The sequence below is a fragment of the Mammaliicoccus sp. P-M58 genome (assembly GCF_022386165.1).
GTDB classification, from domain to species: domain Bacteria; phylum Bacillota; class Bacilli; order Staphylococcales; family Staphylococcaceae; genus Mammaliicoccus; species Mammaliicoccus sciuri.
Window position 1 is genome coordinate 1 of the sequence record NZ_JAJNJI010000017.1, and the last position, 49235, is coordinate 49235.

General features: G+C 31.2%; 56 protein-coding genes and 2 tRNA genes. 39 read left to right on the forward strand and 19 right to left on the reverse strand.

All coding sequences use genetic code 11. The annotated features are described in order from the left end of the window. Nucleotides 1-268 precede the first annotated feature (268 nt). Nucleotides 269-1264 (reverse strand): tryptophan--tRNA ligase, encoded by a 996-nt coding sequence (trpS, locus tag LQ694_RS14380; RefSeq protein WP_065381042.1) that lies wholly within the window; start codon nt 1262-1264, stop codon nt 269-271. Between the two features lie 334 nt (nt 1265-1598). Here trpS and spxA point away from each other — a divergent pair, with 334 nt between their 5' ends. From spxA to pepF, 4 genes are all read left to right on the forward strand, one after another. After that, on the forward strand, nt 1599-1994 hold the full coding sequence (spxA, locus tag LQ694_RS14385) for a transcriptional regulator SpxA (RefSeq protein ID WP_025905673.1): 396 nt from the start codon (nt 1599-1601) through the stop codon (nt 1992-1994). A 151-nt stretch (nt 1995-2145) separates the two neighbouring features. Beyond that, nucleotides 2146-2835 carry an adaptor protein MecA gene (mecA, locus tag LQ694_RS14390; RefSeq protein ID WP_070368984.1) on the forward strand — a complete coding sequence of 230 codons (690 nt, stop codon included), beginning with the start codon at nt 2146-2148 and terminating at the stop codon, nt 2833-2835. 52 nt (nt 2836-2887) lie between these two features. Beyond that, nucleotides 2888-3877, forward strand: coding sequence for a competence protein CoiA (locus LQ694_RS14395; protein ID WP_196968638.1), 990 nt, complete (start codon nt 2888-2890; stop codon nt 3875-3877). Nucleotides 3878-3918: 41 nt separating this feature from the next. Next, the gene (pepF, locus tag LQ694_RS14400) at nt 3919-5724 is read left to right on the forward strand and encodes an oligoendopeptidase F (RefSeq protein ID WP_207594885.1); all 1806 of its coding nucleotides are present in this window, start codon (nt 3919-3921) and stop codon (nt 5722-5724) included. A gap of 501 nt (nt 5725-6225) precedes the next feature. Here the strand turns inward: pepF and LQ694_RS14405 are convergent. From LQ694_RS14405 to LQ694_RS14415, 3 genes are all read right to left on the reverse strand, one after another. Next, nucleotides 6226-7020, reverse strand: a complete 795-nt coding sequence (locus LQ694_RS14405; protein WP_049319859.1) for a DsbA family protein — start codon at nt 7018-7020, stop codon at nt 6226-6228. 20 nt (nt 7021-7040) lie between these two features. Beyond that, nucleotides 7041-7400 (reverse strand): globin domain-containing protein, encoded by a 360-nt coding sequence (locus LQ694_RS14410; protein WP_049319860.1) that lies wholly within the window; start codon nt 7398-7400, stop codon nt 7041-7043. 95 nt (nt 7401-7495) lie between these two features. Then, nucleotides 7496-8074, reverse strand: a complete 579-nt coding sequence (locus LQ694_RS14415; protein WP_065381046.1) for a CYTH domain-containing protein — start codon at nt 8072-8074, stop codon at nt 7496-7498. Between the two features lie 135 nt (nt 8075-8209). Between LQ694_RS14415 and LQ694_RS14420 the strand changes: the two genes are divergently transcribed. The 7 genes from LQ694_RS14420 (at nt 8210) to fabI (ending at nt 15077) form a co-directional block, all read left to right on the forward strand. Beyond that, nucleotides 8210-8566: a UPF0738 family protein gene (locus tag LQ694_RS14420; RefSeq protein WP_025905666.1), complete on the forward strand. Its 357-nt coding sequence runs from the start codon at nt 8210-8212 to the stop codon at nt 8564-8566. A 5-nt stretch (nt 8567-8571) separates the two neighbouring features. Continuing rightward, a complete protein-coding gene (gene yjbM, locus LQ694_RS14425) occupies nt 8572-9207 on the forward strand; it encodes a GTP diphosphokinase (RefSeq protein ID WP_048542741.1) in 636 nt (211 codons plus the stop codon). Between the two features lie 11 nt (nt 9208-9218). Then, on the forward strand, nt 9219-10022 hold the full coding sequence (locus LQ694_RS14430) for an NAD kinase (protein WP_048542013.1): 804 nt from the start codon (nt 9219-9221) through the stop codon (nt 10020-10022). A gap of 2 nt (nt 10023-10024) precedes the next feature. Next, nucleotides 10025-10885 carry an RluA family pseudouridine synthase gene (locus LQ694_RS14435; RefSeq protein WP_218696760.1) on the forward strand — a complete coding sequence of 287 codons (861 nt, stop codon included), beginning with the start codon at nt 10025-10027 and terminating at the stop codon, nt 10883-10885. Between the two features lie 31 nt (nt 10886-10916). Next, on the forward strand, nt 10917-12299 hold the full coding sequence (gene mgtE, locus LQ694_RS14440; RefSeq protein WP_025905662.1) for a magnesium transporter: 1383 nt from the start codon (nt 10917-10919) through the stop codon (nt 12297-12299). A gap of 10 nt (nt 12300-12309) precedes the next feature. Then, nucleotides 12310-14151, forward strand: coding sequence for a cation:proton antiporter family protein (locus LQ694_RS14445; RefSeq protein WP_164961452.1), 1842 nt, complete (start codon nt 12310-12312; stop codon nt 14149-14151). 152 nt (nt 14152-14303) lie between these two features. Further along, a complete protein-coding gene (gene fabI, locus LQ694_RS14450) occupies nt 14304-15077 on the forward strand; it encodes an enoyl-ACP reductase FabI (protein WP_048542017.1) in 774 nt (257 codons plus the stop codon). Nucleotides 15078-15396: 319 nt separating this feature from the next. Here the strand turns inward: fabI and LQ694_RS14455 are convergent, their stop codons facing one another. Continuing rightward, the gene (locus LQ694_RS14455) at nt 15397-16509 is read right to left on the reverse strand and encodes an AI-2E family transporter (RefSeq protein WP_058611843.1); all 1113 of its coding nucleotides are present in this window, start codon (nt 16507-16509) and stop codon (nt 15397-15399) included. Between the two features lie 367 nt (nt 16510-16876). Here LQ694_RS14455 and LQ694_RS14460 point away from each other — a divergent pair, with 367 nt between their 5' ends. The 3 genes from LQ694_RS14460 (at nt 16877) to LQ694_RS14470 (ending at nt 19813) form a co-directional block, all read left to right on the forward strand. Beyond that, on the forward strand, nt 16877-18442 hold the full coding sequence (locus LQ694_RS14460) for an alanine/glycine:cation symporter family protein (RefSeq protein WP_096791443.1): 1566 nt from the start codon (nt 16877-16879) through the stop codon (nt 18440-18442). Nucleotides 18443-18521: 79 nt separating this feature from the next. Then, nucleotides 18522-19271: an alpha/beta hydrolase-fold protein gene (locus tag LQ694_RS14465; protein WP_058611842.1), complete on the forward strand. Its 750-nt coding sequence runs from the start codon at nt 18522-18524 to the stop codon at nt 19269-19271. A gap of 35 nt (nt 19272-19306) precedes the next feature. Further along, nucleotides 19307-19813, forward strand: coding sequence for a YjcG family protein (locus LQ694_RS14470; RefSeq protein WP_025905656.1), 507 nt, complete (start codon nt 19307-19309; stop codon nt 19811-19813). 68 nt (nt 19814-19881) lie between these two features. Here the strand turns inward: LQ694_RS14470 and ltaA are convergent, their stop codons facing one another. From ltaA to LQ694_RS14490, 4 genes are all read right to left on the reverse strand, one after another. Beyond that, entirely contained in the window at nt 19882-21078 is a 1197-nt protein-coding gene (ltaA, locus tag LQ694_RS14475) for a lipoteichoic acid biosynthesis MFS flippase LtaA (RefSeq protein ID WP_049319866.1), read from the reverse strand. Beyond that, complete coding sequence (locus tag LQ694_RS14480; protein WP_058611840.1) at nt 21056-22231, reverse strand: diglucosyl diacylglycerol synthase; 1176 nt, start codon at nt 22229-22231, stop codon at nt 21056-21058. The genes ltaA and LQ694_RS14480 overlap by 23 nt, the downstream gene beginning before the upstream one ends. A 170-nt stretch (nt 22232-22401) precedes the next feature. After that, the gene (locus LQ694_RS14485) at nt 22402-23535 is read right to left on the reverse strand and encodes an ABC transporter permease (protein ID WP_081289154.1); all 1134 of its coding nucleotides are present in this window, start codon (nt 23533-23535) and stop codon (nt 22402-22404) included. After that, complete coding sequence (locus LQ694_RS14490; protein ID WP_096791235.1) at nt 23528-24250, reverse strand: ABC transporter ATP-binding protein; 723 nt, start codon at nt 24248-24250, stop codon at nt 23528-23530. The genes LQ694_RS14485 and LQ694_RS14490 overlap by 8 nt, the downstream gene beginning before the upstream one ends. Nucleotides 24251-24377: 127 nt before the next feature. Between LQ694_RS14490 and LQ694_RS14495 the strand changes: the two genes are divergently transcribed. The 6 genes from LQ694_RS14495 to LQ694_RS14520 all read left to right on the forward strand — a co-directional run bounded on the left by LQ694_RS14495 (nt 24378) and on the right by LQ694_RS14520 (nt 31975). Beyond that, nucleotides 24378-25862 (forward strand): UDP-N-acetylmuramoyl-L-alanyl-D-glutamate--L-lysine ligase, encoded by a 1485-nt coding sequence (locus LQ694_RS14495; RefSeq protein WP_096791236.1) that lies wholly within the window; start codon nt 24378-24380, stop codon nt 25860-25862. Further along, nucleotides 25852-26091: a YueH family protein gene (locus tag LQ694_RS14500; protein WP_025905650.1), complete on the forward strand. Its 240-nt coding sequence runs from the start codon at nt 25852-25854 to the stop codon at nt 26089-26091. The genes LQ694_RS14495 and LQ694_RS14500 overlap by 11 nt, the downstream gene beginning before the upstream one ends. A 13-nt stretch (nt 26092-26104) precedes the next feature. Then, nucleotides 26105-27667, forward strand: coding sequence for a peptide chain release factor 3 (locus tag LQ694_RS14505; protein ID WP_058611837.1), 1563 nt, complete (start codon nt 26105-26107; stop codon nt 27665-27667). Nucleotides 27668-27886: 219 nt separating this feature from the next. Next, a complete protein-coding gene (locus LQ694_RS14510; RefSeq protein WP_048542036.1) occupies nt 27887-28708 on the forward strand; it encodes a TerC family protein in 822 nt (273 codons plus the stop codon). 212 nt (nt 28709-28920) lie between these two features. Continuing rightward, on the forward strand, nt 28921-30606 hold the full coding sequence (locus LQ694_RS14515) for a S1C family serine protease (protein ID WP_218696756.1): 1686 nt from the start codon (nt 28921-28923) through the stop codon (nt 30604-30606). 16 nt (nt 30607-30622) lie between these two features. Next, nucleotides 30623-31975, forward strand: a complete 1353-nt coding sequence (locus tag LQ694_RS14520; protein ID WP_058611835.1) for a TrkH family potassium uptake protein — start codon at nt 30623-30625, stop codon at nt 31973-31975. A gap of 36 nt (nt 31976-32011) precedes the next feature. Here LQ694_RS14520 and LQ694_RS14525 read toward each other — a convergent pair whose 3' ends face one another. Continuing rightward, nucleotides 32012-33484, reverse strand: coding sequence for an ATP-binding protein (locus tag LQ694_RS14525; protein WP_239772159.1), 1473 nt, complete (start codon nt 33482-33484; stop codon nt 32012-32014). A 151-nt stretch (nt 33485-33635) separates the two neighbouring features. Between LQ694_RS14525 and LQ694_RS14530 the strand changes: the two genes are divergently transcribed. Next, nucleotides 33636-35147, forward strand: coding sequence for a bifunctional metallophosphatase/5'-nucleotidase (locus tag LQ694_RS14530; RefSeq protein WP_196968630.1), 1512 nt, complete (start codon nt 33636-33638; stop codon nt 35145-35147). Nucleotides 35148-35215: 68 nt separating this feature from the next. Here the strand turns inward: LQ694_RS14530 and LQ694_RS14535 are convergent, their stop codons facing one another. Together LQ694_RS14535 and LQ694_RS14540 are read right to left on the reverse strand one after the other, a co-directional pair. Next, the gene (locus LQ694_RS14535) at nt 35216-35821 is read right to left on the reverse strand and encodes a CPBP family glutamic-type intramembrane protease (RefSeq protein ID WP_025905643.1); all 606 of its coding nucleotides are present in this window, start codon (nt 35819-35821) and stop codon (nt 35216-35218) included. Nucleotides 35822-35823: 2 nt separating this feature from the next. Further along, a complete protein-coding gene (locus tag LQ694_RS14540) occupies nt 35824-36009 on the reverse strand; it encodes a YkvS family protein (RefSeq protein WP_025905642.1) in 186 nt (61 codons plus the stop codon). A 169-nt stretch (nt 36010-36178) separates the two neighbouring features. Between LQ694_RS14540 and lplA the strand changes: the two genes are divergently transcribed. Continuing rightward, nucleotides 36179-37174, forward strand: a complete 996-nt coding sequence (gene lplA / locus LQ694_RS14545; protein ID WP_058612191.1) for a lipoate--protein ligase — start codon at nt 36179-36181, stop codon at nt 37172-37174. 73 nt (nt 37175-37247) lie between these two features. Here the strand turns inward: lplA and LQ694_RS14550 are convergent, their stop codons facing one another. Beyond that, the gene (locus tag LQ694_RS14550; RefSeq protein ID WP_016911637.1) at nt 37248-37463 is read right to left on the reverse strand and encodes an IDEAL domain-containing protein; all 216 of its coding nucleotides are present in this window, start codon (nt 37461-37463) and stop codon (nt 37248-37250) included. Nucleotides 37464-37706: 243 nt separating this feature from the next. On the opposite strand from LQ694_RS14550, the gene LQ694_RS14555 reads away from it, so the two are divergent. The 4 genes from LQ694_RS14555 (at nt 37707) to LQ694_RS14570 (ending at nt 39036) form a co-directional block, all read left to right on the forward strand. After that, entirely contained in the window at nt 37707-38072 is a 366-nt protein-coding gene (locus LQ694_RS14555; protein WP_204189708.1) for a VOC family protein, read from the forward strand. A gap of 113 nt (nt 38073-38185) precedes the next feature. Beyond that, on the forward strand, nt 38186-38740 hold the full coding sequence (locus tag LQ694_RS14560; RefSeq protein ID WP_058612189.1) for a competence protein ComK: 555 nt from the start codon (nt 38186-38188) through the stop codon (nt 38738-38740). A 132-nt stretch (nt 38741-38872) separates the two neighbouring features. Beyond that, nucleotides 38873-38947, forward strand: a tRNA-Asn gene (locus tag LQ694_RS14565). Between the two features lies 1 nt (nt 38948). Continuing rightward, nucleotides 38949-39036 (forward strand) — tRNA-Ser (locus tag LQ694_RS14570). 162 nt (nt 39037-39198) lie between these two features. Here the strand turns inward: LQ694_RS14570 and LQ694_RS14575 are convergent. The 4 genes from LQ694_RS14575 to LQ694_RS14590 are packed head-to-tail and all read right to left on the reverse strand — an operon-like array spanning nt 39199 to nt 41568. Next, on the reverse strand, nt 39199-40257 hold the full coding sequence (locus LQ694_RS14575) for a tyrosine-type recombinase/integrase (protein WP_185160477.1): 1059 nt from the start codon (nt 40255-40257) through the stop codon (nt 39199-39201). A 48-nt stretch (nt 40258-40305) separates the two neighbouring features. After that, nucleotides 40306-40782, reverse strand: coding sequence for a hypothetical protein (locus LQ694_RS14580; protein ID WP_185160476.1), 477 nt, complete (start codon nt 40780-40782; stop codon nt 40306-40308). A gap of 14 nt (nt 40783-40796) precedes the next feature. Continuing rightward, nucleotides 40797-41255, reverse strand: a complete 459-nt coding sequence (locus LQ694_RS14585; protein WP_239772161.1) for an ImmA/IrrE family metallo-endopeptidase — start codon at nt 41253-41255, stop codon at nt 40797-40799. Between the two features lie 4 nt (nt 41256-41259). Beyond that, nucleotides 41260-41568: a helix-turn-helix domain-containing protein gene (locus LQ694_RS14590; RefSeq protein WP_185160474.1), complete on the reverse strand. Its 309-nt coding sequence runs from the start codon at nt 41566-41568 to the stop codon at nt 41260-41262. A 173-nt stretch (nt 41569-41741) separates the two neighbouring features. On the opposite strand from LQ694_RS14590, the gene LQ694_RS14595 reads away from it, so the two are divergent. The 3 genes from LQ694_RS14595 to LQ694_RS14605 all read left to right on the forward strand — a co-directional run bounded on the left by LQ694_RS14595 (nt 41742) and on the right by LQ694_RS14605 (nt 42533). Further along, entirely contained in the window at nt 41742-41960 is a 219-nt protein-coding gene (locus tag LQ694_RS14595; protein WP_204184935.1) for a BetR domain protein, read from the forward strand. 100 nt (nt 41961-42060) lie between these two features. Continuing rightward, nucleotides 42061-42372: a DUF771 domain-containing protein gene (locus LQ694_RS14600; protein WP_185160472.1), complete on the forward strand. Its 312-nt coding sequence runs from the start codon at nt 42061-42063 to the stop codon at nt 42370-42372. Next, nucleotides 42369-42533 (forward strand): hypothetical protein, encoded by a 165-nt coding sequence (locus LQ694_RS14605; RefSeq protein WP_185160471.1) that lies wholly within the window; start codon nt 42369-42371, stop codon nt 42531-42533. The genes LQ694_RS14600 and LQ694_RS14605 overlap by 4 nt, the downstream gene beginning before the upstream one ends. Nucleotides 42534-42625: 92 nt before the next feature. Here LQ694_RS14605 and LQ694_RS14610 read toward each other — a convergent pair whose 3' ends face one another. After that, nucleotides 42626-43477, reverse strand: coding sequence for a DUF4393 domain-containing protein (locus tag LQ694_RS14610; protein WP_185160470.1), 852 nt, complete (start codon nt 43475-43477; stop codon nt 42626-42628). A gap of 169 nt (nt 43478-43646) precedes the next feature. Between LQ694_RS14610 and LQ694_RS14615 the strand changes: the two genes are divergently transcribed. Genes LQ694_RS14615 through LQ694_RS14660 form a run of 10 tightly spaced genes read left to right on the forward strand, consistent with a single transcriptional unit; the run spans nt 43647 to nt 48261 of the window. Then, a complete protein-coding gene (locus tag LQ694_RS14615; protein ID WP_058591548.1) occupies nt 43647-43907 on the forward strand; it encodes a hypothetical protein in 261 nt (86 codons plus the stop codon). A gap of 2 nt (nt 43908-43909) precedes the next feature. Continuing rightward, a complete protein-coding gene (locus tag LQ694_RS14620) occupies nt 43910-44179 on the forward strand; it encodes a hypothetical protein (protein ID WP_185160469.1) in 270 nt (89 codons plus the stop codon). Then, nucleotides 44172-44657, forward strand: a complete 486-nt coding sequence (locus LQ694_RS14625) for a siphovirus Gp157 family protein (protein WP_185160468.1) — start codon at nt 44172-44174, stop codon at nt 44655-44657. The genes LQ694_RS14620 and LQ694_RS14625 overlap by 8 nt, the downstream gene beginning before the upstream one ends. Continuing rightward, nucleotides 44658-45317 carry an ERF family protein gene (locus LQ694_RS14630; protein ID WP_185160467.1) on the forward strand — a complete coding sequence of 220 codons (660 nt, stop codon included), beginning with the start codon at nt 44658-44660 and terminating at the stop codon, nt 45315-45317. It abuts the gene before it with no gap. Continuing rightward, complete coding sequence (ssb, locus tag LQ694_RS14635) at nt 45314-45805, forward strand: single-stranded DNA-binding protein (protein WP_185160466.1); 492 nt, start codon at nt 45314-45316, stop codon at nt 45803-45805. The genes LQ694_RS14630 and ssb overlap by 4 nt, the downstream gene beginning before the upstream one ends. 19 nt (nt 45806-45824) lie before the next feature. Then, nucleotides 45825-46496: a putative HNHc nuclease gene (locus LQ694_RS14640; RefSeq protein WP_185160465.1), complete on the forward strand. Its 672-nt coding sequence runs from the start codon at nt 45825-45827 to the stop codon at nt 46494-46496. Further along, nucleotides 46489-47511: a phage replisome organizer N-terminal domain-containing protein gene (locus LQ694_RS14645; RefSeq protein ID WP_185160464.1), complete on the forward strand. Its 1023-nt coding sequence runs from the start codon at nt 46489-46491 to the stop codon at nt 47509-47511. The genes LQ694_RS14640 and LQ694_RS14645 overlap by 8 nt, the downstream gene beginning before the upstream one ends. Before the next feature lie 11 nt (nt 47512-47522). Beyond that, a complete protein-coding gene (locus tag LQ694_RS14650; protein WP_058591542.1) occupies nt 47523-47711 on the forward strand; it encodes a hypothetical protein in 189 nt (62 codons plus the stop codon). Continuing rightward, the gene (locus LQ694_RS14655) at nt 47708-48034 is read left to right on the forward strand and encodes an SA1788 family PVL leukocidin-associated protein (RefSeq protein ID WP_185160463.1); all 327 of its coding nucleotides are present in this window, start codon (nt 47708-47710) and stop codon (nt 48032-48034) included. The genes LQ694_RS14650 and LQ694_RS14655 overlap by 4 nt, the downstream gene beginning before the upstream one ends. Before the next feature lie 2 nt (nt 48035-48036). Continuing rightward, a complete protein-coding gene (locus tag LQ694_RS14660) occupies nt 48037-48261 on the forward strand; it encodes a hypothetical protein (RefSeq protein WP_058591540.1) in 225 nt (74 codons plus the stop codon). Nucleotides 48262-48285: 24 nt separating this feature from the next. Here the strand turns inward: LQ694_RS14660 and LQ694_RS14665 are convergent, their stop codons facing one another. Further along, entirely contained in the window at nt 48286-48990 is a 705-nt protein-coding gene (locus tag LQ694_RS14665) for a CPBP family intramembrane glutamic endopeptidase (protein WP_185160462.1), read from the reverse strand. Nucleotides 48991-49235 lie beyond the last annotated feature (245 nt).

The following is a 49235-nucleotide window of genomic DNA, read 5'->3' on the forward strand; positions in this document are numbered from 1 at the left end:
CTAGAGTACAAAATAGGGGCATAACGCACGAAGAATAAGAGATATCGTGCGCTAGAGTACAAAATAGGGGCATAACGCACGAAGAATAAGAAATATCGTGCGCTAGAGTACAAAATAGGGGCATTACGCACGAAGACTGAGAGATATCGTGCGCTAGAGTACAAAATAGGGGTGGAACGCACGAAGACTGAGAGATATCGTGCGCTATAATAATCAAATATAATCTAGCATAAAAAAAAGAGATGGTCACGACCATCTCTTTTTTTAATTATTTTCTTTTTCTACCTAATCCTATAGCGTTTTCCATCTTTTTCAATGTTTTATTGGCTACGAAACTTGCTTTATCTCTACCTTTATCAAGTATTTCATCTAATACTTCTTTGTTTTCATAATAATAATTGAATTTTTCTTGGAAATCTACAAGGAATTTCTTAACTTCTTCAGCTAAGTCTCCTTTGAAATCGCCATATCCTTTATCAGCATATTGTGCTTCTAATTCTTCAATTGATTGACCTGATAGGCTAGAGTATATCACGAGTAAATTACTGATACCTGGTTTGTTTTCTTTATCATATTTAACGATGCCATCAGAATCTGTAACAGCACTTTTAATTTTCTTAGCTGCAACGTTTGGCTCATCTAATAATGAGATGAAGTTTTTTTGATTGTCGTCACTTTTACTCATTTTCTTAGTTGGGTCCTGTAAGCTCATAATTCTAGCACCAAACTTAGGCATGTGAATTTCTGGCTTAATTAAAACATCATTATATTTCGTATTAAACCGATCAACAACATTACGTGTTAATTCAATATGTTGTTTTTGGTCATCACCGACAGGCACGATATTCGTATTATATAGTACAATATCTGCTGCCATTAATGGTGGATAAGTTAATAGACCTGCTGGAATACCTTGAGATTGTTTTTGTGCTTTATCTTTATATTGCGTCATTCTTTCAAGTTCACCAATTGAACTGATTGTTGTTAAAATCCAACCTGCTTGAATGTGTGCTGGTACTTCTGATTGGATGAATAGCGTTACTTTTTCTGGGTCTAGTCCAGATGCTAAGTAAATCGCAGCTAATTTACGAGTGTTTTCTCTTAATTTAAGTCTATCTTGAGGTACTGTAATTGCATGCTGATCTACGATGCAAAAAAAGCAGTCATAGTCGTGTTGAATCTCATTAAATTGTTTTAATGCGCCAATGTAGTTGCCTAAAGTAGGGATACCACTTGGTTGGATACCTGAAAATAAAGTTTCCATTAAACTTGCCTCTTTTCTACAAAATTTCTTTATATCATTATAACAGTATTTTATTCATTTGTAAGTTGTGTTATTCTAGTAATTAGATAAATATGTCGTCATAAACATATTCATCTATAATTTATGTGCTTTTTAATGAATTATTAGCAGTTTCTCATTTAATTTTAATCTTTGAGTTATATAATATATTTATAGCAATTAGATAAAGATTAAACCAAGTGAGCAATATATGTTTAACCTAGTAATATATAGGGTATATATAATTAAGTGTATTTTATCTTATAAGTTCACTGACGTTTAACATAAATAATATTCAATTAGGAGAGTGAGATGTATGGTAACATTATTTACTTCACCAAGTTGCACATCTTGCCGTAAAGCGAAAGCATGGTTACAAGAACATGACATTCCGTATACGGAGCGTAATATTTTTTCAGAACACTTAACATTAGATGAAATTAAATCAATCTTAAAGATGACAGAAGATGGAACAGACGAAATTATTTCAACTCGTTCTAAAACATATCAAAAATTAAATGTAGATATCGATGCATTACCTCTACAAGAATTATATACAATTATACAAGACAACCCAGGTTTATTACGTCGACCTATTATTTTAGATGATAAACGTTTACAAGTTGGTTATAACGAAGATGAAATTCGTCGTTTCTTACCAAGAAAAGTGCGTACATTCCAATTAATGGAAGCACAACGTATGGTTGACTAATTCAGTCTAATATTAACATTATAGCTCCTGTTTACAGGGGCTATTTTTGTACAATAAATTAATTGTGAATAGTTCGAACAAATTACTGTTAAAATGTACTTGTTTATAATACAATGAATGTACTATTCCTAGAGTAAGGGAGTGTGACATTATGAGAATAGAACGAATTGATGAAACAACGGTAAAATTATTTATAACTTATCAAGATATCGAAGCAAGAGGTTTCAAACGTGAAGATTTATGGACAAATCGTAAACGTGGCGAAGAATTTTTCTGGTCTATGATGGATGAAATCAATGATGAGGAAGAATTTGTCGTTGAAGGACCTTTGTGGATCCAAGTGCATGCATTTGAAAAGGGTGTTGAAGTAACCGTTTCTAAATCTAAAGGTGACGAACTGTTAAATATGACTGACGAGGAATCTAATGATCAATTAGAGTATCAAGTCAATGATTTCTTATCTCAAGCACTCGATTCTGATCAGAATATCGGAGATCTCTTGAATGATGAAAAAGAAGCTGAAAAACATTTTGTCCCTAAAGACATAGGCTTACTTGTAAGATTCGAAGAGTTAGAAGATATTATTGAATATGCACATTATAATGAACATAAAGATATTGTATTTACAGACTTATTATACATGTTAGATAACAAATATTATTATTATGTACAATTTGATCAAATAGATAGTGAAGACATTATTAATGACTTCTACGGACAATTACTTGAATATGCAAATCCAACTCAAGTGTCTAAATTATATCTAGATGATTATGCGAAAGTTGTCATGAGTTATAATGTTACGGGTCAAGTGAGAAGATATTTTGAACCTAAAAATTAAATAAGTAATTTTAGCACCTCTTTACGTTTTATATAGTAAAGAGGTGTTTTTTATGTTAATGGGACTAAATCAACATAATCAGTTAATATATGCACAACACGCTATGGTAAATGAAATTTATAGGTGCCCGGATTGTTTATCTGAACTAGTTATCAAGAAAGGGAAACATACTGTAGCGCACTTTGCTCATAAAGTAGATAGTTATTGTTTAAGAAATAGTTATAAGAAAGAATCTCTTGATCACATATCATCTAAACATCATATTTATGCATGCTTAAATGGGAAAGTTAACATAGATATGGAATATTATATATCTGAAATTGAACAAATTCCCGACATTATGATTAATAAAAATATTGTTGTCGAATTTCAATATTCACCTATTAGCTTTGATTTATTAATGGATAGGAGTGAAGGATTTCGATTAATGAATATAAAAGTGATTTGGATTGGTAAAAATATTAAATATCTGAATGGTATATTAACCCTCAGTTATTTTGAAGCAGCACTCATTAATCATAAAGAAAGAACACTTATAACTTATAATCCTGAAGAGCGTTTATTAATAAGATATGAATGTTTACAAGCAATTGATAAACATAGATTTATCGGTTATAGACGGGAAATTCAATGGGAGCATTTATTAGAAGATTACCCGTTAAAGCAAATACCAAATTTAGTATTAACGGATATGGCTTATCAAGAATATTTAACTAAATGTAGGAAACAGAAGAATGTATTAGAACCGACGCTATCGTTATTATATAATGCTCGCTTAATACATAGGAAGAGACGCCCGATTATTGGTATTATTGTACCTGAACAAATATATTTTTTAACACATTGTATTACATGGCAATCATACTTATTTTTAGAAATGAAAAATAAGACATTTACTTTTGAAAAATTTTATCAGTTCATAGAATTTAGATCATTTTATGATTGTCATTATTCTAAGAAAGAAATCCTATTGAGCGCCTTTTACTCATATATTTCAATTGTAAAACGAAAGGCTATTTCACGTGCAAAATGGACTAATTAATGAGAAAATTATAAATATGAAATATTAAGGAGGCTATTAAGATGGCGAAGTTAATTACAAGGGAAGAACAACAGGAACAATATACATGGGACTTAACAACTATCTTTTCTTCTGACGAAGCATATGAAGAAGCTTTTAAAGAGTTAGAAGGCTATTTAGGTAAAGAAGAACAATTCAAAGGTCACTTGAAAGATAGTGCAGAAACATTGTATAAAGCGTTATTACTTGATAGTGAAATAGATGAGAAACTAGGTAAAGTTTACGTTTATGCTCATTTGAAACATGATCAAGACACAGCAAATGATAAATACGCTGGATATGAGGCGAAGGCAGCAACACTTGCTAATAAATTTGCGAGTGCATGGAGCTTCATTTTGCCTGAATTAATGTCTATTGATGAAGCAACATTAAATGAATTTGTTGAATCAAACGACGATTTAAAAAGATATGAATTTGATATTGAGAAACTTAATAAGAAAAGACCTCACATTTTAAGCGATAAAGAAGAAAAGATTTTAGCTGAAGCAGGGGAAGCATTACAAACACCTAGTAATGTATTTGGTATGTTTAATAATGCTGACTTAACATTTAAACCAGCTGTCGATAAAGATGGTAATGAACATGAACTGACACAAGGTACATATACTAAATTGTTAGAATCTGAAGATCGCGTTTTAAGAAAATCTGCTTATGATAATGTTTATGAAGCATATGGAAGTCATAACAATACATTAACTGCAACGTTAAGTGGGAAAGTTAAGACTGCTATATTTAGTTCAAAAGTTCGCAAGTATAACTCAGCTCGTGAACAAGCGCTATCAAATAACTTTATTCCAGAAGAAGTATACGATAACTTAATTGCGACTGTACATAAGCATTTACCATTGTTACATCGTTATACTGCTTTAAGAAAAGAGTTACTTGGTTTAGATGAAATGCATATGTATGATATGTATACACCACTAGTTAAAAACTCTTCATTTGAGATGCCATATGAAGAAGCTAAAGACTGGATGGTTAAAGCGTTACAACCTATGGGTCAAACGTACATAGATGTAGTTGAAGAAGGTTTAAATAATAGATGGGTAGATGTTTATGAGAATAAAGGTAAACGCTCTGGTGGCTATTCTTCAGGCGCTCACTTAACAAATCCATTTATTTTACTTAACTGGACAGATTCTATTTCTGATTTATTTACGTTAATTCATGAATTTGGACATTCTGCACACAGTTATTTCAGTAGAAAACATCAACAATCAAATGAAAGTGATTATTCAATCTTTGTGGCAGAAGTTGCTTCAACAACTAACGAAGCGTTGTTAAGTGAATATATGGATAAGAACTTAGATGATCCTGAAAAGCGTAAATATTTACTAAACCAAGAGTTAGAAAGATTTAGAGCAACATTATTTAGACAAACAATGTTCGCTGAGTTTGAATATCTTATTCATAAAATTGTAGAAGATGGTGAACCATTAACTGCAGATCGTTTAAACTCTGAGTATGCAGAACTTAATAAAAAATATTTCGGCGATGCTGTTGTGACAGATGAGAATATTGCCAAAGAATGGTCACGTATTCCTCATTTCTATTATAATTTCTATGTTTATCAATATGCTACAGGTTATAGTGCAGCACAAGCATTAAGTAAACAAATATTAGAAGAAGGCGAACCAGCAGTTGAGAGATATATTAATGAATTCTTAAAAGCAGGTAGCTCAGATTATCCGATAGAAGTATTGAAAAAAGCTGGTGTCGATATGACATCTAAACAACCAATAGAAGAGGCAATGGAAGTCTTTGAACAGAAACTAAATGCCTTTGAAAAGCTTGTAAAAGAGAAATAAATGTATGTAGACGTTTCCAATATGACAACTGTGTGACAAATTAAAAAAACCGATGTTTTTTGTTGAATTTAGTGTACAGAGCATGTTATATTACATACATGAAATTAATCACATAACAAACATACCCCTTTGTTTGAAGTGAAAAATTTCTCCCATCCCCTTTGTTTAAGCACCGTGTAATCAGACACGGTGTTTTTTATTTATTTATTTGTTCATTCATAGTTAACATCCCAAAAGTTATCTATTAAATGGTGAGTATAAGTTATAAGGAAGTATATTTAACCATAAAGTATGAAACTTAATTTTCATGCTAAAAATTGAGTAGGGCATAAAAGTCCAAAAAAACAGCAGTTATTCATCTTTAATGATGGATGACTGCTGTTTTTTTATTTTACGACTTTATTCTAAAACATAAAAATAACATCTCATTTTTAACTGGATGAACCAGTGAAATGAGATGTTATTTAATTTAAGTAAGGATACAGATCCTAATACTTATCATTATTTACTTTTCTTAAATTTCCAAAAATCTCCGTGTACAGAATCTTGTTGTTCTATATAATTTTGGAGTTGTAATTTTTTTAATTCGCGTTTGACAATTTTCTCTGGCCATTCATATATTGTCGCAATTTCTTGTGCAGAAATAATTGATTGCGATTGTATATAGTCGAGTAATTTTGGAGGAAGTTGCTTCTCAACTTCTGTTCCAATAAGTTCTTGAATGATATACGTATAAATATGATATGGGTATAAACCTTCTACTTTAAGTCCTTCAGAATGTACATCTTCATTAAAGAACACAAGTGATGGTGTCATATTGATATCCATCTCACGCGCAATATGCAAATCTGTTTGTAAACTATCAGTCAATGACTGCTCTTTCAAGTCTTTAATAAATACAGATAAATCAATTCCAGATTTGTACGCACACTTTCTAATCAGCTCAGTTGTAATGATTTTTTCATGAGGTATAATTTCATTCTGAATTAAGTTTAGAAATCTGCTCGCTCTATTATGTCCTTGTAATTCTGCTGCTTTAAATGCTAAAGCTACATTATCAAATTCACATGTGCTTTGAGCCTGACATTTAGTCAAAACTTTTAGAGAGGGATTCAAAATCTGACGAATTTTAACATATTTTTGATATTCAATTTTTAACTTTGCTAATGTAGCTGATAGATTAAAACAATCTTCGCAAAATGGATCAAAAAATGAATAAATTTCAATTTTGCTTACAGGTGTTAAATCTATATTATTTTGTTCATTAGCATGGATTAGTCTTAATTCTTCGGCCATATTATCCACCTTCAACTATATTAAGCGTTAACCATGTGGTTTGCAGTTAGCTTGAGTCTTTCATATAAATATTCTTGTATATCTTTATTTAATCGAGATTGGGTAAGGGCTTCAAGCATATTCTCAAGCCAAGCATCTCTTTCTTTATTCGTAATTCTGAAAGGTAAATGACGTTGTCGTAACATCGGATGACCGTGTTCTTCTGTATATAATGCTGGACCACCCAAAAACTGCGTTAAAAACTGTTTCTGTTTACGACTCGTTTCTGCAAAGTCACCAGGGAAAAGATGATTAATACGATTATCGCGTTCTACGAGATAATAAAAGTGATCAATCATGTCGTACAAATCTTGGGGGTCGATTACTTCATATGGGGTCATAATTTCACCTTTTCTTGCTTATTTCATTATCGATAATATTAATATAACATGTTCTTAAATTTTTAAAAGTATTTCGACTTGTAACGAAAGTAAATTCATGTTCTTTTGCGATCTGCATTGAAAAAGCGTACCACTTTATTATTTGGAATATTTCTTTCTATATTCAAGTCATTCAAAATTTTATTAAAAGCTATTTCGCCTTTATCATAGTCCTTAACTTCGAATTCTAATTCATAATCTTCAATACCTAAATAAATACTATGATCCAATACTAAAAGTCCTGTGCCAATATCTTTTTCTAACCTATAAGTCGTTAAATCACCAAGTTGTCTCAGGTCATTTAGTGGAATATTAAACTTATTTAATATTTCAGTAATGTTTTCTGGAAGATATTGTTTGTTTAAACGTTCACCTTCTTTAGGAATATCCTCAACTATTTCGTTATATTCTAGAAGACCAACTTCTTGTGGGACTTTTAAAGTCATTTCATAATTATGATTCTTTTCACGTATTCGTAGTGCCATTTTTTGTGACATAATATCATGATTATTTGTATCTATATAGTAATTTGTTTGTTTAAAAGGCTCACTTTGTTTAAAATAATATTGTTTGATTAATTCATAATCTTCAAGCGTGAGCATATTCTTGAATTCAATTTCGAGTTCTTGTCCCATTTTGATATACACTTCCTTTTACACTATTATTATAGAAGATTTACGGATAAACAAGTAAATATACAAAATTGACTTGATGATATGAATGTTTAAATTAAAATGTGTTAAAATAGATTGGAATAAGGAGGAACAACAATGCGTATTTATGTAAATGAAATTAAAATAAATGACAATCAAATCAAATGTTATACAGACCAACCAACTGAGGGATTAGAACCAGCAGAGCATATGATTGTAGATAGCGATAATCATGCATTTGTATATATGCTTGATAGCGGTGAACAATACCATTATTTATTATTTGTAGAGGAAACATGGTCAATGATTCATGAACACTTCGACAAAGAGGTCATCGTCAACGATCATTTAGTATTAACTTCATTTAAAGAAGAAATGGAATTTTTATTAGATAACATCGCAGATAATCACAACTATGGTAAAGCATTTGTAGCTTCGGTAGAGGAAGCATTTGAATTAAACAAAGCGGAGTGATGGTTATGAATCAATGGGAAGAATTTTTGGCACCATATAAACAAGCAATTGACGAATTAAAGATTAAATTGAAGGGGTTACGTAAACAATATGAATCTTCAGATAAACCTTCGCCAATTGAGTTTGTTACAGGTCGTGTTAAACCTATCTCAAGTATTATAGATAAAGCAAATCAACGTGATATTCCTTTTGATCGATTAAGAGAGGAAATGTATGATATTGCAGGTTTAAGAATGATGTGTCAGTTTGTTGATGATATAGATATCGTTGTAGAACTATTAAGACAACGACAAGATTTTGAAGTTGTAGAAGAACGAAATTATATCGAATATACAAAAGAAAGTGGTTATCGTTCGTATCATGTAATTATCAGTTATCCAATTGAAACGTTACATGGTCAAACAAATATTTTGGCAGAAATTCAAATTAGAACATTAGCGATGAATTTCTGGGCGACGATTGAACACACTTTAAGATATAAGTACGATGGTGATTATCCTCCTGAAATAAGAAATAGACTTGAGAGAGCAGCAGAGGCAGCATTTTTATTAGATGAAGAAATGTCTGAAATACGTGAAGAAATTCAAGAAGCACAGAAATATTATTCCAGACAGAAAAGTAATAAACATAAACACGATTAGGGGTGAATGCTTTGAAGTATAATATATTATCAAAAGGTGATTCAAAATCGAATGCTTTAATGTATAAAATGAAAAACCATATGAATGACTTTAATATGGTTGAAGACAAAGAATCACCCGATATCGTAATTTCTGTTGGTGGAGATGGTACTTTATTACAAGCATTTCACCAATATAGTCATATGTTAGGTGATGTCAGTTTCGTAGGTGTACATACTGGGCATTTAGGTTTCTATGCTGATTGGTTGCCACATGAAGTTGAAAAACTCATTATTGAAATTAACAATTCAACTTATCAAGTTATAGAATATCCATTATTAGAAGTTATAATTCGCTACAAAAAAGGTGGATATGAAACGAGATATTTAGCTTTAAATGAAGCGACAATTAAAACAGATAATGGCGCAACACTTGTCGTAGATTTAGTATTAAGAGGCGAACAGTTTGAAAGATTTAGAGGTGATGGTTTATGTGTATCAACACCATCAGGTTCAACGGCTTATAATAAAGCTTTAGGTGGGGCACTTATACATCCATCACTAGAAGCTATGCAAATTGCTGAAATAGCTTCTATTAATAACCGCGTCTTTAGAACAGTTGGTTCTCCGCTTGTATTGCCTAAACATCACGTTTGTCATATACATCCAGTAAATCACGATACATTACAAGTTACAATTGATCATGTAAATGTTAAACATAAAAATATTGAATCCATTCAATATAGAGTAGCAAATGAAAAAGTCCGCTTTGCGAGATTTAGACCATTTCCATTCTGGAAAAGAGTACATGATTCATTTATTTCGAATGAGGATTAACCATGAAAGTATTACAATATCGAGCAACTTCTTCAATGAATTTGAAGACATTCTTATATGATAAAGGCATTTCTAAAAAGAGTTTAAGCGCCATTAAGCAGAATGGCGCTTTATTAGTGAATAAAGAACACGCTACCGTTAGAAAAGACATTCATGAAGGTGATGAAATTGAAGTTCATTTACCAAATGAATCTCCTAGTCATAATTTAGAACCATTTACGTTTGATTTAAATATTTTATTTGAAGATGAATGGTTTATCATCGTTTCTAAACCTGCCATGATGAATACTGCGCCTTCTAGAGAACATCCTCATCATAGTTTAGTTGAAGCGGTATTAAGCCATATGGTAATGAATGGTGAACGCACGATTCCACATATAGTCACACGTTTAGATCGCGGTACAAGTGGTATAGTTATATTTGCGAAGCATCAATTATTACATCATATGGTTTCAAATACGACAATAAGTAAATACTATGTTGCACTTGTACATGGTGTTGTTGCACCGAAGAAAGGTGTTATTAAAGCACCAATTGCACGTGCTAAACATTCTATTATAGAAAGAGAAGTTTCTGAAGAAGGTAAGTTTGCACATACAGAATATGAATATTTAGATGGTAATTCTGAAAATAGCATGCTTAAATTACAACTTTTTACAGGTAGAACACATCAAATTAGAGTACATCTTGCACATATTGGTTATCCAATTATAGGTGATAGTTTATATGGATATGAAGATGTTCAATATGATCATCAATTACTGCAGTGCAAACATATAGAATTTATACATCCAATCACTTTGAAACAATTGCATATTGTTGATGAAATGCACTATAACCTAAGCGGTGTAGGTATGATATAATAAATTGTATTTTTATGAGGAGGTGGCAAAGTTGGTTAATGAAAATAATGAAAATTACATCGAAGACGAAGCTTTTGATAAAGAAAAGTTAGACGAACTATTAGCAAATGATGAAATAGACCAATTTAGAGAAGAATTTTTAAATATGCATACATATGACCAAGGTGAATACTTTGAAATATGTGATAATGAGCTCAAACAAAAAATATATCAATTCCTTTCTCCGTTAGAAGTAGCTGACTTCTTTGAAACGACTGAGTTAGATGATGAAGAATACGAAGAAATCTTTCAAAATATGAATGCTAATTATGCAAGTCAAATGTTAAGTGACATGTCATACGATAACGCAGTTGATATTTTGAATGTATTATCTAAAAGTAAAATAGCCACTTTACTCACACTCATGAATCGTGAAGATGCTAGAGAAATTAAAGCATTACTTCATTATGAAGAAGACACTGCCGGTGGTATTATGACCACTGAGTTTATTTCAGTATATTCAACAATGTCTGTTAAAGAAGCGATGTTCTACGTTAAAGAACAAGCACCTGAAGCGGAAACAATATATGTTATTTTCGTTGTAGATGAAAATAAAAAGCTAGCAGGCGTTATCTCATTAAGAGATTTAATTGTCGCTGAAAATGATGCATATATTGAAGAAATTATGAGTGAACGTGTTATCAGTTCTAATGTAGCTGATGACCAAGAAGACGTCGCGCAAACAATGCGTGATTATGACTTGATTGCGTTACCTGTAATTGACTATCAAGATCATTTACTAGGTATTATTACAATCGATGATATCTTGGACGTTATGGATGAAGAAGCAAGTGAAGACTACTCTAAATTAGCCGGTGTATCTGACATCGACTCTACTAATGATTCAGTCTTCCAAACAGCTATGAAAAGATTACCTTGGTTATTAATCTTAACGGTTTTAGGTATGATTACAGCATCCATATTAGGACAATTTGAAGATACACTTTCACAAGTTGCACTTCTTGCAGCATTTATACCTATCATTAGTGGTATGAGTGGTAACTCAGGTACACAATCTCTTGCCGTATCTGTACGTAATATTTCAACAGGTGAAATAAATGAACAAAGCAAATTTAAGCTCGCACTTCGTGAATCCGGTTCAGGATTACTAACTGGTTTCTTCTGTGCTATAAGTTTATTTATTATAATTGTCTTATTATATCGCGAACCTGTATTGGCGCTCATCGTTTCAGTTAGTTTAACAATTGCGATGACTGTTGGTACATTAATGGGTGCAATTATACCGATGTTTATGAATAAAATGAATATTGACCCTGCAGTTGCAAGTGGACCATTCATTACGACAATAAACGACATTGTCAGTATGTTGATCTACTTTGGTTTAGCAACAGCATTTATGTCTTATCTAATATAAGGAGAATCATATGGAGCATTCTAGTTTTACATCTCTCGTTATTGTTGTTATTGCTGCATTTTTAACACCTATACTTGTAAATAGGTTGAAAATTTCTTTCTTACCTGTTGTCGTTGCTGAAATCATAATGGGGATAATCATAGGTGACTCTTTATTTGGATTAGTAAAAGAAGATGCATGGTTATCTATCTTATCGACGTTAGGTTTTATATTTTTAATGTTCTTAAGTGGTTTAGAAATTGATTTTAACGCGTTTAAGACGAAACAGACTTCTGATGAACAAGAAGGAAATAATATTCCAAGTAATTTGTATTTAACGGCTGTCGTATTTTCTTTAATTATGGTTTTATCTATTTTATTAGCCTTTATATTCAAATGGACTGGTTTAATAGACGACGTATTATTGATGGTTATCATTATCTCGACAATTAGTTTGGGCGTAGTTGTACCAACAATAAAAGAAATGAATATTATGCATACAAGCATCGGACAGTTTATATTGTTAGTTGCAGTTGTAGCAGATTTAGCAACAATGTTACTATTAACAGTTTACGGTACAATAAATGCTAAAGGTGATTCACCGTTATGGCTTATAGGTATTCTAATCGTCTTTAGTTTTATCTTTTATATTATGGGTGGTTTATTTAAAAAATCACCATTCTTAAAAAAATTAACTTCAGGTACAACTCAAATAGGTATTCGTGCAGTGTTTGCACTCATTATTCTACTCGTTGGTTTAGCTGAAGGAGTAGGCGCTGAAAATATATTAGGTGCCTTCCTAGCAGGTGTTATCGTATCGTTATTAGGACCTGACCAAGATATGGTAGAGAAATTAGACTCATTTGGATATGGTTTCTTTATTCCAATATTCTTCATTATGGTAGGTGTGAATTTAAACATTCCATCACTTGTGCAAGAGCCAGGTTTATTAATTATCATACCTTTACTGTTTATTGCCTTTTTAATTTCTAAGCTGATTCCAGTAGCATTTATAGGTAAATGGTATGACCGTAAAACGACAATTTCTTCGGCATTCCTATTAACTTCAACATTGTCACTTGTAATCGCAGCAGCAAAAATCGCTGAACAACTTGGAACAATCAGTTCAGAAATATCTGGCATACTTATTCTAAGTGCGGTTATCACATGTGTATTTGTACCGATTGTATTTAAGAAGATGTTCCCAATGCCTGAAGAAACAAAGAAAATTGTTAAAGTGAGCTTTATTGGTAAAAACCAATTATCGATCCCAGTTGCTCAAAGTATACATTCTCACATTTATCAAACTTCAATGTTCTTTAGAAAAGATCTTTCAGATAATAGAAAGTTAGATGAAAGTATTAAAACATTTGAGTTAGATGATTATATTGAAGAGGAACTATTAGAATTAGGCTTATTTGATTCAGATATCATTGTATGTTCAGCAAATGATGATCAAATCAACAAACAAGTTGCTTTAATGGCGCATAATCATGGCGTTAAAAGAATTATTTGTAAACAAGAAAATGGTAGTGAAGATGATGCATTTGAAGGTAAAAATATTGAATTCTTTAGTAGTTTCTTAAGTAATAAAATCTTACTTAAAGGATTAATTGAATCTCCAAATATGCTGAACTTATTAAGTAATGTAGAAACTTCTCTATATGAGATAGAGATGAAGAACCATAGCTATCATAATGTATTGTTAAGATCATTCCCATTTGCTGGTGACGTAATCTTTGTTCGTATTATTAGAGGCAAAGATTCAATCGTACCTCATGGTGATACTGAATTACAATATGGAGATAAGTTAATTGTGACAGGATCAAAAGAATATGTTTCACAATTAAAACAAGATATGGAATTTATTTAATAAACTTTGTAAAAATGAGGTTGTACTATAGACCTCATTTTTACTTTTTATTCAATATAAAATAAAAGTATAATGCTTGTCAGGTGGTCTGACCAGTGTTATTATAACGAGTGAATGTTTAGTATAATATACATATTAAAGGAGTATAGTGAATGTTTAATTTAGAAGGTAAAACATATGTAATCATGGGTATTGCGAACAAAAGAAGTATTGGCTTTGGTGTAGCTAAAGTGTTAGACGAACTAGGTGCTAACTTAGTATTCACATACAGAAAAGAACGTAGTAAAGATCAACTTGTTAAATTATTTGAAGAATTAAAAAATCAAAAAGGACAACATATTTTTGAATGTGATGTTCAAAAAGACGATCACGTTGTAAATGCTTTTGAACAAATTGGAGAAAAATTTGGTCATATCGATGGTGTTTACCATTCAATCGCTTTTGCTAATATGGAAGATTTAAGAGGAAGATTTACTGATACATCTCGTGAAGGTTTCTTATTAGCACAAGATATTAGTTCTTATTCATTAACAATCGTTGCAAGAGAAGCTAAAAAATTAATGCCAGAAGGTGGCAGCATCGTTGCAACTACTTATTTAGGCGGAGAATATGCAGTACCTAACTACAATGTGATGGGTGTAGCTAAAGCAAGTTTAGAAGCAAACGTTAAATATTTAGCACGTGACTTAGGAGAAGATAACATTCGAGTAAATGCTATCTCTGCAGGTCCAATCCGTACATTAAGTGCAAAAGGTGTAGGTGGATTCAATGCGATCCTTAAAGAAATTGAAGAACGTTCACCATTAAAACGTAATGTAGATATTATAGAAGTAGGTAAAACAGCAGCTTATCTATTAAGTGACTACTCAAGCGGTGTAACAGGTGAGAATATTCATGTAGACTCAGGTTACCATGTAGTAAGATAATTAAGAGGACCAACAAAATCTAAGATTTTGTTGGTTTTTTTGTTTATATAGTAACAAAACTTGATCGAAGTGTAAATAAGGGCGGCCATAGTAACAAAAGTCTGGGGAAGTGTAATTAAGGATGCCCATAGTAACAAAAGTCGGCGGAAGTGTAACTAAGGCCACCCATAGTAACAAAAGTCGGGCGAATTGTAACTAAGGAGCCCCATAGTAACAAAACTTGGCCGAATTGTAACAAAGATCGGCCATAATTACATACACCACATATCTTCCACACCAAACAAAAAAAACTGAAACCGCATTGGTTTCAGTTTTTTGTTTATTTTAAGTTGTTATCATGTATTGGATCGTCTTCAACTGTACGGTTCGCACTTGAACTAATAGATTGTCTATGTGTGTATACATTTCGAACGATTGTCTTAAGTACTGCGTATGTTGGTACGGCTATTAAGATAGCTACGAAACCGCCTAAATTACCTGCAGCTAATATAACAGTAATGATTGTAAGTGGGTGAATGTTTAATGATTTACCCATAATGTTTGGTGTAATCACGTTACCTTCAAGTTGCTGACAAATTAATGTGATAATACTTACCCAAACGAGCATCATAGGATCTTGTATGAGTGCGATTGTTGCTGCTGGTATAAATGCTAACCATGGTCCTAGGAATGGAATCATGTTTGTGATGAGTGCCAATAAAGCTAAAAGTAATGCATAATCCAAACCTACAAATGTATAACCTAAGTACAATAGTATACCTAATATAACACTAACTGTAACTTGACCTTGTATATATGATTGCAATGTTTGATTAATGTCTTTACTTAAATTAACGACAAACCATTTTGTACGACCTTTGAAAGGTCTAGCTATAAATGGAATAAATCTTTCGTGATCTTTTAACATATATATTAAGAAGAAAGGCACTAAGATTAATAAGAACATTGTTGAAACAAATGATGATATATAACTAAATAGGTTTGTTAGCATATCTGTTACGATACCACTTATACTCTCGATTGAATCATTAATTTTTTGTGATATATTTTCTGGTAATCGATCTCTTTGTTGTAATGCATAATCTACAACATGCTGAATTTCACGTTGTATATAGGGAATATTCTTGATTAAATTATTAATTTGATTTGTTAGAACTGGTGCAATGATAGAGATAAATAATACAACAATCAGTATTAATGCAACGATGATGATTGAAATACTTCCCCATCTGGGTACTTTTCTTTTCTCTAACATTTTTTGAAAAGGTAAACAAATATAAAATAAGAATCCACCTAATAATAATGGTAGTAATATGGATTTTACGATAATGATGATTGGATAAAATATTTCATTTATTTCCATAAATATTTTTATAATTAGAAACGTAAGGAGAATAGCTATCCCTGTACGAAACCATGCTTTATTTAACAATAGAAGTCCTCCTTATCAAACTTTCTCATACTTTTATATTATAAGCGAAATTACAGAATTAACAATGATAAATAAAATAGTTTCTAGAATTCGTGTAATGTTTAAAAGTTTATATTTTTATATATTATTTTAAGTTGTACGGATTAGAATAATTATAACGTATTTGTGAATATATGAATTTGTATGCATTTATACTTACTATTTCTAAAAAGCTTTTTTAACAATATAGTAAGCGCTTACAATTTATGTTAAGAGCATTTCAAAAAAATATTGATTGTGTATTTATACATGGTATAATCATAACAAGGTAATTTCGAAATTTTCTGAACATGAGGTTATCTTAAGGCTTACAACAAAGGGGAGATTAATTATGGAATCTATTGTTAGCTTTGCGAATGAGATTGTATGGAGTAAAGCGTTAGTATATGGTCTTTTACTGACTGGTGTCTTATTTTCATTTATGATGAGGTTTTTCCAAGTCAGGCACTTTAAAGAAATGATTCGGTTAATGTTTCAAGGGGAAAAATCACCAACGGGTATTTCTTCTTTCCAAGCTATCGCAGTATCATTAGCAGGTCGTGTTGGTACAGGTAACATTGTTGGTGTTTCAACAGCAATCTTTATCGGTGGTCCCGGTGCAGTATTCTGGATGTGGGCTACAGCATTTCTAGGTGCGAGTTCGGCATTTATCGAATCAACACTTGGTCAAATTTATAAAAGAGAAATTAATGGTCAATATCGTGGTGGACCAGCATACTACATAGAATCAGGTATAAAAGGTAAAGCTGGTAAAATATATGCAATTATATTTGCACTTGTTACAGTACTATCTGTAGGTTTATTGCTTCCAGGTGTTCAATCAAATGCCATCGCTTCTTCAATGAAAAATGCATTTGGATTAAATCCTTGGATTATTGCGATTGTGCTCGCTGTTTTATTAGCACTTATCATTTTTGGTGGTATTAAAGCAATTGCAAATGTTGCGACAGCCGTTGTACCTTTTATGGCTATTGTTTACATAGGTTTGGCGATTGTTATTATTATATTAAATATTCAAGAAGTTCCAGGTTTAATTGCATTAATTTTCAAATCTGCATTTGGTGTTGAAGCTGCTTTTGGTGGAATATTCGGTGCGATGATTGAAATTGGTGTTAAACGTGGACTTTATTCAAACGAAGCAGGTCAAGGTACTGGACCACATGCTGCTGCTGCTGCAGAAGTATCACATCCAGCGAAACAAGGACTTGTACAAGCATTCTCAGTTTATGTAGATACTTTATTAGTATGTACAGCTACAGCATTAATGATTTTAATGTCAGGTACATTTAATACAACAGACGGTGGAACAAATAAAGATGGTTCACCACATTTAATTCATGACAATGGTATTTATGTACAAGGTCCAGATGGTAGTAAAGACGTATCAGGTACAGCGATGTATGCCCAAGCAGGGATTGATAAAGCATTCTCTGGAGATAATTACACGTTTGATCCAGCGTACTCAGGTTTCGGTTCTTACTTCATTGCCTTAGCATTGTTCTTCTTCGCGTTTACAACAATACTGGCATACTATTACATTGCAGAGACCAACGTAAGTTATATCATACCGTCCGATAAACAGAAGATATGGATTATATTAGTACGGTTAGTGCTCATAGGTGCCACAATATATGGATGTGTTAAAACAGCTGATGTTGCATGGGCGATGGGTGACTTAGGTGTAGGTATGATGGCATGGTTAAATATCATTGCGATTTGGATACTCCATAAACCAGCCTTAAGAGCATTACGTGACTTTGAGATTCAGAAAAAACAAAAAGGTTCTGGTAATTATGCAATTTATAGACCAGCTCCAGATGAAGTGCCAACAGCAAAATTCTGGCATGAAGATTATCCTAAACGTTTAAAAGAGTTTAACTTAGATGATAAATAATTAAACAATATCAAACGCTTTCAAATATACGCTCTCTACTGTACAATAATATTATATGTACAGTTGGGAGCGTTCTTTTATGGATAAAAAAATAGGTCTTGTTGACCAAATTAAACTCGAAAGTAAATTTTTAAAAAGGGAAGTGACAATCTCAATTTACTTACCTAAAGACTATACAGATCTATATAAACATCATGTGATTATTACATTTGACGGTAGGGACTTTTTCCAATTTGGTCAAATTCATCGCGCATACGAGAAATTAAGAACAAATGATGAGATAGAAAGGGCAATCATTGTCGGTGTTCACTATGAAGATGTAGATAAGAGAAGAACAGAATTTCATCCCGATGGAGAATTCCGAAAAGAAACGTCACAATTTGTGGTGAAAGAGCTATGTCCTTATATTGATAAAACATTCTCAACTTTGAAAGTAGGTAATGCAAGAATGTTACTAGGCGATAGTCTAGCAGCAAGTATCGCTTTAATGACATGTTTAGAATATCCGCACCATTTTAGTCAAGCAGGGCTGTTCAGTCCAATGATCAATGATACAGTTATAGAAGTATTTAACAATTGTTCATCTAAACATCTATTAACAATCAAACATTATATAGGTAAAGAAGAAGATTCTTTCAAACTTATAAGTGGAGATATAGCAGACTTTTTAACACCGAATCGAGCGTTCAGTGAACGAGTTAAACAGGAAGATTTAACATATGAATATACTGAATTAGATGGTGGACATACATGGAAAACATGGAAGCCTGAATTACCAAATATGTTAAGTTACTTTTTAAGTCATCAAAATCAAAAAAATTTGATATAATAATAATGTAGAAAAACAAAGGAGGAAGTATCATTATGAAATTAGGCATCGTACTTATTCCGTCTAAACCATTCCAAGAAAAAGTGAATGCTTATCGTAAAAGATATGACAAACACTATGCATTAATTGCACCACATATTACAATTAAAGAGAAATTTGAAATTGAAGATAGTAAACTAAATGAAGTGAAATCACAATTAGAGGCAACAGCTAAAGAATTTGAACCATTAAATATCCAAGTGTCTAAAGCATCTAGCTTTGCACCTACTAAAAATGTTATTTATTTTAAAGTGACTAAAACAGATGAATTAGAATCTTTATTTAGTAAATTTAATAATGAAGCATTCTATGGTGAGAGTACACATCCATTCGTACCACACTTTACAATTGCACAAGGCCTTTCAAGCCAAGAATTTGAAGATATTTATGGTCAAGTAAGAATGGCTGGTATAGATCATTCAGAAACAATTGATACAATTAAACTTATGAAGCAAAATGAAGACGAAACTTGGTCTGAAGAAGCTTCATATACTTTAGGATAAATTGCAATTTATCTCATATAAATAAAGAAGCAGAAGGTATGGATTTAATACCTTCTGCTTCTTTTTTATTATGCTGATTTTCTTTTTCTATAATTAATGATAAAGAATGTACCATAGAATAATGCTAAGAATAAGAACATAATACTTGAAGCATAAATTGTATAATATACATCTCTAAATACTTCAGATATTAACCCACCTAATACGGGGCCAATCATTGTTCCAAATCCTTGAACACTATTGAAGACACCCCATGTTTCTTCTTGTACTTTATTATGAATTTGACCAGCCATAAATGTATTCCATGCTGGTAAGAGTAACCCATAAATCGTACCAATGAGTAAAGCAATCAATAGAACAATAAATAATTGTGTTAATACAGTTAAACCAAATATAAATGAGCTATATGCTAAAAATCCTACAAAAATCACAAGGTGTGTAAATGCTTTAGAATGTTTGTCCATCAATTTAGAAAAGAATAACATCGAAATGGTACATCCAATACCGCCAACAATGAGTAAAAGTGTATATTCTAGTGTCGTAACACCCATATGTTTTGTTGCATATGTTGGCAATATAGGGACAAGCATGCCGATTGCAGATCCTTGTAAAAAGATACCTGGAAATAGCAATAAATGTCTTCTTGTTACTTGTACGATTTCACGTAGTTGTTTTTTAACAGATTTACTTTCGTAATTTGTGAGCTGTACTTTAACAAAATAGAATAATATCCATGCAACAAGTACACATAAAGCCATCATAAATGTAAATCTAGTAGGATGTAGTTTAAATAGTAAATTCATGAAAATCATACCTGATAATAATCCGACTAACCAACTGAAATAAACATATCCCATTTGTTTACCTCTAGATGCTTCGTCAACACTGGATAACATAATGACCCAAATTGGACTAACTGCGATACCTAATAATATGGCACTTAAAATAAATACGATAGGTGATGGTATGAAAATAATGAGTGCTAAACTCGTAAATGCTAATATAAATCCACACGTTAATATAACTGTTGGACCAAATCGTTTTAGAAGAAAACCTATGACGAAATTCGTTAATGCATCACTAATAAAGTGTAAAGAAATAGCTAAAGAAGTAATACCAACAGTCACTTTAGCAGTGGTTGTTGGTAGAATTGGTAAATAACTTAAAATGTACATACCTCTCGCAAATTCCATCATAAATAATATGATGAGCATTAACCTAAAATCTTTTTTGTGAAACGTTTTATCTGATGAAGTATTTGGCATACATAGGAACCTTTCCATAAACTTCATTATAAGAAAGTGAATCACTTAATAATGAAAGTAAGTCTTTGCAAATATTTTCTGTTGATTTTTCAATATAATTTTCTTCTAGTAGTTGTGTCATTTCTTTAAGTCTAGATGGTTGATTCATGAGTGAAATAACGAGTTTAGTCGCTTCTTCTGGTGTGTGTGCTATTTTACCGTATCCTTTTTGTCTAAAATACTCAGCATTTTCTAACTCTTGTCCAGGTGCTGGATTTAAGAATATAAGTGGTAAATGTCTAGAGAACGCCTCTGAAATAGTGATACCACCTGGTTTAGTAATCATAAGTTGGCTAGATGCCATCCATTCATTCATATGTTTCGTATAACCTAGTATAAGTACATTATCATTATCTTTGAAATGATTTCTAAGTTCATTTTTTAAGCTTTTACTATTACCACATATCATGACAACTTGAGTGTCTTTAGCATACATATCTATTTTACTAATCATAGTTGAGAAGCCTGTTGAGACACCGAATGCGCCAGCAGACATTAAAATGACCTTTTTGTCGGGATCTAATTTGTGTTTTGTTAACCAGTGATATCGATCGATTGGTTGCTCAAATTGTTTAGAAATAGGTATGCCTGTTACTTTAATTGCATCGCTTTTTACACCGATAGATTCAATTTCATTTTTCAAATCTTTCGTTGCTACATAGTATCTATTTGAGTGTGGTGTTACCCAGTTCTTGTGTAAACGGTAGTCCGTCATAACTGTAGCGATAGGTATATTCAAATTGAATTGTTCCGTTAAAACTGATACGACTGGTGTCGGAAAAGTTAACAAAATCAAATCAGGCTTTTCTTTTATAAGTAAATTCAATAATTTATTTAATCCATAGTATTTATAGAAACATTTATCAATTTGTTCAGGTCTACTATAGTAGAAGAACTTATACATATTTCTGAAATACTTAAAGCTGTTTATATACCATTGTTTCGCAATTGAAGTCATAATAGGGTGTGCTTCCAAAAATAAATCATGCTCAATAACAGTTAAATGATTTAAATTCATTTCACCAAATTGTTTCACAATACTATTCGTAACTTGTAGATGACCATTACCGAAAGAACCTGTAATAATCAATAATTTTTTGTTTTGAGAAACCATTAGCCACACTCCGTATTTGTATTTAATTTCTATGATAGTTTAACGCATTTTAGCTATTTTGTGAAAAGATATTGCATATAATTACAAAATTTATATAAAAACTTTATACTATATCAATGTTTTAGTTGGAGATATTTAACAAATTATACGTCATTATGCATGTGATTTGGTTAAACTTTTCTGTATCGATTCATACCAATCATATTTAATACTAACAGTAAGAAGAATATACCTAATAGTATTATCCAATTCATATAAATATCTGATAAGTGATAGCCTCTTAACATAACATTTTGAATGGTATCACCTGCATAATATAACGGCATGATATGTGCTATATATACGAGTACTTTATGCATGCTTTCCACTGGTATGATTCCTGCAAAAAAGACTTGAGGAATCACAACTAAAGGAATAAATTGAATCATTTGAAATTCTGATGATGCGAATGTCGATAACAATAAACCAAGTGTAAGTGCTATAAACGCCACGAGTACATTCGTAACAAATACTAATAATATGTTGCCTTCAGTAACCATTTGTAATACATAAATAGCATATAAAACAATCAAAGTTGTTTGTATGATGGCAAATGTACCATAACCTATTATATAACCTAAAATAATTTCATGTTTTTTAATAGGTGAAGATAATGTTCTTTCTAAAGTTCCAGATGTTCTTTCTTTGAGTAATGAAATACCTGAAATTAAGAATGTAAAGAAGAATACGAAAAATGCGATTAAAATAGGACTTATAGTATCAAAATAATTTGTATCTTTATCACCATGTAAATAATACTCTTTGGCATCTAACTTTGTTATATGATTTGGGTATTTAGCCGAAACTTGAGACTTTTCGGCTTTTGGTAGTTGTTGAGTTATAGACTGAATGATTTTCCCTTGTTGATTAACGACAGATGACAATTGTTTTGTGCTTTGCATGATGATCAATTTATTGATGGTTAACTTTAATTGACTCGTTTTGCTTGGATCAGTATTTTCGTAAGTAATATTTAGTTTGTTATCGTCTAATGATAGAAAACCGTCTAAATGATCAGCTTTAAATTTATGTTTTAAATCTAGTTGATTTGAATAAGTCTGAATTTTAATATCTTGGTTTTTGAGGGTTGAAATGATTTGATCGTTTACTTGATATATACCCACTTTTAGATCAGTTGACTCATCTGAATAGTTAAATAAAAAATAAATCAACGTCATTATTAATAACGGTGCAATGAGTAAGAGCATAAGGGTACGTTTATCTCTTATGACTTGTTTGAAAATTCGCGTGGCAATATTAATCATGTGCACCATCTCCTAACGCTAGGAAGACATCTTCAATCGTATTTACGTTATATGATGATTTAATTTCATTTGGCGTACCATAAGAAATAATTTGGCCTTCTCTCATTAGTAATAAACGATCACATTTATCAGCCTCATCTAATACATGTGTTGTAATAAGAATTGTCTTACCTTCATCTCTAAATTGAAACAAATCATTCCATATTGATTTTCTTAATCTAGGGTCGATGCCAACTGTTGGCTCATCTAAAATCAATATGTCTGGATTTTGAATCATACTAATTGCAAGAGATAATCTGCGTTTCATTCCTCCAGAAAATGCTTTAACTTTTTTATGTTTTTCGTGTGTTAAGTTGACAATTTCCAGCGTGCGTTCGATTTGTTCGGTGATATCTAATTTAAGTGCTTTATGAATATATAATTTCGCAAAGAATTTCAAATTTTCAACAGCTGTTAAATCATCAAATAAAGCATCACTTTGAGACATGTAACCAATAGACCTTAAAATTTCTCTGTTAGGAATACGGTTGCCATTGATCGTAATTGTACCAGAATCCATAGTTGTCATGCCTAAAATACATTTGATTAAAGTCGTCTTGCCTGCACCTGATGGGCCAATTAAACCTGTTATTAAACCAGGTTCAAATTGAGTTGTTACATCTTTTAAAATAACTGCTTTTCCATAAGATTTGGATATGGATTGAATATTAATCATAAAAGCACCCCTTTATTTAAAAGTAAACACTCACTCATTTTATAATTGTTTATAGTTATAGTCTAAGCTATAAAATCAACATAAGAAAGTGTATAATAGACCTATTGAAAATAAAGGAGCAATAACGATGAATGTTAAAACGTTATTAAATAAAATAAAAATTAAACAAACTTACGGTCAAATTGACCAAGAAGTTCATGATATTACGACAGATTCAAGAAATGCTCAAGAAAGCTCTATATTTGTGGCATCAAAAGGATATACAGTAGATAGTCATAAATTTATACCGAATGTGGTTGAGCAAGGATGTAGTGTCATTGTGAGTGATCGTTATGTAGAATTAAATGATGACGTATTATTAATTGTGGTTAAGGATACATTGAAAGTAGCAAGTATCTTTAGTCATGTATTATTTGATTTTCCTAGTCAAAAATTAACGACAATTGGCGTAACTGGTACAAATGGTAAGACGACAATTGCGACAATGATTCATCATTTAACGAGAGGTTTAGGTAAAAATAGTGCATATTTAGGAACAAACGGTTTTCAAATTAATGAAACAATTACTAAAGGTGTTAATACAACTCCAGAAACCGTTACTTTAACAAAACATATCGTTGAAGCGGTTGATAAAGAATGTGAGAGTATGACATTTGAAGTCTCAAGTCACGGGTTAGTTATCGGTAGACTTCGAGGGTTAGAATTTGATATCGCTATTTTTTCAAATTTAACACAAGATCATTTAGATTTTCATGGTACGATGGAAGCTTACGGACATGCTAAATCATTATTATTTAGCCAATTAGGTCAAGACTACAGAAAAGACAAATATGTAATATTGAATGCAGATGATCCATTTATAAAAGAATTAATACCAGTATCACCGTTCGAAATATTTACATATGGCATTGATAACGAAGCGGATTTTATGGCTAAAGATATAGAAGAATCTATAAGCGGTGTGCGTTTTACACTTGTAACACCATTTGGTTCTTACAAGGTACAGTCACCTTATTTAGGTAAATTTAATGTCCTTAATTTATTAGCAAGCATTATAGGTTTGTGGGCGCAAGGTTATGAATTGAACAATATTACTAAAGCAGTTGGAAATATGCCTGCAGTTGAAGGGCGTTTAGAAGTATTAGATAGAAACTTACCAATAGATTTAATTATTGATTATGCACATACACCAGATGGAATGGATAAATTAATAGATGCAGTGAAACCATTTGTAAAACAAAAATTAATATTCTTAGTTGGCATGGCAGGAGAAAGAGACTTAACAAAAACACCAGAAATGGGTAAAATAAGTTGTCGAGCAGATTATGTGATATTTACACCAGATAATCCTGCAAATGATGATCCTAAAATGTTAACAGCAGAATTAGCTAAAGGAGCGACACATAATAATTATGTAGAATTTGAAGATAGAGCAGAAGGCATTAAACATGCAATAGAAATTTCTGAGCCAGGTGATACAGTTGTTCTCGCATCTAAAGGGAGAGAACCATATCAAATCATGCCTGGACATATCAAAGTGCCTCATAGAGATGATTTAATCGGTTTAGAGGCGGCATATGAAAAGTATGGAGGAAAGCCAAGTGAAGATTAGAGAAAGTCATTCGCAAAACTTAAATTGTAAAGTTTATATATATGAAAATAAAAAAGAAGAATATTTTGTGATTTCGATTCCGGATTTATTTTGGTCTATTGAAGTAGATTACGATTTATACGGAGAATCTTTAATTGAGCATTTGTACTTGCATTTGTTTAATGTACTTGATGAAGATGAAGCAAATGAATTAGCAAATAGAATTAGCCAATGGACATCCGAATTATAAGGAGAAATGAATTGTGACGATTAAACAAGAAGTAGAAAGTAGAAAGACATTTGCGATAATATCCCACCCAGATGCTGGTAAAACAACATTAACTGAAAAATTATTACTTTTTGGTGGTGCGATTAGACAAGCAGGTACCGTTAAAGGTAAAAAGACAGGTAAATTTGCGACAAGTGACTGGATGAAAGTAGAACAAGAACGTGGTATTTCTGTTACAAGTTCAGTTATGCAATTTGATTATGATCATTACAACATTAATATATTAGATACACCAGGACATGAAGACTTTTCTGAAGATACTTATAGAACATTAATGGCTGTAGATAGTGCTGTAATGGTTATTGACTGTGCGAAAGGTATCGAACCACAAACATTGAAATTGTTTAAAGTATGTAAAATGAGAGGTATACCTATTTTTACATTTATCAACAAATTAGACAGAATGGGTAAAGAGCCTTTTGAACTTTTAGAAGAAATTGAGAAAACATTAGAAATAGAAACTTATCCTATGAATTGGCCAATTGGAATGGGACAAAATTTCTTTGGAATTATAGATAGATCAGATAAGACAATTGAGCCATTCAGAGATGAAGAGAATATCTTACATTTAAATGACGACTATGAATTAGAAGAAGATCATCCAATCAAAAATGATTCACAATTTGCACAGGCAATTGATGAGTTAATGCTTGTAGATGAAGTCGGTGAACAATTTGACGAAGAATTATTGTTAGCTGGAGAGTTAACACCAGTATTCTTCGGTTCAGCTTTAGCGAATTTCGGTGTTCAAAATTTCCTTAATGCATATGTTGATTATGCGCCAATGCCAAGTGGACGCAAGACTGAAGAAGGAGATGTTGTTGATCCATTCGATCAAGACTTCTCAGGATTTATCTTTAAGATACAAGCTAACATGGATCCAAGACATAGAGATAGAATAGCGTTTATGAGAGTCGTGAGTGGTGCATTCGAAAGAGGTATGGATGTTACACTACAACGTAATAAGAAAAAACAAAAAATTACGCGTTCAACTTCATTTATGGCAGATGATACACAAACTGTAAACCATGCTGTTAGTGGTGATATTATTGGGTTATATGACACTGGAAATTATCAAATTGGTGACACCCTTGTAGGTGGAAACCAAAAATTCCATTTTGAATCATTACCACAATTTACACCTGAAATATTTATGAAAGTTAGCGCTAAAAATGTAATGAAACAAAAGCACTTCCATAAAGGGATTGAACAATTAGTTCAAGAAGGTGCAATTCAACTTTATAAAACCTTGCACACGAATCAAATCATATTAGGTGCAGTTGGACAATTACAATTTGAAGTGTTCGAGCATCGTATGAAAAATGAATATAATGTTGATGTTGTTATGGAACAAGTCGGTAAGAAAATTGCAAGATGGATTGAAAATGAAAAAGATATTACAGACAATATGAATTCAAGTAGATCTATTTTAGTTAAAGACCGTTATGACCAATATGTATTCTTGTTTGAAAATGAATTTGCAACTAGATGGTTTGAAGATAAATTCCCGGAAATTAAATTATTTAGTTTGTTATAAAGAACAAAACATTGTATAATAATTAAGTAAAACTAAATAGACCTACGACTTTGTCGAAGGGGAGTAACTTTAGAACTTAAAAATTCTAGCATATTATCGTCATTACGAAACATAAGTTTCCGGTAATATGGACATCATATAAATGTTAAGTGAGACCTTTGCCTTTTATTAGGCATGGTCTCTTTTGTTTTTTACAAAAAAAGAATGGAGTGTGAATAGATGGATCCGAGTTTGTTAATTAGTTATGGTTGGGTATTAGTTGTATTAATATTTCTTGAAGGATTATTAGCTGCAGATAATGCTGTTGTTATGGCCGTAATGGTCAAACATTTACCAGAAGATTTAAGGAAAAAAGCATTGTTCTATGGCTTATTAGGAGCGTTTGTATTTAGATTTTTATCATTATTCTTAATTAGTTTCTTAGCTAACTTCTGGCCAATTCAAGCGGCAGGGGCATTATATTTAATTTATATGTCCATTAAGAATTTGATAGATTTTAAAAAGCATAAAGGTGAAGAGCTCAAGACGCCAGACGACGTAGAAGCTAAAGATGATTTCTCTGAATCAGAATTTCCTTCAGATGGACACGGTCATCATAAATTGAAAAAGAATTTTTGGATGACTGTATTAAAAGTAGAATTTGCAGATATCGCATTTGCGATTGATTCAATGTTAGCTGCATTTGCTATCGCAGTAACATTACCAGCATTGGGTATCCACTTTGGTGGTATGGATGCAGGTCAGTTCGGTGTTATGTTTGTTGGTGGTATTATTGGTGTTGTTATTATGAGATTTGCAGCAACATACTTTGTTGAATTATTAAATAAATATCCAAATTTAGAAGCGGCAGCATTTGCTATTGTAGGTTGGGTAGGTATTAAACTGTTTGTGATTGTATTGGCGCATGATGAAATTGGTGTATTACCTCATGATTTCCCACATGGCATATTATGGCAATCAATATTCTGGTCAGTATTATTATTACTCGTTATTATTGGCTGGATCACTTCAGTACGTAATAATAAAAAGACAACAAATTAATATTTATTAGACAAAACACCAACAAAGTTTATAGTTGACTTTGTTGGTGTTTTTTATGTTTTTTTTAAATGAATAATTCATATTGAATGAATTTGCAAATATATGTAAAAATAGGTGTGTAATATTGAGAATTACAATGGTTTTATGTTAATAAATTTAGTATTATATGGCATAATAGATACATTAAGTGTTTAGATTGAGGAGGGCAATAAATGTCACGAAAAAAGCATGTCATTCCTAGAAATGAATATAAGAGACAGCGACGTGAATTTTTTCATAATGAAGAACGTGAAAAAAGAATCGAACAAGAGAAAAAAGAAAATGAAATAAAAAAAGCAAATGAACGAGAACTTCAAAAGAAAAATGAATTACGTGTTAAGGAAAATATGCAAAAAGCACGTATTGAAAAATTAACGAAAGAAGAAATCAAAAAACAAGAAGAAGAATCTAAATCGCATCCAACAATTGATTTAGATGATGACCGACTTGCTGAATCACATCAAGAACATAGTGAACAAGATGAAGTATTACATAAAGATGAAGTTCAAACAGATGATGAACACCACGGAATAGACTCTGAAGAAGAATCTGAGGAGATTAGATATGAAAAAGTAAGTGAACAAAAACAGGCAGAGACGGGTAAAACTTTTTCTAAAGATAATGACTTTGAAATAAATAAACAGCTCGGTGCTAAACATGATGAAAAAGTAGAACAAAAATCTCAAAATAAAAATAGTTTTCTCAATACATTTTTAACTAAAATAGAAAAACACTGGCCAATCATTGCGATCATTTTAGCAATCATATTAATATTTATTTTAGTGTGGAGTATATTCCAAAATGTAAATCCTCCTAACGAAAGTAGAAAAACAATTGAAGAAAAGCAATCTCAAAAAGGATTCCAAAAACCTATTACGAATGTTATGGAAGCTGTAGAGAAATCTAAAAACTCAGTCGTGGGTGTATCTCATGAAGATTCAGATGTATCTAGTAAGAAAGAATCTTCAGCTAAGGAAAAAGAAGAAAATAGCGGCGTCGGTTCAGGCGTCGTTTATAAAGTTGAAAATAAAAAAGCATACATAGTAACAAACGCACATGTTGTATCAACTGATAAGAAACCAATTATTACAACAGCAAATGGTAAAAAGTATGACGGTAAAGTATTAGGTTCAGATCAATGGTCTGATATTGCAGTCTTAACGATTCCAATCGAAAAAACTGAAGATTTTAAACCAATTAAATTTGAGGACTCAGACAATTTGATTTTAGGTGAAACAGCTATTGTAATAGGTAGTCCGTTAGGTTCTGAATTCCAAAATAGTATTTCTACAGGCGTTGTTTCAGGTCTAGACAGAAAAGTTCCTGTTGATTTTAATGGTGATGACGAGTATGATTGGGAAATTAAAGCTATCCAAACAGATGCTGCAGTCAATCCTGGTAACTCGGGTGGACCTATATTAGACTCACAAGGTAATTTAATAGGTATCGTATCGTTGAAAATCGATATGCCTAATGTAGAAGGTATGGCTTTTGCAATTCCTTCAAATGACGCTACTGACTACATTAATAAATTAGAGAAAAACGGTAAAATTGAACGTCCAGAATTGGGTATCATGGCTCAAAACTATTCTAAAATGAGTGATAGTGAAAAGTCACAAATATCTTTACCCGATAAGTATAAATCAGGAATGGCCATTACTGGTGTTACAAAAGACGGTAATGCGGACAAAGCTGGCGTTAAGTTTAATGATGTAATCGTTGGTATTAATGATACAAAAATTGAAAATAATCTTGAATTTAGAAAAGAATTATATAATAATCATAAAAAAGGCGATAGTGTTAACTTGAAGCTTATCCGAGATGGAAAAGAAATTACGAAAAAATTAACATTGAAATAATTAGAGGTGACAATTTGTGTCCATTATAAAATACTTTTTTCAAAAAATGACTCCACAGCAGGGTATTGTATTATATTATTTGGGCGCAATTATTGTCGCCTTTTTATTATTAAATTTACCTTATGTTGTTAAACCTGGTGTTAAAATCGCACCAGTCGATACATTATTTGTTGCTGTATCTGGTGTCAGTGTAACGGGGTTAACGCCTGTTACAATTGAAGATACATTTACCACATTTGGACAAGCTATCATCCTTATTATTCTTAATATCGGTGGCATAGGTGTAATGGCAATTGGTACATTACTTTGGGTCATTTTAGGTAAACATATCGGCTTACGTGAACGTCAATTAATTATGTTAGATAGTAATTCAAATGCTATGAATGGTGTCGTTAAGTTAATATTAGATATTGTGAGAACAATTTTAATGATTGAAGTCATTGGTGCGATATTGTTATCATTTTATTTCTATAAAGATATTGGATCGGTGAAAGAAGCGATACATCATGGTATATTTGCATCTGTTTCTGCAACTACAAATGGTGGTCTTGATATTACGGGCGAATCATTAGCGCCTTATGCTAATGATTATTTCGTTCAAACAATCATTATGTTACTCATTATGTTAGGTGCAATCGGGTTCCCTGTATTGATTGAAGTCAAAACATACATGAAAAATTCAATTCCAAACTTTAGGTTCTCGCTTTTCACAAAAATAGCGAGTGCCACTTATTTGTTTTTATTTTTACTAGGCACAATCGTGATTTATTTATTTGAGTTTTCAAATGCATTTAAAGATGTTTCATGGCATAAAGCTTTATTCTATGCAATGTTCCAATCTTCATCTACAAGAAGTGCTGGACTTTCAACTATAGATTTAAGTCATTTTACTGAAGCGACCAACTTCTTCTTAGGTGGGCTAATGTTTATAGGGTCTTCGCCAAGTTCAGTAGGTGGCGGTATAAGAACGACAACATTTACGATACTTGTCTTATACTTAGTGAACTTTAGTAATGGTCGAACAACGATTAAAGCTTTCAATAGAGAAATACATCCAATTGATATACAAAGATCATTTGCCGTTATTTCACTTGCATTAGCGATTACGTTTGTAGGTGTGTTATCTGTCGTTCGATTTGAAGATGGCAAACATGATTTGTTATCTATATTCTTTGAAACGATGTCAGCGTTCGGGACATGTGGATTATCAATGGGGATTACAGATGGCTTACAATTAGGATCTAAAATCGTCATCATGATGTTGATGTTTATAGGTCGGGTAGGACTATTATGTTTTGTTGTCATGTTAGGTGGAAAATCAACACCTGATAAATTCCATTATCCTAAAGAACGTATACAAATAGGTTAAATATAAAAAGCAAGCGACTAGGTCGCTTGCTTTCTATTATGGCTTAATAGTAGGTATGGTAATTATAAACGTAGTACCTTTAGTCATATTCGTAAATACGCTAATTTCACCTTCCCAATCTTCGATGAGTTTCTTACTTAAGTATAAACCGAGGCCACTACCAGATTCTTTCGTTGTAAAGAAAGGCTCGAATATTTTTTGTTGTATCTCTTTAGACATACCGGCCCCGTTATCTTTAAATATAATCGTTGCTTGGTTTGCATGTGTGTGTTGTAATTGAATTTCAATTTCTGGTTGATTAACATCTAATAAGGCATCTTTTGCATTTTGAATAAGATTGATGAGAATTTGTTTTAATTGATCTTCTGAAATAAATGCAAATATAGGAGAACCTGGTAATGTTAAAGTAATATTAATGTTATGTTGTTCAAGCTCATACTTCAAAAACTGTGCAACTTCTTTGATAGATTGATTAATGTTTACATTTGAATAGGTAAGGTTAGTTGGCTTTCCTAAAAATAAAAATTGTGTAACGATATTATTAATTCTATCTAGTTCTTCTGAAATAATATTAAAATGATAGTCTTGTTTATCTCTATCATATTTCATTCTAGTTAGTTCAATAAATCCATTAATGCTTGTAAGTGGATTTTTAATTTCATGTGCTGTATTGGCAGCGAGTGTACCAATTAGTCTAAGCTTTTCATTATTTGCTTGTTCAATTATTTTTTCATGTTCTAATCGTTCGGATCTATTTTTAAATATAAGTGTAACAATAGATAATAATATAAATACAACTAAAAATATAAAAATGCTCGGTAAAATAATGCGTGTCATAAAATTATATTGTCCGCTAATTGTTAATGAGATAGGTAATTGATCATATAAATAATTTATGGATTTAGAATGCTTATATTTTTTTCCAACTTGATAAATTTCAGTACCATCGATACCATTGACTTGAATATGATATCTTTTAGAAATTAAATTAATTTCATTTTTAAATGATGACATATTTATTTCTGAAGCAACAGTGTAGTCTTTGTTTTGTACTTTTAAATGATTGGTTAATAATAATGTATTGGCATTTTTTAATGAAATTTTTTCACTACTTAAACTTGAATTAGCTGTAAAAGGAAAATGAAATTTATATTTGTTAAAATCTTTAAGAGAGGTATAATCAGTTCCTTTAGAATCATAAACGATTTGTTTTTGATCATTCAAAATATAAATATGGTCAATCCAAGTATACCTTGTGTGATTATCCTCTAAAAACTGATTAATAAATTTTTCGTTTCGGCTGTTTGATAAAATGGTTGTTAAAGATTCAGAAATGCTATTTGATTCATTTATAAAGGTATTAATTTTTAAGTTTACAATTTCTTTTGTCGTTTCTAATCTTTGATTAACTCTATTTGTATAATTTTTACTTATAATAATACCAATCATTAATGAAATGACTAAAGCGATAGCAAAATTAATGATGATTAATTTATTAAATGATTTCATTATTGCCTCCAAGTTTATTGATTACTAATAGAGTATATTATGATTAACAATTATTGCCAATACATATTAAATAAATTTTCCATCCAAATGTTCTTATACTGCCCTAACAGTATTTAAAAATGGTAAAATAAATAAAAAGGTGGGGATAGCATTGAATACGAATGAAACCATAACAATTGATTTACTAGCTACTTCTGACTTACATGGACAAATAGGAAAAAGTGGTATTAGTGGTAACATTCTAAAGATGGCCACTTACGTTAAACATAAACGCAAAACAAATCACCATGTCTTATTGTTAGATAATGGTGGCATGTTGTCGGGTTCAATGTTTGCTTTTTATTATGCACAAATTGCCCCATATAAGAGAAATCCAATGATTAAAGTGATGAATGAAATGCAATTTGATGCAAGTGGTGTTAGCCCTGACGAATTCAACTTTGGGTTAGACTTCTTAAATAAATCTATTGCATTAAGTAGATTTCCTTGGTTAGCAGCAAATATTGAACATAGTAAAACACGTGAACCATATTTTACAACACCTTATACGATTAAATATGTAGAGGGTATAAAAATAGGTATCATAGGATTTACATCTAGTGGCCTTATGGAAAACAAAAATGTTGAGTTTGAAGATGAAGTGCTTGTTGGTGAGTCCATGACGACTGCTAAAAAATGGGTGAGATATTTACATGAAAAAGAAAGTCCTGATTTCTTAATTATGTTATACCATGGTGGTTTGCACACTTATACAGATAAAAATAATTATAGATCGTATTATAGTAATAATGCAGAAAGTATGACTAAAAGTACGGAAGGTGTAAATGTTATTATTACTGGACATCAAGAACATATCGTTGATCTAAAAGTTGAAGAAACACAGTTTATACAACCAGGTAAAGATGCTACAAATATTGTAGACATGTCAATTCAATTCAAGAAAAGGGCCAATTCAGTAGAAATTATCGATACGTCTATTAAGCACGTAGAAATCTCAAGTTATCCTGAAGATAGAGATTTATTAGAGTTAACGTATTTCGACCAAAAAGCTGTCCAACATTGGTCTGAACAAAGCGTCGTTGACGTACCAGTTGTGCTAGATTATAAACATTTAACGGACTTATTTATTAAACCGCATAAGTTCATGGAATGTATTCAACAGAGTATGACGAGAGCATTTAAAGAATCTGATTTTGTTTGTGCACAAATTGGGAATCCGACAGGTAACGGTTTACGTGGCGAGCTACAAGTTAAAGATGTCTATCAATCATATGTACATACTGATAAACCGGTCAAAATTAATTTATCCGGTGCTGAAATAAAGCGCATTATAGAAAGAACAGCTACAGCACTGTATAAAGAAGGGGACACGGTTAAATATAATGACCATATTTTAGAACCGACACTTATGACTGTATGGAAAGGGTTCGAATACACGATTGATTTAAGTAAACCTGTAGGCAGTAGAGTTAACTTAGATAATATTGATTTAGAAGCTTCGTATTCAGTTATTATGACAGATTATTTATTTAGACACGTAAATAAAATTATTTCTGAATCCACGTATGAGAGAGCGAAGAAGACAGTCATTGAATATATGATTGAAGAACTAACAGAATCAAAGGGTAAATATGATTTAGAACATTATTTTAAAATTATCTAATATAAAATAACCCCAAAAAAGTTAGCATAATTGCTAAACTTGTTTGGGGTTATTTTTTAGTAAATGTATTAACTAAAAATTATAACGAGTATGATGATTGCTGCAATTTGAGCAACATAAGATGTTACGATTCTTTTCGTATAGAAATACAATGTAGATAATATGAGTTGTGCTAAAAATATAAACATAAATATAGCTAAATTATCTAAATATAAAAATAGTGAACTAGATGCAAGGGCACTCACAACGATTGCAATAATAGGTTGTGAGAATTTCAGTTGCAACTGATTTTGTAATATTGTTCTAATATATAACTCATGACAAGGTATTGCAATTACAATTGTTACTAGCATTTGCCACTTATAAAATACGCCAGCATGCATTAATTCTTTTAATAAGGATGCATATGACAAGCCATTATAAATTTGTGATAATAATAGCTGAAGTAGAACTAATATAATGGCACCAATGAGACCATATCCAATTGATTGAAGTAATCGTTTAGATTTGATGTCACGTTGATAAAAGACATAGCTAATGCCCGCAATCAGCATAATACCAGTATATAAGTACCAGAATACTTCTTTTTCACCTTGCATAATGAATAAAATAATGTGAAAAATAATGAAACTAGATATGAACCATATTAATTGAGGATTAATTTGTCTCTTCACTATTATCCCTCTTCAGAAATTATTGTATAACGCTTATGATTCACTACAGTTTTTTCAGGTAACTCTAAACTTTCAAAGTTATCCATAATTGTGATATCTACGATAACTGAATTTTCATTAATTTTTTCAACTCTACCTCTTAATCCATCTTGAAACTCTATGATATTTCCAACTTCTGCGATTGTCATCTTATTCCTCCTAAATAATACTATGAAACATTATACTAAATAATGCTCAGTTTATAAAGTATTAACAAATATACTCTATTTTAACATAAACATATCATACATATGATTAATCAAACATATGGTACTATATACTTGAGGCTATTTGGGGAGAAAAGAAGGAGGAAATATAATGAAATTTGTAAGTAATAAGGGTATTAATGATCCTATGATTAATTTAGCTATGGAGGAATATGTCTTAACTTCTCTTCCTAAAGATGATAGTTATTTCCTATTCTACATTAATCAACCATCTATTATTGTAGGAAAAAATCAAAATACAATCGAAGAAGTTAACCAAGAGTATGTTGAGAAAAATAATATCAAAGTTGTAAGAAGAATTTCTGGTGGTGGAGCTGTATATCATGATTTAGGTAATTTAAACTTTAGCTTTGTTACAAAAGATGACGAAGACAGTTTCCATAACTTTGCAAAATTTACGCAACCAATTGTTGATGCTTTAAATGAAATGGGTGTTAAAGCAGAATTATCTGGTAGAAATGATATACAAGTCGGGGAAAGAAAAATATCAGGTAATGCAATGGTTAAACAAAAAGATCGTATGTTCTCACATGGAACATTAATGTTAAATAGTGAAATCGAAGAGGTTGTAAATGCACTTCGCGTTAACGAAGCGAAAATAAAGTCTAAAGGTATCAAATCTATAAGATCACGTGTCGCAAACATACAAGAATTTTTAGAAGAGCCAATGGATATTGAAACATTTAAACAACGTATACTTACATCTATCTTTAAACAACAGGGTAGTGAAGATGTTGAAGAATATCACTTAACTGATGAAGATTGGGATAACATAAATGAACTAAGTAAAAATAAATACCAAAAATGGGAATGGAATTACGGTAAGAATCCTAAATACAACTTTGAAAGAAGTCATAAATTTGATAGAGGACTTGTCCAAATTAAATTAGACGTTAAAAAAGGTAAAATAGAACACGCAGCAATATTCGGTGATTTCTTTGGTGTCGGAGACGTAAAAGATATTGAAGAAGCATTAATAGGTGTTCAACATCAAAAATCATCAATTCAAGAAGCATTAAAAGGTATTGATTTTTATCACTATTTTGGAGATATTGCTAAAGAAGAAATTATTAATATAATGCTATAAACAAATAAAAGAGACTATTTTTGAATGTTTTCAAAAGTAGTCTCTTATTATGTGTTAAATTTTAAATGACAACTCACGATTGTAAATCCTCCAACTGAATTAATTCTTCACTGTATTGTTCAAATAAAGTATTATTACGATTCGCAAGTGCTTCATCAATTAAAACCATTAATTCTCTTTTACGATTTTCACGTAAAGCAGAGTCAATCACAAGCTCAACTGATAAATCATTTAAGTTATTAACAAAAGTTTCTAAACTCTGGTGCTTAACTTGAGAATATTGTTTCATTTTAAACAACCCCTTGACTTTATTTGTTAAAATTATAGCGTATTTATTTTCTAAATGCAATGAATATTCAGAAATTTTAAAAAGTAAATTTATAATTCGAAATCAGTGATAAACTTACTCTATAAATTCATTATATGTTACTATAATCTAATTTCAAATTATTTTGCTCACAATTCAGAATACGGTTGTGAAAGATTTGAGTAATCGAATCATATTTAATAAAAATACTAAAGGAGAATCATAATGTATCAATTAAAAATGTGGGACCATGTACAATTATCAGCACCTAAAGGGTCAGAAGATAAAGCACGATATTTTTACTGTAATCAATTAGGATTCAATGAAGTAGAAAAACCTGAATCACTGAGAGGTAACGGAGGCGTTTGGTTTAATGTTAATCAAATTGATTTACACATTGGTATTGAAGAAGAGTTCGAACCATTAAAAAAAGCACATCCAGCTATTAATGTTGAAAATCTAGAAGATTTAAAAGAACATTTAACGAATGAAAAAATAGAGTACAAATCAGATAAACGTTTTCCTGGCGCAAATAGAATCCATTTATTAGATCCTTTTGGAAATCGATTGGAATTTATAGAAAAACAATAGAATTTATTTTGAAAAGTATTGACTTATATTTAAATAGGTATTATATTTTATGTAATTACAATAAATGTAAATATATTCGTTGTAATTACATAAAAATTTGAAAGGAGCATGCTATGAGTAAGTATGTTATTAAACAAAACACTATGTATATTAGAGGAGTCAAAGTAGATGATCACACTATTCATACTGAGGTGTCTGAAGCGGGTAAAGAACCGTTCATCGTTAAACAGAAACCTCAAGAAATTATGAATCAGTCATGTCGCTTTTATGGCGAACACTTCAATGAAAGAAAGCTTTTTACAAAAAGGCTAACCAGAATCACGAGCAAACCCCCGATTTTAGTATCCGCAGTAACTTCTACTTATTTTTTCTGCACAGGTTCCGAAAGGTCAATAGACAACACTTGGATAAATATACTCTACGTTAAAGATTTTAAAGAATATAATGGCAATAAGACCAAGATATTTTTAGAGCAAGATCAAAGCCTCGTTTTTCCAATCTCATACCACGTAATTAATCACCAATACTTAAACTGTTTATGTTTGTACTATAGAAATCACCGAAATAATATCTTTATTAAACAGCTAAATACACCAAATATAGATTTAACTCAAGATGGATATAGTGTACTTGATGTTATAAAGATGTATTTGAAAAATCAACATTAGCATACTAAATTAAATATTAGCGGAACAAGTGCAACTAAAGTGTAAATGTTCCGTTAATTTTTTTAGGTTTTCTCTTGAAAATATTAAGATGCTTGATATAATAGTATTTGTGCTTGATAAAAATTTAATTATTCCACAGTAGCTCAGTGGTAGAGCTATCGGCTGTTAACCGATCGGTCGTAGGTTCGAGTCCTACCTGTGGAGCCATGGAGATGTACTCAAGTTGGCTGAAGAGGCGCCCCTGCTAAGGGTGTAGGTCGTTCTGCGGCGCGAGGGTTCGAATCCCTCCATCTCCGTATTTTACGATATTAGTTAATGATATCTTACTTAAAAACCTTGATAAATCAGGGTTTTTTATTTTATATAAAACTTCTAATTATGGTTTATTTAAAATTTTTGGTCACAACGTGGTCACATTAGCACCGTTTTTTTAATCTTGTGACCAAATTTGTGACCAACTATAAATTGTCCATGACATTTCTGAGTTTAAGCGTTTCTTCTTTTTCTATTTCTTCTAACAAATGACTGTATATTGATAGGGTAGTAGTCACATTAGCATGACCTAATCTTTTACTTATATAATGAATAGACACACCTTTGTGCAATAGGTAAGAACAATGCGTATGCCTTATACTATGCAACGTATATGCGCCAATTTGATGTTCCAAGCAAAATTTATTTAATACTTTGGTCACGGCATTATTTGTTATTAAACCTTTTCCACTATTGAATATGTGACCATCTATTTGTATTGGTCGTTCTTTTAGACTTTTTAATAAATATTTCATCTCTTTATCGGTAATAGGTATAGTCCTATCAGATGTTTCTGTTTTAGTTCCAGGTAAATGTATCATATTGTCTTTCTTTATTAGATCGCTATATTTTAATTTCTGTACTTCTCCAAATCTCGCACCCGTAATTATCAAAATATATATGAACAAATATGACAGTTCTTTTCTTCCTGTTACATAATCTTTCAAATTAGTATAATTATCTATCGTCATAAATTTAGTACTTTCATGTTGTGATGATTTAGTACCATATGGCTTTGCTTTATATGTTGGGTCTTTAAATATTAGCCCTTCACTAACTGCATCTTGTAAGGCTGCTCTTAAACATAAATGTAATTTTTGTACACTATTTGTAGTTCGCCCACCTTTTCGTGGAGTTAAATATAAACCTTCACCATATTCTTTAAGTAGTTCTCTATATTTCAACTGAGTTAATTTATTAATAGATAAGTCACCAAACTTTTCTTCAAATACGTCTATAGAAGATTTATAACGTAACATAGATTTCTCTGATATCTGTCCTTCTTTATTAACACTTAACCAACTATTGTAATAATCTACAAACGGAACATCATTTGTTAAATTAAAACCTTTTGTTAATTGATTATACAATTCATTACCTTTTTCAGTTGCTTCTCTTTTAGTCAAAAATCCACCTTTTCGATAACGATTTCCATCATATCTAAAATCATATTGCCACGTTTTACCTCGTTTACTAATATTCATTATTTATCACTCCTTATAAGAAAACCTCACTATTTGTGAGGTAGGTAATTAATCCATCATATCTCTAATCTCTTCTTCGGTTAAGTTATCGTTAGGAACTTGTCCACCATGAGGGTCGTAGTTTTCATTAGGGTCCAATTCAGGCATACCTGTTTCATCTACCATACCAGTGTAACCGTATCTATCATATTCTGGATCATAGTGATATTGTTTACTTTCTTCGTTTTGTTGCGGTTGTTGTACTGGTTGTTCAACTGATTGTTGTTCTTGTGTTGTTTGTTCTGTTGAATTAACTTCTTGCGCAGTCTGTGGTTCATTAGATGTTACTTCTTCAGTTTTAGGTTCAGACTTTTTAACAGACTCTTTTTCTTTCTTAGTTTTGTCGTCTTTTTTAGTTTCTTTTTTATCCTTCTTAACGTCTTTAGTTTCCTTAGCGCTACCTTTAGATGAACTTTCTTCTTCCTTATCCCCACATGCTGATAAAACTAATAAACTTGCGAATAACATAACAATAAACTTTTTCATTCCACATCTCTCCTTTATTCGAATTGTATATGTTTAAACACCTGTAATGGACTAAACTTAATCACATAGCAATTGTGGTAGGTGGATAATCCAAATTTCATTTTATAATGTTTTAAAACATCATTAATGTAATTTTCACTTACCTCAAAATAATTTGCCATTTCAAAAATATTATGAACCCCATCATTATAAGCTGAAATAATACCATCTAAAGAAATTAGCAATTCATATCCATATCTTCTTGCTTTTAATTCATATTTTCTATTCATTAATATTTTTTGATCAGTAATATTCCCATATGTTAATTCGTGGTGACCTATCTCTTCAGCTAAAGTTTCGTGCTTTTTTATAGAATTCATTTTATTTTTTATATAAATTGTACCGTTATAATATAAACCACTTTGAAAAGAAGGTAAGTAATTCGTTTCATATATCTCGATGTCTTGATTTATTAATAGTTGTTCATACCCCATATAATCACCCTTTGCGTCTGTTTTTAACAAATTCAATAAATTGTTCTACTTCTTTCATCTCTTCTTCGGTAAGGTCAGATTTATCAAAATGTGCTGCAACTGTAGGTTGCTCTTCTATTTCTTCAAAACCCATAATATATGAAGGTGATACTTTCAATGCTTTAGCTAACTTTACTATTTTATCTCTTTTCATGTTTTCGATGTCGCCAGTTTCCCATTTCCTAACTGTAGATTTTCCAACTCCGACAATATTACCTACTTCTTCTAAAGTTAATCCTAATTCAAGTCTTCTTGCTTTTATGTCTGGTTTCATAATATTTGTCCTCCTAATTGGTATGTTTCAATTATAATATTAAAGTTTCTTAAAGGCAACAATTAAATAGGAAGTAACCAAAAAAGTTTCTTAAAAAGACACTTTTGTGTTGACATAGTATTATATCAAGGTTAAGATAAATGTATCCTTTAAGACACAAAGGTGGTGGCAAAATGCATCCGAATAAACTGAAATCTCAAATGGCTTTAAAAGAAATATCAGTTAATGAATTACTAGATCTAATTAACAAAAAAGGCATTAAGATGTCTAGGAATTCATTCTACAGACGAATGAACAAAGTTCATGAATTTGATAGAGCAGAAATATTAGCTATTGTAGATACTTTAAAGTTATCTGAGAAAGAAATGTTAGATATTTTTTTTAAACAATAAGTGTCCTAAAGGAAACTTAAAGGTATTGGATACTTAAATGAATTCAGCACTATAACTGAATGTGGTGCATTAGTGCTGATGGAACTAAGGAGGGATATTGATGAACACTCTACTAAACATTGATTTACTTAATGAACTCATTGACCAACGTGTAGATGAGAAACTAAAAGAATTACGCAATGAACAGTTACCTAGAGAAATGACGATGAAAGAGTTAGTCGCTGAAACTGGTTGGAGTGAATACTACATCAAGAAAAACATCATTAATCGCAATTACTTCAGAAGAAAAATTGAGCCATTTACTACATTCAGTAAAAACGGTAGAGGTAAGTTCAGTTTCGACAGAAGAAAAATGATTGAGTTTATCGAAGAGTACAAAGAAGAAATTATAGAAAGGGCGAAAAACGGATGAAATACATCACATTAACAATGTTCTTGGTACTAGAGTTCTTCATCATTTCAGCATTTAGTGTTACACCATTTGAACATTCATTTCTATTCTGGCTACTCACAGTGATGTTGTTCGAAGTATGGGACCAAGTAAAGGAAATGGAGGAGAAATGTAATGAATAAACTAAAACTAATTAAAATAACACTCCTAATCATCATCTTGGCGGAGGAGATTAAGAGTGTTAGTACGTATAAAAAAATCATTGGTAGACCTTTTACTTTAAACAACAGTTAATAAATGCTTTACCAAATGAAGTGATTTCAATAAATCCTTTTTCGTATTCAATAGAAGATGGAGAACAATTTTTATATATTTCATCAACAGATACATTATTATCAAGCGCTAACTTAGCAACTCCAAATACTTTAATTTGCTGAAATATTTTTGAATAATGTTCTCTATAATTATTTTCAAATTTTTTCGTAAACATATCAATCATGTTGGGATCATCAAATGATTTATAGGCGTCAGTATGAGTAAGTGAATTTAATCCAATATTAATTTCAATTAATCCTATTCGCTTTAAATTGATTATTGATATTTCCGTATTTTTATAACTGAGAGGTGAATCTTTGATTACTACATCTGATAAAGAAACCTTGGTCGTACCTTTATTAGACATAGCTACATACTTTACAGCTGATAATATGGGCGCTTTGCTTAAATGTTCAAAAAGTATAGCATCGTCTGAAGACATTTGCTTTATTATTTCTACAAATGAATGATGAATATCATTGTTTTTACGATTATCCATAGAGGAAGCAATCAAATTACTGAACAAATCTCTAATAACTTTTTCATCAATATAAAATTTTGATGCATCTAAAGCTGGACCTAATAAAGAAATCTTAGGTTCTTGAATATTCTCTGTTGGTATTTCTTGAATATTAGAATTCAAGCTTTCTTTGAAGTCATTTAAATTGATTTCCCTTTTGTATTGAATTTTATTTATCCAAGTATGATAACCTCCAAAGACTAAATCCCAGGTTAAATTTAAAGTTTTAATTGGACCTTCAGCTGCACCATCAATTATTTTATCTAGCCCTTTACCTATTATTGGATCCATATATACACAACCTTTCATAGTAAATTAATTCAATTGTACCAAATAAAAGGAGTGAGAACATGATTTATCAAAATAAATAAAAACTCCTACTGTTAGCTGACAGTAAGAGTCAAACACATAACAAATTTATATACCAGAATTATATAACTAAATAAGGAGGACGTCAAAGTTGACTAGTAATCAAAAGAAAATATATAGCGTATTTGCAAGGTTATTTGAAGAGTTTAAAGTGAGTGACCAGCGTTGCTGGTTAGAAATAGATCGTAACAAAAACGGAATAGCTATTAATTTTACACATTGGCACGACTCGTACGAAAGCAATAACAAATGGATTGCTATTTATGAGAACCATCCAGAATCGTTTGAAAGACTTAAAAACCATATGGTCGAAGTTATGAGAGGAAAGGCTTTGATTAAGAAAGGGTTGTAAATATGTACACACCACATTTAGAACGTAATCAATATAGGCTTCAATTATTAGAAAACTGTTACTTAAAGCCAAGAAAACTTAAATACAAAGTAGAACAAGATGACAAACATATTTGTGAATTAGTTATTCATTTTAAATATGCAGGCAGTTACCATAAAACATTAGATTTAATACATCCACATGAAATGGAATATGTTTGCAAAGAAGTATACAGACGTTTACAAGAGGACCAACGATTAGCAGCAATAAAGGAGGAGTATATTCATGGCTAATATATTTGAACTATCAAGTCAATATAGAGAAGTATTGAAAATCATTCAGGACAGTGAGGATGACAAAGCATTAAAAGACACATTAGATTCTATTAACGATGCCTTAGAAGATAAAGCAGATGGTTATTATGCAGTTGTCAAAACATTAGAGTCGGAGAATGAAGCGATTGATCGTGAAGTAAAAAGATTACAAGAGCGTAAGAAAAAGAATAATAACGGGATTGAACGTTTAAAAACTACTTTATTAGAAGCAATGACCTATACAGGTAAAACGAAATTTAAAACTAAACTACACAATTATTCAATACGAAATAATGCACCCTCTTTAGACATTAAAGATGAAACTAAAATACCGAAAGATTTTTATAAAGAACAATCACCGAAACTCGATAAACGTGGTTTATTAGCTCATGTTAAAGCTAATGGTGAGTTTGATGGCGTAGAGCTTAAACAAACACAATCATTGGGGGTTAAGTAAATGAGTGAAAAAGAAACAAATTTATACCAACGTATCTTAGATGTTAAATCCAATATAGAAGGCTTTACAAAGGATGCTGAGGGATACAAATACAACTATGTTGAAGGTTCTCAAATCTTACACAAAATAAGAAAAGCGATGGAAGAAAATCATTTATTGCTTTATCCGAGTGTTCATCATGCAGATTATAAAGACATTCAAGTTTTAGTGAAAGGCAATATGAAACCCAATATCTTAGTAGAAATGAATATGACGTATACATTCATTAACACTGACAACCCTAAAGAAAGATTAGAAATACCATTCTATGCGATAGGTCACCAAGATGATGCCAGTAAGGCATATGGTACAGCTTTGACATATGCCGAACGTTATTTTTTACTCAAGTTCTTCAATATACCAACTGATGAAGATGATGCAGATACAAAACAAAAGAAAGAGAAATATACAAAAGCTGATGATAGTGATATCAAACTATTGCAAAAACATATAGAAGGGTTTGCGCAATTAGTAAAAGCTGATACTGAATCAGTCAAAGCACAATTGAAAATTATTAACTATGAAAAATTAAGTATTGCTGAAACTATGCAAGCTATTCAAACATTGAACGCTTGGAAGCAAGATATTATTAAACAAAATCAAGGAGGACAATCATCATGATCAATCGAGTTGTACTAGTCGGAAGATTAACAAAAGAACCTGAATATAGAGTGACTCCATCTGGTGTACAAGTTGCGACATTCACATTAGCAATCAATAGAACATTTACTAATCAAAATGGAGAAAGACAAGCAGATTTTATTAATTGTGTTGTATTTAGAACACCCGCAGAAAATGTTAATAAGTATTTAAATAAAGGTAATTTAGCAGGCATTGAAGGCAGACTTCAGTCAAGAAGTTATGAAAACAATGAAGGTAAACGTGTTTATGTCACAGAAGTTGTATGTGACAGTGTGCAATTCCTAGAACCGAAAAGTAATAACCAACAGCAGAGTAACTATCAACCACCTCAATATAATCAACAACAAGGTTACCAACAACAGAATTATCAACAATCAAACAATTACCAGCAACCACAACAACAGCATAATCCATTTACCAATGCGAATGGACCAATCGATATAAAGGATGATGATTTACCTTTCTAAATGAACAGGATGTGAAGCAATGACTCAAATTATAACGTATCAGCAAAACTATGACGGTAGCCATACTATCGTCATAGATGATGCTGAATTAGACGATAAAACAACGTTACTGCTCGATAACAATGTGCCTGTGAACGTGAAGTTAGATGTACTAGATATCGATACGATAACGGATAAACAACGTCGTAAGATATTTGCCTTATGTAATGACATAGAAGCACACACAGGGCAACCAAGAGAGTATATGAGACAAATGTTTAAAGATTACATTGTGTTCATGAATGGTTATGAATCGTTTAGTTTATCAAATTGTAGCAGGAAAATAGCAAAAGAATTAATAGAGGTTATTATCAATTGGGTTTTCATACATGACATACCTTTAAATTATCGTACTAGCGACTTGTTAAAGGACGATAAGAGTTTTATATATGTAAGTACCATAAATCGGACATGCGCCATTTGTGGCAAACCTAATAGTGATTTAGCACATTTTAACGCAGTAGGTAGAGGACGAAATAGAAACAAAATTGATCATACAGATAATAAAGTGTTAGCACTTTGTAGAACTCATCATACTGAACAACACACGATAGGTATGGATAGCTTTAATAAAAAATATCACCTAACGGATAGCTGGGTTCAAGTAGATGAAAGATTAAACAATATGTTAAGAGGTGGAAATAATGGCTGAAATAACATGGGTTAAATTAAAAACAGACATGTTTGAAAATGAAAAAATTAAACTTATTGAAGCGTTACCAGATAAAGATTCCATATTAATTATATGGATAAAGTTAATTGCATATGCAGGAAAAGTTAATGCTGGCGGATACATCATGTTAACTGAACAAATACCGATGAATACAGAAGAACTTGCAACAATATTTGGTAGACCATTGAATACCGTCAGATTAGCAATAAATACTTTTGAAAGATATGGAATGATTGAGAAATCTGAACAGGGTGCAATTAAAATTAAAAATTGGGAAAATCATCAAAACATTGAAGGTATGGATAGAGTTAAACAACTAAATGCAGAGAGAAATAGAAAATATAGACAAAGAAAAAAACAAGAGAAATTATCAATGAATAGTAATGACGTTAGCGTGACGTCACGTGACGGTACAGATAGAGATATAGAAGCAGATAGAGATATAGATAAAGAATTAGATAAAGACGTAGAAGTAGAAAAGAAAAGCAACGTCAACGATACGTATAAGACACGTACAACGATAGGTGGACAAGAAGAGAATAAGAATAGAAAAGAAGAAGAAGTAAACGCCTTCGACTTCTATCAATCAAATGGATTCGGTGTATTGAATAGTCATATCAATGATGAAATGGGTGCATATATAGATGACTTCAATAATAACGGTGACGATATAGTAATAGCTGCAATGAAGATTGCTATAGACAGAAATAATATCAGTTGGGGTTATACCAAAGGGATCTTACGAAATTGGATAAATGCAAACTTAAATTCTTTTGAAGAAGTTAGAGCGTATGAGAAAAGAAAACTACAACAATATCAATCTAGAAATAATAAACAATATCAATCAAAAGAGAAAACACCAGAATGGTTAATTAAACAAAAGAATGGTGAAACTAGCCAAGAATCAGCTACTACAGAAACATCTGAAGATTTTGAGAAAAGGAAAGCACAACTTGAAAGAGAAGTTAATAGTTTTTGGGATGAAGCTAAATAAGGAGTGATCACATGAAAGCGTACAGAGTAGTAACTAAAACACCTGTAGTGTTTGAGAGAACTTTTGAAATAGTAGCTGAAGATGAAGAAGATATTAGAAATCAATTAGATATCAGAATGAAATCATGTCCGTATGATTTTTCTGATACTAATAGATTCGAAGTTAAAGATTATGAGCTAGAGGAGTTGGAACTTAAGTGAGTAAGGAAATAGTAGTTGAAGGTAAAAAATATATATTAACGGATTCACATCTTAATAGCATTGAGGAATATGAGTTAGATATGCCATTCGTAAGGATGCGTATAAGAGCTGGGTGGGTAATTGACACAGCGGTAAATGTACCTAAAGGTGTTGCAAAATGTGATGCTGAATCATATTTGAAAAATAAAAGTTTAGAAAGTAAAAAGAAAATGCCTAAGAAGGATTATTCGAAACCTAAACCATGGCTAAAGAAGTACCCTCAGAAAACAGAGTTTGGCGATTATGCTAAACAGTTATTCAATGACTGTTGTGGGAGTTGGTAAATATGATCACAAAAATATATGACGATAAAAGTTGTTATGAGGTAGGTAAGTACCAGGTAGGAGAAATCACAGAATGGCGTGTGAATAAAGACACAGTTGATATTTACCGTATAGCTGATAACAAAGGAAATCTCATTATACATCATGGATTCACTCATAAAGATTATGTAGTCGAACATGATGACGAACCAGTAGCAGGGGGACAGTTAAGTATTTTTGATATGTAAAAAGCACACCTAAGTGTGCTTATGTTAATTCATTATTATACGAATAATCCCAATGATAATAATTCCGCCAATGCTTAAGACAAAATTGTTAAAGAAATGGATCAATAATACATGCCATATATTTCTCGTCCATAGATAAATACAGTTTAAAAACAAACCTGCAAACATATATGGAATTGTATTAATCAAACTTCCACCGAAATTATAATAGTGAATTGCACCGAATAGCGCACTGTTAACTAATACTAATAAGACATTAGATATAATATTTTTGCTTAATAATTTTTCTAATAGTGTATATCTAAATGCGATGTCTTCGATTAATGATGTAACTACTGGTCCAATACTAATGAAAATTAATAAGTAAAATAACTTTGTGCTAACGGTAAGAAAATCAATATTTTCAGAAGGATTAGGAACAACTTCATTTGTATGAACTGATGGTACAAACTGGTTAACGATAGATATTATTACTTGTAGCAATATTGCACCAGCAATAATTATTAACCATTTGTAGAATTTTAAATTTTTGAATTTATTCCATTCTTTTGCTAGATAATCTTTAAACATTACAAACAAAGCAATAAACAAAATGATTCTTAAAGAAGTATCAACAGTCGCTTTAGTATAAGTACCTGTATTGAAAGACTCGGTTATAAAACCAATAAAAAATATTAACGGAATACAAAATAATGAAAATATTTCTTTGAAGCCAAATTTTATAGACATTTAATCACCTTTTTATTTTTGATTATATATTAAAAAAATAAAGTAAGTCTATTAAATCATGTGACAAATAATGTAATTATGTGACAAAAGTGTTAGGAGGACTAAAACATGCCAACAATAAAATATACAAAAGAAGACATAACTAAGTTAGAGAATGAACTTGATCAATACAAAACAGCACATGACAAATTAACTGCTGGATTAAAAGAAGCAGTCGCAGAAAGCATTAAATATAAGCGTCAACG

Coding starts and splice junctions, on each gene's coding strand:
- trpS (WP_065381042.1), bottom strand. CDS start 1,264: ATGGAAACTTTATTTTCAGGTATCCAACCAAGTGGTATCCCTACTTTA.
- spxA (WP_025905673.1), top strand. CDS start 1,599: ATGGTAACATTATTTACTTCACCAAGTTGCACATCTTGCCGTAAAGCG.
- mecA (WP_070368984.1), top strand. CDS start 2,146: ATGAGAATAGAACGAATTGATGAAACAACGGTAAAATTATTTATAACT.
- LQ694_RS14395 (WP_196968638.1), top strand. CDS start 2,888: ATGTTAATGGGACTAAATCAACATAATCAGTTAATATATGCACAACAC.
- pepF (WP_207594885.1), top strand. CDS start 3,919: ATGGCGAAGTTAATTACAAGGGAAGAACAACAGGAACAATATACATGG.
- LQ694_RS14405 (WP_049319859.1), bottom strand. CDS start 7,020: ATGGCCGAAGAATTAAGACTAATCCATGCTAATGAACAAAATAATATA.
- LQ694_RS14410 (WP_049319860.1), bottom strand. CDS start 7,400: ATGACCCCATATGAAGTAATCGACCCCCAAGATTTGTACGACATGATT.
- LQ694_RS14415 (WP_065381046.1), bottom strand. CDS start 8,074: ATGGGACAAGAACTCGAAATTGAATTCAAGAATATGCTCACGCTTGAA.
- LQ694_RS14420 (WP_025905666.1), top strand. CDS start 8,210: ATGCGTATTTATGTAAATGAAATTAAAATAAATGACAATCAAATCAAA.
- yjbM (WP_048542741.1), top strand. CDS start 8,572: ATGAATCAATGGGAAGAATTTTTGGCACCATATAAACAAGCAATTGAC.
- LQ694_RS14435 (WP_218696760.1), top strand. CDS start 10,025: ATGAAAGTATTACAATATCGAGCAACTTCTTCAATGAATTTGAAGACA.
- LQ694_RS14445 (WP_164961452.1), top strand. CDS start 12,310: ATGGAGCATTCTAGTTTTACATCTCTCGTTATTGTTGTTATTGCTGCA.
- fabI (WP_048542017.1), top strand. CDS start 14,304: ATGTTTAATTTAGAAGGTAAAACATATGTAATCATGGGTATTGCGAAC.
- LQ694_RS14465 (WP_058611842.1), top strand. CDS start 18,522: ATGGATAAAAAAATAGGTCTTGTTGACCAAATTAAACTCGAAAGTAAA.
- LQ694_RS14470 (WP_025905656.1), top strand. CDS start 19,307: ATGAAATTAGGCATCGTACTTATTCCGTCTAAACCATTCCAAGAAAAA.
- ltaA (WP_049319866.1), bottom strand. CDS start 21,078: ATGCCAAATACTTCATCAGATAAAACGTTTCACAAAAAAGATTTTAGG.
- LQ694_RS14480 (WP_058611840.1), bottom strand. CDS start 22,231: ATGGTTTCTCAAAACAAAAAATTATTGATTATTACAGGTTCTTTCGGT.
- LQ694_RS14485 (WP_081289154.1), bottom strand. CDS start 23,535: ATGATTAATATTGCCACGCGAATTTTCAAACAAGTCATAAGAGATAAA.
- LQ694_RS14490 (WP_096791235.1), bottom strand. CDS start 24,250: ATGATTAATATTCAATCCATATCCAAATCTTATGGAAAAGCAGTTATT.
- LQ694_RS14495 (WP_096791236.1), top strand. CDS start 24,378: ATGAATGTTAAAACGTTATTAAATAAAATAAAAATTAAACAAACTTAC.
- LQ694_RS14510 (WP_048542036.1), top strand. CDS start 27,887: ATGGATCCGAGTTTGTTAATTAGTTATGGTTGGGTATTAGTTGTATTA.
- LQ694_RS14515 (WP_218696756.1), top strand. CDS start 28,921: ATGTCACGAAAAAAGCATGTCATTCCTAGAAATGAATATAAGAGACAG.
- LQ694_RS14525 (WP_239772159.1), bottom strand. CDS start 33,484: ATGAAATCATTTAATAAATTAATCATCATTAATTTTGCTATCGCTTTA.
- LQ694_RS14540 (WP_025905642.1), bottom strand. CDS start 36,009: ATGACAATCGCAGAAGTTGGAAATATCATAGAGTTTCAAGATGGATTA.
- lplA (WP_058612191.1), top strand. CDS start 36,179: ATGAAATTTGTAAGTAATAAGGGTATTAATGATCCTATGATTAATTTA.
- LQ694_RS14550 (WP_016911637.1), bottom strand. CDS start 37,463: ATGAAACAATATTCTCAAGTTAAGCACCAGAGTTTAGAAACTTTTGTT.
- LQ694_RS14555 (WP_204189708.1), top strand. CDS start 37,707: ATGTATCAATTAAAAATGTGGGACCATGTACAATTATCAGCACCTAAA.
- LQ694_RS14560 (WP_058612189.1), top strand. CDS start 38,186: ATGAGTAAGTATGTTATTAAACAAAACACTATGTATATTAGAGGAGTC.
- LQ694_RS14575 (WP_185160477.1), bottom strand. CDS start 40,257: ATGAATATTAGTAAACGAGGTAAAACGTGGCAATATGATTTTAGATAT.
- LQ694_RS14580 (WP_185160476.1), bottom strand. CDS start 40,782: ATGAAAAAGTTTATTGTTATGTTATTCGCAAGTTTATTAGTTTTATCA.
- LQ694_RS14585 (WP_239772161.1), bottom strand. CDS start 41,255: ATGGGGTATGAACAACTATTAATAAATCAAGACATCGAGATATATGAA.
- LQ694_RS14590 (WP_185160474.1), bottom strand. CDS start 41,568: ATGAAACCAGACATAAAAGCAAGAAGACTTGAATTAGGATTAACTTTA.
- LQ694_RS14595 (WP_204184935.1), top strand. CDS start 41,742: ATGCATCCGAATAAACTGAAATCTCAAATGGCTTTAAAAGAAATATCA.
- LQ694_RS14600 (WP_185160472.1), top strand. CDS start 42,061: ATGAACACTCTACTAAACATTGATTTACTTAATGAACTCATTGACCAA.
- LQ694_RS14605 (WP_185160471.1), top strand. CDS start 42,369: ATGAAATACATCACATTAACAATGTTCTTGGTACTAGAGTTCTTCATC.
- LQ694_RS14610 (WP_185160470.1), bottom strand. CDS start 43,477: ATGGATCCAATAATAGGTAAAGGGCTAGATAAAATAATTGATGGTGCA.
- LQ694_RS14620 (WP_185160469.1), top strand. CDS start 43,910: ATGTACACACCACATTTAGAACGTAATCAATATAGGCTTCAATTATTA.
- LQ694_RS14625 (WP_185160468.1), top strand. CDS start 44,172: ATGGCTAATATATTTGAACTATCAAGTCAATATAGAGAAGTATTGAAA.
- LQ694_RS14630 (WP_185160467.1), top strand. CDS start 44,658: ATGAGTGAAAAAGAAACAAATTTATACCAACGTATCTTAGATGTTAAA.
- ssb (WP_185160466.1), top strand. CDS start 45,314: ATGATCAATCGAGTTGTACTAGTCGGAAGATTAACAAAAGAACCTGAA.
- LQ694_RS14640 (WP_185160465.1), top strand. CDS start 45,825: ATGACTCAAATTATAACGTATCAGCAAAACTATGACGGTAGCCATACT.
- LQ694_RS14645 (WP_185160464.1), top strand. CDS start 46,489: ATGGCTGAAATAACATGGGTTAAATTAAAAACAGACATGTTTGAAAAT.
- LQ694_RS14650 (WP_058591542.1), top strand. CDS start 47,523: ATGAAAGCGTACAGAGTAGTAACTAAAACACCTGTAGTGTTTGAGAGA.
- LQ694_RS14660 (WP_058591540.1), top strand. CDS start 48,037: ATGATCACAAAAATATATGACGATAAAAGTTGTTATGAGGTAGGTAAG.
- LQ694_RS14665 (WP_185160462.1), bottom strand. CDS start 48,990: ATGTCTATAAAATTTGGCTTCAAAGAAATATTTTCATTATTTTGTATT.